We start from the raw sequence: 46391 nt of genomic DNA on the forward strand, positions 1-46391 counted from the left end.
GATCAAATGCTTTGCCATATCGCCGCCCGTTCCAGGATAGTCCTCACGCTCTGCTGAGTGACGTTTGAGAACCCTACTAACCCAATACGATGGGCCCACAATAACACCGAGGATGACGATCAACGCCAAAATCCAGATCACTATCCCACTCCTGCATTAGTCTATTGTTAAATCCGAGCCAACCATTTTTGCATAGATATTAGTCATGCCGAGCCTAGGCTGCTAGAATACGCGCCCTGTTTTACCCTGAGGGTTGGCCCCTTGAGTATCAATTTCATCGCCTCATCAAAACTGCCGACACCGTTTGGTATTTTCACCATGCACGGCTTCGAGGACACAGAAACAGGCAAGGAACACGTCGCTTTAAGTATGGGGGACATTGCCGATGGTAAGCCAGTTTTGGCCCGCGCGCACTCTGAGTGTCTGACCGGAGACGCATTGTTCAGCATGCGTTGCGATTGCGGCTACCAGCTAGAAGAAGCCCTACGCGCCGTTGCAGAAGCGGGACGAGGCGTCGTTTTATATTTACGCCAAGAAGGTCGTGGAATTGGATTATTAAACAAAATCCGCGCTTATCATTTACAAGATCAAGGCGCTGATACCGTAGAAGCTAACGAGCAACTAGGCTTTGGTGCCGATATGCGCGACTACAGCATGTGTCGCCCTATGCTTGAACACTTAGGTGTGAAAGGCATTCGTCTGATGACGAACAATCCGCGAAAGGTAAAAGCCTTGGCTGAAGCTGGAGCCCGCGTAGTCGAACGCGTGGCACTAGAAGTAGGACGCAATCCTCATAACGATAGCTACTTAAATACTAAGGCCAGCAAATTGGGCCACATGATGACCCATCAAGATGATGACCCTGAAGCGACTTAAATCATTATAGAGCTTACTATTGACCATCAAGACGCGGAATTCGCGTCTTTTTTTTGTGCTCGACGAACATGTAGCATAATCTGATGCCCTTCAAACTGGCGGCTTAACGTCGCTAACTTAGCAACATGGCGTTCGTTCAATTCGGTACCGGAGGGTAACAGTACCGCCCCCCCCGGACTGACCAAGTTGCCGGCTAATATCATGCCTACTTTAGCCTCGGTAATCGGAATACGTTCCATGTTCGGTACGACGCCACCATCAAAGCTATCGAGCACTTCAACAAAAACATCCACCAGCTCGCGATCGTAACGCTGCCCAGCCATTCGTACTAAGTAGGTTTTAGCATCCTCTTCCGTTAACGTTTCACCCAAGAAGTTGTGCTCTCGTTGCAACTCAACAAAGTCGCCAACAATTCTCAGTATTCGCGCTTCTTTCGGAATAGCATCGCCCGCTAAGCGGTCCGGAAAGCCTTTACCGTTATACAACTCCATATGCGAACGAATGATGTTAGCGGCATTTTGCAGTGGTTCAAGCAGCATAAGTGAGGTTTGGCCGTTAATCGTAAAACGACCATATTTAGTTTTTTCGGCGTTCGACATTTGCGAAATTGCCTTAGTGAGTACCGCATCAGCCAAACCTACCTTACCAATGTTTCTCAACAAGGCCGCGTAATATGTGTCGTCAACTCGTGATTCATCCAACTTGGCAGTAACGGCAAACGTTTTGGTCAAAAGCGCGATTTTTTCCGTACTACCACTTTCTTCACCATTGCGTGCTTCCATGATGCCCACCAAGATATGCACCATGGCATCAAACTCTTGGCGCAGGGTTTGATAAGCCTCTTGCAACTTAGCTTCAGCTTCACCAACCGCATTAGTGGCCCCTTGGAACTTCACTTGCAACTCTCGATTCAACCTTGCAAGTTCTTCATTCTGATCAACGATATGCGCACTTAAGCTCACATTCGCTGCCTTTAAATCGCGCGACTCTAGCGCTTCAACCACCATAGTGCGAAGCTGATCGTTTTCCCATGGCTTCGAAATATAACGATAAATATTCCCTTCATTTACGGCTTTAATCGCTGAATCCAAGTCGGAATATCCCGTCAGCAATACACGAATCATCTGCGGCCAAGTTTCAAAGCAGGTCTTGAGTAACTGTGCCCCGTTCATTCCCGGCATACGCATGTCAGAAATAATCATATCGAAGGAGCCGTTATTCAATTGCTCTATGGCTTCGTCACCACTATTGGCAACCACAACATCGAACTGGCGGTAGAAGAGACGCTTCAGCGCCTGCAGAACACCGGGCTCGTCATCGACCAATAACAGTCGCCCTTGCTTCTCATGGACCTGGTCCGGAGTTGTTTCAGTAAGCATTATGTATCCCCGTGATTCATAGGTAACACCACAGTGAAGCAGCTGCCATGGCCGACTTCGGTCGTCAGCTCGATGTCACCGTTATGTTCTTGTATTAGCTTGTAGCACAAAGCCAGCCCCATGCCGGTGCCTTGGTCATCTGGTTTTGTAGTAAAGAAGGGCTCAAATATTCGACTAGCCAACTCAGGGGTCATACCGGAACCGGTATCACTAACGCTGATTTTGAGCTGGTAATCGACAATTTCCTCACTCAAACGAATAATCCCTCCGTCATCACCTAACGCTTGAATGGCATTAACGAGTAAATTCATCACCACTTGGGCTATCTGAGAAGGACTACATACAATCGGCGGACATTCGATAAGGTTGATATCTAAGGTGGTATTCGAATTAATGCGACTACGGGCGATGTTGATGACACTATTCAAATCGCTATTCACGTCACAAATACGTTTCTCAGAACTGCTGTGGCGACTCAGTTTTTTCATATCTCTAACAATCTGATCAACACGAATAATACCGTCTATACAGTCCTGTAATCGCTGCGGCGCCAACATACATGTATCTTGAATTTGCAGGCGTTGATACGCCACCAGCAGCTCTTGATAAAACGACGAGTGAATATCTAGGTGGTCGGAAGCATGATCAATAATTTGAATAAATTCAGTAAGGGCCGCTAGGTCCTCCCGTAACCCATCTAAATTACTTTCTATATAGGCTATGGGGTTATAGATTTCATGCGTAATGCCAGCCGCCATTTCGCCCAAACTGGCTAAACGATCAGCGGATTGCATATGCTCTGAAGCTCGCTCTAGTTGCGTCGTTAGGCCCTCTTCTCGGTGAAGGCTCATGTCCAGCGCCTCCTCTGCACGCTGACGGCGATAGGCGAACATCAATAACATCGCCATAACCAAACCGCTTATGAGTGCTAATAATAAAGGAACAAAGGGGTTATAAAACGACTGACGAATATTAGTAGCTTCAAAACTGATCGCTAACTCGGGAAATAAAAAGTCGTTAAAGACTTCCATTGTAGGCCGGGGAATAGTCCCCTCAATTGACTTGCTAATGCGATACTGAACATCGTGAAACCCCATGTCAGCAAGTAAGCCTGTTATCCATGCATCCACCGATATACGTACGCCCATACGCATATCTTCATCAGTAATATCGAATAGCAGATTAGTGCTGGCAGTTTCAACTTTTGGTGGCAGAATTTCACCATCAAGCTCTGCCAAATTGAGTTTGACTTGCCAATCTGAATGCTGCCTAAGCGTCTTAGCCTGCGGAGCGGTAACGATGTAAGGTCCGAGTGAGGATCGACCTCCAGCAAGCGGCTGTAAGTTACTAGCAGTATCGCTCAAGCTTGGATACAGGGTGGCATGAACATCATTTAACATGCCGTAATATTCCCGCAAAGCGCGAATATATACTCGCTCAAGCACTTGTCGAGCAACGCCCTGAGCCCGTGTCTGCTCCATGTAACTACCCGTTAGGTAGACACAGGCACTCACGCCCATAGACAAAATAATAATCACGAGAAGTTGTCGTTGTGGCACCTGCTCCTCCAACGGATTGACCTGCTTTTAAGTAAAGCAGGGTTTCCAGAATGTGCAGGGAGTCTAGCGGGGGTTATGCCTGACTTACGAGACGCTGACGCACAGCTTTAAGAATTCCAGCTTGATCCAAACCACAATCACGCCACTGCCGAGAAGGCGTATCGTGCTCAATGTAATGATCTGGAATACCCAATGTCAGGGCATGACATAAGATATTAGACGCACTAATACACTCTAATACGGCGCTGCCCGCACCGCCCATAATGGCATTTTCTTCTAAAGTGACGATAAGTTCATGGCTTTTCGCCATTTCTCTAACGAGTGCTTCATCTAAGGGCTTAACAAAACGCATATCAACCACAGTCGCGTCTAAGATCTCAGCCACTTTCATTGCTTCTAATAGCGGTGCGCCAAAGGCCAATAAAGCCACTCGCGAGCCGCTGTCGGCACCGCAAGTACGACGCACAATACCCTTACCAAGTTCGAGTAATTCCATATTGGCTCGAGTTACAATGCCGGCACCCGATCCTCGTGGATAACGCACTGCCGCAGGGCCGATATGCTGGTAACCGGTGTAAAGCATATTACGACACTCGGCTTCATCTGACGGTGTCATAATGACAATATTAGGAATACAACGCATATAACTAAGGTCGTATGCGCCATGATGCGTTGGACCGTCTTCACCTACCAATCCAGCCCGATCAATCGCAAACAGTACATCGAGATTTTGCAACGCCACGTCATGAATTAGCTGATCATAACCGCGTTGTAAGAAGGTGGAATAAATAGCCACCACAGGCTTGCTGCCCTCGCAGGCCAACCCTGCGGCGAGCGTAACTGCGTGTTGCTCAGCAATAGCGACATCAAAATAACGATCAGGATATTCGTGCGAGAAACGCACCATGTCCGAGCCTTCACACATAGCTGGAGTGATCGCCATCAAACGTTCATCGGCCGCAGCCATATCACACAACCATTCACCGAATATATTCGAGTACGTCGGTTGTTTAACTTCAGGAGGCTTGGCCGCGATGGGCTTCAAGGCGTGATATTTAATCGGATCTTTTTCCGCGGGCTCAAACCCTCGGCCTTTACGCGTCACTATGTGTAAAAAACGCGGTCCTGATAGTTTTTTCAGATTTTCGAGCGTATTAATCAGCTCATTAAGATCGTGCCCATCAATCGGGCCGTAATAATTAAATCCTAACTCTTCAAACAGAGTGCCGGGGGCAACCATGCCCTTCATGTGCTCTTCGGTTTTACGGGCAAATTCCCAAGCCGCTGGAATCTTTTCCAACACTTTTTTACTGCTACTGCGCATAGCTGAATACGTACGACTGGACCAAATACGGGTAAAGTATTTATTCAAAGCACCAACGTTATTTGAAATCGACATATCATTGTCGTTCAAGATAACCAGCATATCGGCTTTCTCATGACCTGCATGATTCAAAGCCTCAAAAGCCATGCCCGCAGTAATAGCACCGTCACCAATAATAGCAACCGCTTCACGTTGTTGCTTTTGCGCTCTAAACGCTAGGGCCATTCCCAGCGCTGCACTAATGGATGTGCTTGAGTGACCGACACCGAAAGTATCGTAGGGGCTTTCTGAACGCAGCGGGAATGCAGCAGGACCTTCAGCGGTGCGAATCGTTGGCATCTGTTCGCGACGCCCGGTCAATATTTTATGCGGATAGGCTTGGTGACCTACATCCCAAACCAATTTATCCGAAGGCGTATCAAAAACATGATGCAATGCAACGGTAAGCTCGACCACCCCTAGGCCTGCAGCAAAATGCCCGCCGGATTGGCCAACGCTATACAACAGGAACTCACGCAACTCGAGGCAAACCTGAGGTAACAGAGAGGCATCCAATGCACGCAAATCTGCAGGAGAATCAATTTGATCCAACAGAGGCGTTACGGGACGGGTACTGGGAATCTCGGTAAACATCAAAACAGCTGCGACATCCGGGTATTGGGGGGCTTTTGGCTAGGTCTTAGAATGACTTACAAATGCCACCGATGAAAAGGCTGCCATTCTAACGACTGTTGCCGCCAATGAGTAGCGCGAATAACAGGCTCTTACGACTGAAATTCGCCTTTCTCAGCATAATATGGCCAACAAACTAAACCATAGCTCAAACATAGCCGATAAGCTTAGTGCTTACGCTCCACAATGTAATTGGCCAAGGTGGCTAGTATTTGAGTATCACCAGGAAGACAGGTGAGGGCTTTGTGCGCCTCTGCAATCAGCTCTGCGGCTTTGGCACGCGCCCCCTCCAGTCCAAGCAAAGCAGGATACGTCGGTTTATTGAGCGCAATGTCGGCGCCTTGGGTTTTTCCTAATGTAACAGTGTCGCTTTCAATATCTAAAATGTCATCCTGTACCTGAAAGGCTAATCCGATCGCCTCGGCGTAGCGCACTAAGGCATCACAGTGCTCCTTGGATAAGCTGGTGCTAACGCAAGACGCTCCCATTAAAACTGCAGCACGAATTAGGGCACCTGTTTTATGTCGATGCATACTCTCTAAAGCATCTAAGGTCATGGGTTTACCCACATGACCAAGATCAATGCTCTGACCCGCTACCATGCCAGCTGCGCCAGCAGCTTGAGACAAGATACGAATCAACTGCAAACGCTGAGCATCAGACTGCAATGGCGCATTGGCCAATAATTCGAACGCTCCTGTTAACAAAGCATCGCCAGCCAAAATAGCGGTAGCTTCATCAAAGGCGATGTGACAAGTCGGTTTGCCGCGTCGCAAATCATCATTATCCATCGCGGGTAAATCGTCGTGCACAAGGCTATAACTATGAATCATTTCAATAGCAACCGCGGCTACGTCAGCTTGCTCTGGTGAACCACCGAGCGCCTCTGCAGTGGCGTAAACAAGGAACGGACGGACGCGCTTACCACCATTCATGACGCCATAGCGCATCGCATCCGCCAATCGCGGATCACTGCTATTCAGCTTCGTGAGTTGTTGTTCAAAACAGACAGCTAATCGCTCTTGGATCTGGTCTAGCTTCATCCCCGTTCATCACCTGTCACGAAAGGTTGCCCCACACTCTGGCCACTTTGCTCAATCAACAATTGTACGCGCTGCTCTGCCGCCGCTAACGATTGCTGGCACTGGCGTGTGAGATTGACACCCTGCTCAAAGGCTTTAAGAGAGTCTTCAAGACTCAATTCACCACTCTCCATATGATTCACTAGCTGCTCTAGTTCTGTTAGTGCAGATTCAAATTCGAATTCGGCTTTTACGTCGGTCATATCAATTGCCTTTCATAATTGCGGCCACACTAAACCCAAGGCTGACCATGGTCAACTAGAGAGGATGCGAGAAACAGAAAACAATTTTATCACTTTAGACAGGAAGAAAACGCCTCATTGTCTACACTCAGTTACAAAGAAATGCATTTATCTTATCGCATGTGCAAGGAGTAACAGTGGATCTCGCATCATTAGTTGGCGTCCTCGGGGCCTTTGGTATCGTTATTATGGCGATGATACTAGGGGGCGATATATCCATGTTCGTTAACGTCCCTTCGATACTTATCGTGGTTGTCGGAAGTATGTTTGCCGTACTAATGAAATTCGAACTCGGTCAGTTTCTAGGAGCCTTCAAAATAGCTGGCAAGGCATTTGCGTTTAAATTAGTAAAACCAGAAGCGTTGATCGGTGAAATCGTCGAGATGGCCGGACTTGCGCGTAAAGGCGGTTTGCTTTCTCTGGAAGGGAAAGAAGTTAGCGACGAATTTTTAGGCAAAGGCATCCAGCTGCTCGTGGATGGCCACGACCCCGACGTGGTGCGCACATTACTCAGCAAAGAAATGAAACTCGCCAGCGAGCGTCACGACACCGGCATCACTATTTTTAAGGCTATGGGCGACGTGGGTCCGGCGATGGGAATGATCGGTACTTTGATTGGTCTAGTAGCCATGCTAGCCAACATGGATGATCCAAAATCCATTGGCCCGGCAATGGCTGTAGCACTGCTGACAACCCTATACGGGGCCATGATGGCCACCATGTTGATGCTACCCATTGCCGATAAATTAACGCTGCGTAAAGCTGAAGAAGACACGCTCAAATCCATGATTATTGACGCCCTTTTAGCCATCCAAAGCGGTCAAAATCCACGGGTTATTGAATCCATGCTGCAAGCCTACATTCAAGAAGGCAAGCGCGCGACGGCGGATGATTAATCACTATGGCTGCTGAAGAAGAACAAGAATGTCCACCGTGCCCTGCTGGCATTCCAGCATGGGTAATGACATTTGCGGATCTCATGTCACTGCTGATGTGCTTTTTCGTACTTTTGCTTTCATTCTCAGAAATGGACGCGCTTAAATTCAAGCGCTTAGCTGGTGAACTCAGAGATGCCTTTGGCGTGCAAACACTCGTTAACGTTAGTGACCCGCCAAAAGGAACGAGCATTATTGCGCGCCATTTTAGCCCATCCATTCCAGAGCCGACGCCGATTAACGAAGTACGGCAGAAAACTAGCGATATCACTAAGAGTTCGCTTGAGGTGTTATGCCAAGACGAGATCACCCAACAGGAATCTCGTCAGGGCGACCAAGGCATGCTGACCCGTGAAGTGGTCGTGCCGAGCACAGATAGCGAAGCAGAAACGAAAAAAAGTGAAGCTCAGGCGATGGAGATAGCCGCTAAATTAGAAGAGGAAATTGCACAAGGGCAAGTTGAAATTGAAACAGTCGGGAAAAAAATCATTATTCGAATTCAACAGAAGGACACCTTCCGTTCTGGCTCGGATTATATTGAGGATCGCTTCTTACCCGTAATCGATAAAATACGGGAAGTGCTGGTAACGATTCCTGGGCGTATATCGGTAGAGGGACACACGGATGATATCCCATTAAAAGGAGGGCGTTTCCGCTCTAACTGGGCCCTATCCTCAGCACGCGCAACGGCTTTTGCTGAGGAGCTATTTATTGCTCCTGAAATGGACGAAAGTCGCTTTCAGGTGGTTGGTCATGCGGACAAACAGCCGTTAGTTGCCAACACCGATGATGCGTCTCGCGCCCGAAACAGACGAGTAGAAATTATTATTCTACGCACACAAGAAAATGATGATGATGACACACCGGAAATACCGACTAATCAACGCGACATCAAAGATGCTGTAAATGCTCAGCCGGAAGATTTTGAATTAGATCCAAACGAAATTTTTTGACAAAAAACTCTGACGTGACATCGTTTTTATCAGAGTAATGACACTCTTTAGGAGAGATATCGTGGAAGAGAGACGCCGCTATTTTCGCTTAGATGACGAAGTTATTTTAGACTTCGAAACCATTACCCATGAAGAAGCTCATGAATGGAAAGTTAAGCACGTTCAGCAGCAAAGCGAACTGGCCGAACTAGAGAGAGATATCAGTTCATTATTGGCGCAAATGCAATCACAAAATCCAGCAGTAACCAAAGTGTTGGATTTATTTAATCGCAAGGTGAACTTACTTGCATCTCCATTGGGTAATCGAGGTAATGACAAAGAAATTAGCCAAACCGAAATACGTACTAGAGTAAATCTTAGCGCTTGTGGTATGGCTTTTCATAGTAAAGAACCAATGGCTGAAAACGAAAACTTACGCGTACAAATGCAGCTAAAACCATCCAACGCACCAGTGTCGCTAATAGGAACGGTTGTTGGTGTAGAAGCATCTGACAATATCGATGCTCCCTACCTTGTACGGGTAAACTTTGAAGGCTTACGAGAAGCCGAACAGGAGTTGCTAATTCATCATTTATTTCAGTTGCAGTCACGCGCTCTGCGCGAACGCAACCAAGCCCAAAACGACGCTTAGCAAGCTCAATAACACTATGTTGTCTTGGGGCCGCGTCAGTTTCTGGTATGATGCGGCCTTTCTCTTTTGACGAGTCTCGACCATGCCAGGACCCCGTGTTTATTCCGAGCACCTTCTTAGCATTGCCCATAAATTCCCACTTGATGATCAAGCTGCCATTCATCTAATACGAGTTCTGCGCTTGGCCGAGGGCGATCCGATTCGCGTCTTTAATGGCGACGGCCATGAATACAATGCGACCCTGTGCCAAGTCAGCAAAAAATCAGCCTATTTTCATGTTTCGGCTATTGAGCGCAGCGACGCTCGAATGCCCTTATCGTTACACTTAGGACAAGTCGTGTCGAAAGGTGATCGCATGGATTTCACCATTCAAAAAGCAACCGAATTAGGGGTTAGCGACATTACTCCACTATGGAGTGAACGCTGCGATGTGCGCTTGAAAGGCGAAAGGTTAGACAAAAAAGTGGAGCATTGGCAGCGGATTGCTATTTCTGCCTGCGAACAAAGTGGCCGCAATCGCATTCCCACTATTCATGAACCAGTAAATCTTAACCAGTGGTTAGCGGCAGTCGACTGCGAGAGAAAATTATTACTACATCCACATAACCAGCAACCGTTAACGGCGGACAAAATGCCGAATAGTGTTGCGTTACTCGTCGGACCGGAAGGCGGTTTTAGTGATGATGAAGTAACTTTCAGCGCAAAGAATGGATTTGATGGTCTACTACTTGGGCCGCGAATTCTACGTACAGAAACCGCAGCCCTGACCGCACTTAGTGTTTTACAGTATGTCTGGGGCGATTTTCGTTAACCGATAAATATTACCTTAAAGATGCAGCCAATAACTTAATCGTTATTGGCATTAACACTGACTAATCTCATCTGCTGCCAATCCCAATAAGACGACAACAAGTAAATACCAATAAACAACGTCGCCCACCATTCAATAATACGCTTGCCATTACTGATCTCAACACCAACAGTAACACCCGCAAAGCTAATAAACATAACCCAAAGAATCAGCATCACAACACCTTTTAAGCGGAATGACGGCACGCTAAATCCACGACGATAAGCACGAATAATCAAGATGAAATTAATCGTTAGCGCCAACAACATTCCTTGGAAAAATAGATTAGCGCCACGCACGTGTACAAACCAATTCGTATCGGCTTTCTCTGGGAGCAGCACCGCTGTGCCCGCTAATAGGCCAACCGCAGCCAGAACACCGAAAAAATGCATTGTATTAAGTGCAGCACTATTAGAAACAGGTGCGAGCCAAGTTCGCATTACTTGCCACCAAACAACAAAAAACGCGCAAGCTGCGATCATTCCACCACGAAAAATAAAACCGGCATCGCCCTTCATTCCGGTATGCGTAATATCCGTACAGCCATCAATAAATGGATTACAAAACTCAGCGGTACCTTGAGCGACACCTACATAATACGTCACTGCGATGGTCCCCATAGACAACACAAATGACGCCAAAGCAATAAATTGACCGAATGACATAACGACCTCCAAAAACATTGGTCGTATCATAACACCAGCCTGCTAAAGAGCTGTATGGTGAATTTAATTCGAGTCCGTTACGCATACGTTACCACGCTGGAACTTGGCCTGTTATCATGGCGGCAACAACCAATAGGCAATGATCATGGCCAAGAAAAAAACAGCATACGTCTGCACTGAGTGCGGATCAGATCACAGCAAATGGCAAGGCCAATGTACCGACTGTGGCCAATGGAATACTTTGCAAGAATTCGTCGTCTCTAGCAGCAAAGCACCCACGCGCGATGCGCGCTTCGAAGGTTATGCCGGAGATACTTCTAGTCAAGGCGTACAGAGACTGGCCGATATCAATTTAAACGAAGTGCCACGTTTCACCAGTGGCATGGCCGAATTTGATCGCGTTCTCGGTGGTGGCCTAGTACCTGGATCAGCCATTTTGATTGGCGGCCATCCTGGCGCTGGGAAATCCACGCTACTACTGCAAACCTTATGCAATCTCGCGGCTCATATGCCGGTGTTGTATGTGACCGGTGAAGAAAGCTTGCAACAAGTTGCCATACGCGCACAGCGTTTAGGTTTGCCTCTTAATGATTTACAAATTCTCAGCGAAACAAATGTCGAACGATTAACGCAATTACTACAGCAGCATAAGCCTAAAATTGTTGTGATCGATTCGATTCAAGTTATGCATGTCGAAGGCATAGAGTCAGCGCCGGGTAGCGTGTCGCAAGTACGCGAGAGCGCGGCTTATTTAACCCGCTTTGCCAAGCAAACAGGCACCGTTCTATTGCTGGTAGGTCACGTTACTAAAGACGGCACACTGGCTGGACCAAAAGTACTAGAGCATATGATCGACTGCTCAATTATGCTGGAAGGTTCTGGTGATAGTCGTTACCGAGTTCTACGTGCCATCAAAAACCGTTTCGGCGCCATCAATGAACTTGGCGTGTTCGCCATGTTGGATACCGGATTAAAAGAAGTTAAGAATCCTAGTTCGATTTTCCTAAGTCGCAGCGACGAGCCTGCGGCAGGTAGCGTTGTTATGGTGATCTGGGAAGGCACTCGTCCGCTCTTGGTTGAGATTCAGGCATTGGTGGATGACAGCCATTTTGGTAACCCCAAACGGGTCGCCGTCGGTCTTGATCAAAATCGTTTGAATTTATTGCTCGCGGTATTACACCGTCATGGCGGCATTCATCTTGGTGATCAGGATGTTTATATCAATGTCGTGGGCGGGGTAAAAGTATCTGAAACGGGCGCCGACTTAGCACTATTATTGGCAGCACTCTCAAGCTTCCGTAATCAACCTCTAGAGCAAGGTTTAATTGTTTTTGGCGAGGTAGGTTTGTCGGGAGAAATACGGCCAGTTCCATCAGGGCAGGAGCGTATAAAAGAAGCCGCAAAACATGGTTTTACTCGTGCCATTGTTCCGAAGGCAAACGCCCCAAGAGCGCCTATCCCGGGAATGGAAGTCATCGCTGTAGACAAACTACAAGAAGCAATCGAGCGGCTTTAAACCACTCGATTAATCATTGGCTCGCTGGCGTTCTGCATTTTCGCGAACGCTAGGGTTTTGAGTGCTAGCAATGGTCGGCCGATGCCGATGCAAGGCGGCTTTACCTAACATGTAAGCCGATACCGGAGCGGTAATAAATAAAAATAAACTGATAACCAACTCGTGCACTCGCAACTCGCCGTCGATAGCACTAAACCAAATAACCGACGCTAATAAAGTCGCACCAATACCTAAAGTGGTCGATTTAGTAGGGCCATGTAAACGCGTGAAAAAATCTGGTAACTTCACCAGAGCTACAGACCCGACCAACATAAATACACCGCCAATAAGAATCAGCAGTGCAACGAGAGCTTCTAACCAAAGGGCACCAGTCATTTCCATATTCATCTACTACCTATTCAATAATATCGCCACGTAATAAATACTTGGATAAAGCCGCGGTACTAACAAAGCCCAGCATGGCAATTAATAAAGCACCTTCATAATACATGGCAGAACCATGATGCAGCCCTAATAAAATAATTAAGGCGATGCTATTAATATACAGCGTGTCCAGAGCTAAAATACGATCCGTCATATCCGGACCTTTAAATAACCGCCACAAACATAAAACCAAGGCAATACATACCAAAACAGACGCTATCAAAATGGCAATTTTTAACATGCAAAAATCTCCTGCAGTGGCTGCTCATATCGACGCCTAATAAAATCGACTAAATCATCGGCGTTTTCTAAATGTAGGGCATGTACATATAACCACCGTCTATCTTCCGAAAATTCAACGCTCACAGTACCCGGCGTTAAAGAAATAGTGCTCGCCAATAGAGTCATCTGAAATGGATCCGTACTCTGTAAAGGATAAGCAACCCAACCCGGCTTGAGGGTACTATTGGGCGCTAGCACCCGCTGCGCCACATCGATGTTAGCAACGACGATATCCCAGAGCAAACGCTGGATGTAACGCACTGCCTTCCATGGATGACGAATTGGCGGGTGTCCACTAACATAGCGATGGGTCAACAGTGGAATAAATACTGCTAAAATACTGCCCAAAATAAAATGTCCAAACGACCAACCATTGAGTAATAGCCAAACAATCAAGAGTAACAAGCTATGCCAAGGCATAGGCAATAGACGTTTCATATTACTTATTCCCTACACTGATATCGCGTAACTGCACACCTTGATGTAACCACTCGGAAGCCAACATAGACCATTCCGTTAATGGCCCTGCGAACACAACAAGCAGTGGTGCACTCAATGCCAATATTGAAATACCTACAATCTGGCTGGGGTGAGCGACTTTATTGTCATTTTCTGAAGGTAGCCCTTGAGTACGCCAAAACAAGGTTGTCCCAGCACGCGACAATGCAATCAAAGTAACTAAACCCGAGATCAATATCGCTGGCCAAACTCGCCAGATATAACCGTTTTCTGCAGCAGCTTGCATGATAAACACTTTGCCGACAAACCCGGAAAACGGCGGCAACCCCACCAATGCCATCGCAATAACCGCAAAAAGAATGCCGAGTAAACGAGGTTGCAATATAGGTCGAGCACGCACAAAACGGTCACCCGCTTGACCGCGCTGAGTTTGAATTAATCCGGCCAGCAGAAATAACGCTGCCGAGAGCAAGGTACTGTGCAAGGTATAATAAATACCCGCAGCCGTTGATTTTACATCAGACATAGCAACGGTAAGCAACAAGGTGCCAACAGATACCGCAATTAAATTCGCAGCAAGCCAACGCAATGACTTACTCGCTAAAATACCAACCGAACCAACAACAACGGTCAGTATCGCCATCGGCCACAGCCAGTTCATACCTAGTAAACTTAACTCGCCAGCATCGTCACCAAACACCGCAGTATGAAAACGCCACATACTATAGACGCCAACCTTAGTCATAATTGCGAACAATGCAGCAACGGGAACGGACGTTGCGGCATAGGTATTAGGCAACCAAAAATGCATCGGCAGTAACGCAGCTTTAATACCAAAAACCACCAGCAATAGTAGCCCACCCGCTCGCGCTAGTGGCAATATATCCGTCGGCAAACTACCGACTTTGGCCGCCATATCCGGTAAATTCAGAGTTCCAAATACCCGATACAGTATCGCTAATGCAATTAAAAAGAAGGCCGAGCCAATCAGGTTGTAGAGCACATAATGTAAGGCGGCTTGAGTGCGCTGACGACCACCACCATGAATTAACAGAGAATAGGAAGCGATCAATAATATTTCGAAAAATACGAATAAATTAAATACATCTGCAGTTAAAAATGCACCGTTAATACCCAGTAACTGAAATAAGAACAATGGATGGAAAAAACGGCCAGCTTGATCATCCCCTGCAGCCGCATACAAGGAAACACCAAGCGCTAGGACAGAAGTGAGTACGAGCATCATCGCCGCTAATGGATCAGCGAGAAGCAATATGCCAAACGGTGGACGCCAATCGCCTAATGCATAAGGTAATGGACCAAACAACAAACTATCGTGCAACAGCCAGCCGCTCGCGACTAGAGTTAGAAGCAAGGTAATCAGTGCGATTTGGCGCTGGGCAACAGTACGTTCATTAAAAAATGGAAACATCAGCACAACAGCGCCAATAAATGGCAACAGTATCGGCAATATAGGTAGATGCATCATGAGTTAGCCCTTTTGTCTGCCGACACGGTCTTATCGCCTAACACATCTCCAGGTATTGCCTTACCGTCGACCTGATCGTTACCTAGGTCGGCACGAGCTCGTATCGCTAAAATCAGCGCAAAAGCGGTCATTGCAAAGCCAATTACGATGGCCGTGAGTACCAAAGCTTGGGGTAAGGGGTCGGCGTATGTACCGCCGTCATTTAAAATAGCGGCGCTGTTTAATCTGAGGCCACCACTGGCAAACAAGAATAAATTTACCGCGTATGACAATAAGGTTAGACCTAATACAATGGTAAACGTGTGCCCTCGCAATAGCAGAAAAACAGAGCAAGTCACCATAACACCAACCGCAATGGCATAAATAAGCTCCATTACAAACGCCCTCCTTTTACCGGACTTCTTACCGGTCTATCGCTTGTCGTCAACTTACCCAAGTTAGCTAGTATTGATAGCGTCGCGCCGATCACGGTTAAGTACACTCCTAAATCAAACACCATAGCACTGGCCAGTTCGAACTTACCCACCCCCGGAAGTGAGAAATAATCAAACCAAGATGTTAAAAATGGTCGTTCAAAAACCCAGCTTCCAACACCAGACAAACAGGCAATAAGGAGTCCCGTGCCGATAAACCACTGAAAATTCAAGTCGCCACGATCTCGCATCCAACCGACACCATGGGCGATATATTGTTGGATTAACGCTATCGCTGTAATTAATCCCGCGATAAAACCACCACCCGGTAGGTTATGTCCGCGTAAGAAAATATACGCCGAAACCAGCAAAGCTAATGGCAATAAACTTTGTGAAATCTGGGCAAGCATTAGTGGGTTTTTCTCGCTCGCCCATGGGCGACCATCACTATCCGTGGCGGGTACAAATAAACGAATACCTGCTAACAGTTTATAAATACCCAAAGCAGCAATGCCTAACACGGTAATTTCACCGAACGTATCGAAACCGCGGAAGTCAACCAAGATAACGTTAACAATATTCGTACCGCCACCACCGGTCTTGCTATTAGCGACGAAGAAATCGCTGATAGAGGTCATTGGATGAGTCAACATGGCGTAACACAAAGTTCCAACAAATGCGCCAGCTAATGTGGCGATCACTAAATCCCGTACCACTCGGGGGGGTGACAAATGTAAATGGGCAATTTTCTGCGGTAAAAAATAGAGCGCTAATAAAAAGAGAATAATCGTGGCCACTTCCACCGACAACTGAGTCAGCGCCAAGTCGGGAGCGGAGAACCAAGCAAATGCTATGGATACGACCAAACCGACAATAGATATCATCACCAGTGACAATAAGCGACGATGACTTACCAGCGTAGTCGCAATCGAACCGATAATTATAAGACCAGCACCAATAACTATCACTGGGTCGACCTGAGTTTGCGGTAAGGTTCCCGCAGCCTCTGGCATATTCAACAAAGGAACCCCCATTGCAAATAAAGCAGCAACGACCAACCACATGGCATAACGCTGAAACGACCCATTGTCGATCCATGAATGCACCAACTGCGCTTTAATGACTAGCCATTGAATAGCGTTTTCAAATACGCGTTTCGCATCCACTTGGGCGAACTGACTTTGAAAAGCAAACAAATGGCGACGCTGATAATACAACGCCATACCACCAGCAACGGCAATAACGCTCATCAGCAAGGGAATATTGAACCCATGCCAGATCGACAAGCTAAAGTATGGGACACCATTAGGCATTAAGGCATGGCCAACAGACAATAACAGGTCACCAACAATGAACTGTGGGAAAATTCCCACGAGCAAACATAGCAACACTAAAATTTCGACCGGCACCCGCATATAACGCGGTGGTTCATGCGGCGTCTTCGGTAAATTAATGGGCTCCCCATTAAAGAAGACGTCATGAATAAAGCGCAACGAGTAAGCGACAGCGAGCGCTCCACCAATGACGACCAAGATTGGAATCAACCAAGACATTGAACCTAATGTTTCTTGATGCAATGCCTCGGTGAAAAGCATTTCTTTGGATAAAAAACCATTCAATAGAGGAACCCCCGCCATAGAGGATGCCGCCACCATAGCCAACGTCGCGGTATACGGCATATATTTGAACAAGCCATTCAGCCTACGCATATCGCGCGAGCCTGATTCGTGATCAATAATACCCGCAGCCATGAATAGCGACGCTTTAAAAACAGCGTGGTTAATAATGTGAAACACAGCCGCTATTGCAGCAAGATCTGTATCTAAACCGAATAACAGCGTAATTAAGCCAAGATGACTAATGGTGGAATAGGCGAGTAGCCCTTTTAAATCATGTTTGAAAAGCGCCGAATATGCGCCAACCAATAAAGTCGCCAAGCCCACCATACTCACAATTCCAAACCAAAGTTCGGTATGTGAAAGTACAGGATAAAAACGCGCCAGTAAGAAAACACCGGCTTTCACCATAGTAGCCGAATGCAAGTACGCCGAAACTGGGGTCGGGGCCGACATAGCGTGCGGCAACCAAAAATGAAACGGGAACTGCGCCGATTTGGTAAACGCACCAAGCAAAACGAGTATGACAATCGCCGGATAGAGTGCACTGTCACGCAGCGTATCTCCACTTGCCAACACCGCTTGTAAATCATAGGTGCCAACTACTTGACCAATCAATAACAAACCAGCAAGTAGCGCCAATCCACCAGCACCGGTAACGGTCAACGCCATGCGCGCACCTTTGCGAGCGTCACTTTTATCAGACCAAAAGCTGATCAATAAAAATGAACTGACACTGGTAAGCTCCCAAAAAAACCACAATTGAATTAAGTTAGCGGACAACACAACGCCAAGCATGGCGCTCATAAAAAGAATAAGGCTGGAGTAAAATCGACCGACATTGTCCGTTGGCGATAAATAGTAGCGAGCGTATAAAATGACGAGTAAACCGATACCTAAAATCAGCAAACAAAAAAGTAATCCTAAACCGTCCATAAAAAAGGATATTGATAATCCTAAAACAGGAACCCATTCATAGTGCACGGATGGCAACTGTTGAGCCATTACACCAGGAATAAGACTGATAACAATCATGAGCGCGAAAGCCGGTAATAAAGCAGTCGACCACGCACACACATTGCGACTCATCTTTCCGGTTAACAATGGCACCAGTGCTCCCAACAAGGGCAATAATGGAACCCATAGCAAATTCATCGTGTATCGTTCTCCGTAATTGGTCACTTACCTTACGTTATTTCAGCTAACACCTGCAAAATGTATTCAATACCCATGACAACTATCAGGGTAAAAAAAAACCCTGCAGAACAGGGCTTTTTGATTATCCGTGGTAAGCCGGACTTAACTCAACTACTGCCTCTACAAAGGCCTTAGCATGGTCAGGATCGACAAACTGATGAATACCATGGCCTAGGTTGAAGACATGACCACTGCCCTGTCCGTAACTATCAAGGATACGCTTTACTTCGGTACGAATCGTCGCTGGTGAAGCGTACAAAACCGAAGGGTCCATATTGCCCTGCAATGCCACGCGATCACCCACACGACTGCGAGCAGAACCAATATCCGTTGTCCAATCTAAGCCTAGTGCATCAGCGCCGGTATCCGCCATTAATTCTAGCCACTGACCACCACCTTTGGTGAACAAAATCACCGGGATCTTTTGACCATCGTGTTCACGAATCAAACCGGCAACAATTTGCTGCATGTACTTTAACGAAAACTCGCGGTAAGCGACATCACTCAGGCTGCCACCCCAGGTATCAAAAATCTGTACCGCTTGAGCACCGGCTTTAATTTGAGCATTCAAATAATCAATAACAGACTTTGCTAATACATCTAACAGCTGATGCATAACTTCCGGAGTATCGTACATCATGGCTTTAACGTGACGGAAGTCTTTAGACGATCCGCCTTCCACCATATAAGTTGCCAACGTCCACGGACTGCCGGAAAAACCAATCAAAGGGACTCGGCCATTCAATTCGCGACGAATGGTTTTAACCGCTTTCAAAACGTAATTCAGATCGGATTCAGTATTCACAACGTTTAAACTTTGCACATCCGCTTCAGTGCGAATGATTTTTTTAAAACATGGGCCTTCACCCGTTTCAAAATACAAACCTAAACCCATAGCATCGGGAATCGTGAGAATGTCTGAGAACAGAATCGCAGCGTCCAATGGGAAGCGCTCTAACGGCTGGATCGTTACTTCACACGCCAAATCAGGATTCATACACAAAGACATGAAATCGCCAGCCTGAGCACGCGTAGCCTTATATTCTGGTAAGTAGCGACCGGCTTGACGCATCATCCAGATAGGCGTGCGATCTACAGGCTCGCGCAACAAGGCTTTAAGAAAACGATCATTTTTTAGCTCAGACATGGCAAACTCGGCGCTCATCAAAAATATGCCGAGCATAATAACAAAAAACCCGGCCAGTGGCCGGGTTTGCATGGCTAAAAAACCGATAACAAAGGTTTATTTAAAAGTTATAGACTCAGTTTGGTCACCACTTACTGCTGTTACGGTAATATCTACCGGAGTACCGTCCACCTCATAGGACACAACAAAAACATCACCAAAGCTAGGCAAGCCGTTGCCCAAAATATCAGGATCTGCTGGGTCGATAACTCCTACAGAGCGCTTCTTAACACTGCCAGTTCTCCCGTATAATTTATAGCCATCCGCGGAAGTTGCGAAGGTACTACCAACTGCGGGAATATTACCGTTATCGTCTTGAAATACGACATAGAAAGTACCACTGGCACCTAACGACAAGTTATTTTTGGGATCTGGCACTTCTGTGTAATCAGAACCGATTTTAGTATAAACCTTAAGCGAAACCGAATCAGGCATCGATTGCATAATACGACCCGAATCACGAACGTTCATCAAAGAGGCGCAATGGCCGGCCGCTTTAGCTTCATCAGAGCACAAAACGCCTTGATAAACAGACGGGGCAGCATCATAAACTCCGTTTGCGTTCAAATCTTCAAAAAACTCAACTGGATTACTGCTAGTACCAACGTCAACAGTATCGTTGTAGTTATCATCCCTAAATACCTCGGGGTAACTTGCAAATGGTTCACCAATATCGTAGACGCCATTACCGTTGGCATCGGTAAAGCTTGCTTCACCAAGGCTGTAAGCCGTGATCGTAGTCATGCCTTTAATATTATTGGACGTAATAGGGTCTAACTCGTTTACTCTCTCCAAGCTAGAGTTTTGCTCTCCAGGTTTATCACCACCACTACTCCACTTAACGGTACAAGTGCCACCACTTGTCGCACAGTATCCTGGAATTTGACCACTTTCTGCTGTGAAACTGACGATAGTGCCATCTGCAACCGGGTTGTTAAATTGATCTGCAACATTTGCAGTTACGTCAACCTCAACATTATTGACTCCGTAAGCCCCTGGGTTAAATACGCTGAAAGAAATATCAAAACTATCCTGATCTGCCAAGCCAGTTGTAATGGAAATTGGTTGAGAACTCGTAGTAATTTCGGTTACGCCATCCGTTGCCAAGGTCGTTGCTCGAACTGAGGTTACTGCGTGAGTAGTACCAGAGACTAATACCGCCGTTACTTCACCGTTTTCATTGGTTACCGACTCGTCTAACGCAAGATCAACACCACCTGTGGTGTTTGTTAACTCAAATGAAACATCTTTATTAGCAACTGGATTATTGGACTTATCCACCACCTTAAACGTGAGTGTCGCTAGCTTAGGTAAAACTGCATCTCCGATAGTACTAATAGAAATCGCAGGAGCATCGGTACCAACATAAGTAATTGCTCCAATCTCTGCCTGCGCTACATCAACAGTACCGGTCGCTATTGATAAAACTTGATCTAAGCTAGCAACGCCAGAAGATGAAGCAAAAATAGAAATCGTCACTAAATCGGTACCGACACAACCTTTAGCATTGTAAGTAACACTAACAGAGCCGTTGGTTACGGTAGCGTCTGTTTTACTGAACTCAGATAGTGCTGGGCTCTGCGACGCACAATCTGACGAAAACACAACGTAGTATTCATCAGTAACAATTTTTGCATTGTTATTACCAGCGTCAACAATCGTTGCTGTGATCTGTGTACTGCCACCAGCCGATAACGTCGCAGTGGATATATTCAGTTGGCCATCTAAATAACTAGATCCAGTTCCGGTACCAATCTGGGGATTGCTCACTGTCGTATCAGTACTGACGGTATCAGTACCAGAGTCAACCGAGGTATCCTCACCTGAAGTAGTGTCGGTAGTAGAATCGCCAACGACAGAGCCGCTTCCATCTCCGCCACAGGCGCCGAGTAAGGCTGCTAAAAATATTGTTAGTAAGGCTGTGGGCTTAAACATGTACGATCGCTCCATCTAGTGTTTGCTCCCGATTATTGCATATCGGCCTAGCATAGCATTTGAACAAGGTCACAGGCCACTGAGAAAAAGAGCAAAAAAAAACGCGGCCTAAGCCGCGTTATTTTCTAGCAAAATATGACAACAGATTGCGCCATAAATGCAGTTCCTGAGCTTATTAAACATCCAAGAAATCGAGGATACCTTCAGCGGCTTCACGGCCTTCCCAAATGGCTGTTACCACTAGATCAGAACCACGTACCATATCACCACCAGCAAAAACTTTTGAGTTGGTGGTCTGGAACTTGAAGGTTTGCTTTTCAGGTGCAACAACACCCTCCCAGCTATTCACTTCAATGCCAAAATCCTTAAACCAAGGCGCAGGGCTTGGGCGGAAACCAAACGCTACCAATACAACATCAGCAGGTAAAATTTCTTCCGAACCTTCAACAACCTCTGGGCGACGACGACCATTTTCGTCAGGCTCACCCATTTTAGTGGTAACGACTTTAACGCCTTCCACTTTGCCATTGCCGATAATTTCGACTGGCTGACGGTTGAATAAGAATTTCACACCTTCTTCGCGGGCGTTGGTAACTTCACGCTTTGAGCCTGGCATGTTTTCTTCATCACGACGGTATGCACACGTAACGTTCTTCGCGCCTTGACGAATCGAAGTACGGTTGCAGTCCATCGCGGTATCACCGCCACCAAGAACTACGACTCTTTTACCTTTAACGCTAACGAAATCTGCTTCGTTTTTCTCGAAACCTAAGTTGCGATTGACGTTAGATATCAAGAAATCCAATGCATCATGAACACCCGGTAGATCTTCACCTGGGAAACCACCCTTCATGTAGTTATAGGTACCCATACCTAAAAATACAGCATCAAATTCGTCAACGATGGCTTGGAACTCAATGTCTTTTCCGACTTCCGTGTTCAAACGGAACTCTACACCCATGCCTTCAAACACGTCGCGACGATTAACCATCACGCTCTTTTCAAGTTTGAATTCAGGAATACCGAAGGTTAATAAACCGCCGATTTCTGGATATTTATCGAAGACAACTGGCGTTACGCCGTTACGTGCCAATACGTCAGCGGCACCCAAACCTGCTGGGCCGGCACCAATAATGGCGACGCGTTTCCCAGTTGGTACGACTTTCGACATATCTGGACGCCAGCCCATAGCGAAAGCGGTATCAGTAATGTATTTCTCAACATTACCAATTGTCACCGCCCCGAAACCGTCATTTAAAGTACAGGAGCCTTCACATAAACGATCTTGCGGGCACACTCGACCACATACTTCAGGCAAGGTGTTGGTCGCATGACTCAACTCCACGGCCTCCATGATGTTGCCTTCGCTTGCCAACTTCAACCAGTTAGGAATGAAGTTATGTACTGGGCATTTCCATTCGCAATAAGGGTTTCCACACTCCAAACAACGATGAGCCTGCTCTTTCACAGCATCTTGTTTGAAGGGTTCATAAATTTCTACGAACTGCGCCTTGCGAACGCTGATCGCTTTTTTGGATGGGTCTTGACGACCCACCTCGACAAACTGGAAACTATTGTTCAGACGTTGTTCCATCTCGAACCTCTCTCTCTCGCCCTGTACTGATTACTCAGGACGAGCACGGGTGTTATTCAGCAATTGTTGTAAATCAGCAGCTTTTGGCTTAACCAACCAGAATCGACCAATGAATCCATCAAAATCATCTAGAATAGAACTGCCCCACTCACTGCCAGTCTCTTCCGAAAATTCACGAATCACACTGCGTAAATGGTTTCGATGAGCTTCAGTTTCTTCGTTGGATATACGATGGATATCAACCAGTTCATGGTTATATTTATCAACAAAGCTGTTATCTAGGTCTAACACGTAAGCGAAACCGCCTGTCATGCCAGCACCGAAGTTATATCCGGTTTCGCCTAGCACACAAACCATACCGCCAGTCATATATTCGCAGCAGTGATCGCCTGCACTCTCAACAACGGCATGTGCGCCAGAGTTACGAACGGCGAAACGTTCACCAGCACCGCCAGCTGCTAACAATTTACCGCCTGTAGCACCGTATAAGCAGGTGTTACCAACGATCGACGTTTCTTCACTCTTAAACTCGGAGCCTTTCGGCGGGTGGATCACTAGCTTACCGCCAGTCATACCTTTACCAACATAATCATTGGCGTCGCCTTCGAGCACCATTTCCAAGCCACCGGCGTTCCAAACACCGAACGACTGACCAGCAACACCCGTCAATTTAATACGGATAGGCTGTTCAGCCATGCCTTGGTTACCATGACGCTTCGCAATTTCGCCCGACAAGCGCGCACCGATTGAACGATCACAGTTGGTGATACGGAAATTAAACTCACCTCCCGTTTTACCTTCAATCGCAGGCAATAGCTCTACCACCATACGTTCAGCCAAATGACCTTCATCGTATGGACGGTTGCGATCTACCTGAACGGTATGTGGTTTATCGACCGGAATATAATCGTTATTCAGGATTGCCGTAAGATCCAGATGACGCTGCTTCGACGTGCTACCTTCGATCATTTCAAGCAAATCGGTACGACCGACCAGCTCTTCGATCGTACGTACACCGATCTTCGCCATCCAAGTACGAACTTCTTGACCAACAAAATGGAAGTAGTTCTTAACCATGTCAGCGGTGCCGATGTAATGGTCTTTACGCAAGCCATCATTTTGAGTAGCAACACCGGTTGCACAGTTGTTTAGATGGCAAATACGCAAGTACTTACAGCCTACAGCAACCATAGGCATAGTACCAAAGCCAAAAGACTCAGCACCCAAAATTGCAGCCTTGATCACATCAAGACCTGACTTCAAGCCTCCATCGGTTTGCACACGTACTTTGCCGCGCAAGTCGTTGGCACGCAGCGCTTGATGCGCTTCTGCTAAGCCTAACTCCCAAGGAGAGCCAGCATACTTGATCGATGTTAATGGTGACGCCGCGGTACCACCGTCATAACCAGAAATCGTAATTAAGTCAGCATACGCTTTAGCAACACCTGCGGCGATAGTACCAACACCCGGCTCCGATACTAACTTCACTGATACCAAAGCAGCTGGATTCACCTGTTTAAGGTCGTAAATTAGCTGCGCCAAATCTTCGATTGAGTAAATATCGTGATGTGGTGGTGGTGAAATCAAAGTAACACCAGGTACTGAGTAACGTAAAGTTGCGATCAAATCGTTAACCTTACCACCCGGTAACTGCCCACCCTCACCTGGCTTAGCACCTTGGGCGACTTTAATCTGCAGTACTTCAGCACTCGACAAATAAGCAGGAGTAACGCCAAAACGGCCAGATGCAATCTGCTTAATTTTCGAGTTTTTATAAGTGCCATAACGAGCTGGGTCTTCGCCGCCTTCACCGGAGTTAGAACGACCACCCAATTCATTCATCGCTTCTGCTAGAGCTTCATGCGCTTCAGGTGACAACGCACCTAACGACATAGCGGCAGTATCGAAACGCGGAAAAATAGACTCAACTGGTTCTACTTCGCTGATATCAATAGGCTTAATGTCTTTGCGCAACGCCAGCAAGTCACGAATAGTGGCCGCCGGACGCTCATTCACTAGTGTAGTGAAACGGTCATACGCGGCTTGACTGTTAGTTTGCACCGCTTCCTGAATGCTTTTAACGACATCAGGGTTGTATGCATGGTACTCACCGCCATGAACGTATTTCAGCAAACCACCTTGATCCAGCTTCTTGCGTGTTTTCCACGCAACGCTACGAATCAAGTTTAAATCTTCTTCAAAATCGATAAAGGTCGCGCCAGCAATACGGCTACTAACACCGCAGAAGCATAGATCGACGATTTCATCGCTCAAACCGATCGCTTCAAACAACTGTGAGCCACGATAAGAGGCAACCGTAGAGATACCCATCTTCGACATGATTTTCATCAAGCCTTTGCGAATCGCTTTACGGAAGTTCTGCTGTGACTTGAGCGGATCACCCAAAACTTCACCTGTGCGGTGCAAGTCTGTAATGATGTCATACGCCAACCACGGATAAACCGCAGTAGCACCGAACCCTAACAACACCGCAAACTGGTGCGCATCTCGCGAAGCACCGGTTTCAACAACGATGTTGCCGTTGGTACGCAATCCGCGCTGAACCAAACGGTGATGCACGGCACCAGTGGCCATTACCGCAGGGATAATTAATTGTGATTCAGTGACATGACGGTCACTCAAAATCAAAATAACAATGCCATCGCGTATTGCTTGTTCTGCTTTAGCAGCCAAATCAAGAATCGCTTGCTGCAACGACAAAGTAGCGTCATATGCCAAGCTCAACGTGACATGACGGAAGTTTTCATGACCCGTATCGGTTAGACCGGCAAATTTTAGCGGCGACAATACAGGCGAGGTCAAAATCACACGATTTGCATGATCTGGAGTCTCATCAAAAACGTTTTTCTCGGCACCAATACAAGTTTCCAACGACATTACGATGGATTCACGTAATGGATCGATTGGCGGGTTCGTTACCTGAGCGAACTGCTGACGGAAAAAATCAGCAACGTGACGTACGCGCTGGGACAATACTGCCCTTGGCGTATCATCACCCATAGACCCAGTTGCTTCTTGGCCATCTTCAGCCATAGGACGCAACACCTGATCACGCTCTTCATTGGTTACAAGATGCAACTTTTGATGAGTATTTAACGCATCACCAACAAGCGCTTCGACACCATCAGCTTTTTCCAGATGCAATTTGCTTTCGATGCGAATTGCATTGTCTTTTAGCCAAGTTTTATACGGATGTGCTTGCTTTAATGCATTGTCGATATCATCGGCATGCAACAACTTACCTTCAAGGGTATCAATCGCAAGAATTTCACCAGGGCCAACACGTCCCTTAGCAACAACATCTTCTGGCTTATAACCGTGAACACCCACCTCTGATGCAACAGTGATGAAGTTATTCTTAGTAATAACCCAACGTGACGGACGCAACCCGTTGCGGTCTAAACCACACACCGCATAACGTCCATCAGTAATAACTAAACCAGCCGGACCATCCCAAGGCTCCATATGCATTGAGTTGTACTCATAAAATGCACGTAAATCTGGATCCATCGTCTCAACGTTCTGCCATGCAGGCGGAATCATCATACGAATAGCGCGGAACAAGTTCATGCCACCCGTGGCTAGTAATTCCAGCATGTTATCCATTGAAGACGAGTCAGAGCCGGTCGTATTTACAATCGGCGTCAAGTCTTCAAGGTTTGGTAGTAAATCACTAACAAACTTGCTGGTACGGGCATTCGCCCAGTTTCGGTTGCCGCGAATAGTATTGATCTCACCGTTGTGAGCCAACATACGGAACGGCTGAGCTAAAGGCCAGCGCGGCATCGTATTGGTAGAGAAACGCTGATGGAATACGCAAATAGCGGTCTCCATACGTTCGTCGCCCAAATCAAGGAAGAAATTCGGTAGATCGACCGGCATGGTCAGACCTTTATAGGACAACACACGATCAGAAAGACTCGCAATGTAGAAGTCTGGATGGTTATCTAACGCTTTCTCGGCATAGCGACGCGCGTAGAAAAGCTTAACTGCCAACGCAGAGGCCTCTAGAGTCTCTTTAGGTGCAACAAATATCTGCTCAAAACGAGGCAAACAATCTAACGCCATCGGCCCCAAGCAGTCATTACTAGTTGGCACAGTACGCCAACCCAGTACGCTAAGATCCTGATCGCGAATAGCTTGTTCCACTGCCGCTTTTTGAGTCGCGCAAATGGCGTCATCTAGGTCCATAAACAACATACCGACAGCATATTGCTCCGGCAGTTGAATACCCGCTTCTGCGCTCACGGCGCGAAGGAATGAGTCTGGTTTCTGAATTAACAGACCACAGCCATCACCAGTTTTACCATCTGCAGCAATACCGCCGCGATGTGTCATGCAGGTTAAGGATTCGATTGCTGTCTTTAACAGCTCGTGGCTTGGTTGACCTTCTAGGTGCGCTAAAAGGCCAAAACCACAGTTGTCCTTAAAGTCGCCTGGAGTATACAGACCAGTTCTCATAGAACAGCTCTCATCAATAAAAACGTTTGAAAATCAAGGGCTTACATCAGCCAAATGCTCAAATTTTAAGCAGCATCGAGACAAAAGGACGCTCATTCTACACATCTGAAGCGTTTGCCACAAATGTGGGCGTCAAAATGTCTGGTGCCAGACCGGCACCGCTAGAAAAGTCAGGCAAATTCCCTTCAGCGCAGAACGTCTTGCACCGCGCTGACAGGGCGAATCCATGGTGATTGCTTGCGCAACGCTGACGGCAATAAATTAACTGCCGCCGTTACTTCGCCGCGGCTAGAATATACGCCTGCCACGACAACATACCAATCACGACCCTTGTATGAAGTTTTATAACGGTACAAATTGCCAGTCACTTTGGCCTGCCATTCTGCTTTAAAGCCATCCGCACCAGCTTCCTGATATGAACCGAGTAATTGTACGATATACCCGCCTTTAGCCGCCAGCAATGCCGATTCGTCCGCTGTGTAAGCCTGAGTTGCCAGTTTTTTAGGTGAAGCGACCGGTTTCGCTATCGCTTTTATCGGTTCAGTGACGGCCTCGACAGTTTCGATTGGCTTAACCGCAGGAACTACATAGCCAGCATTCGCGACAACTGGCGTTTGAGCCACTGGATCGGTTGGCGGAGACGCTACCTCACTAGGATAATTAAAATCCGACTTTCCAGAAGCTGGAGGAGGAGCGATATCAAGTTGCGTCTCTGCGGGAAACACTGCAACTTCAGGTGTCTTTTCAGTCGTTACACTAGACGCCAAGGATTCGACCGGCGCCTGTTCGACTTCATCTCGGCCAAGCTGATATATACCCAGCATAATGACCACAGTTGCAATGGCAGCCAAGCCAAGAATATTACGAACGGGAAAACCAGTCGAAGCGCGTTTTACCGCACGAACAGGACTCAACAAATGATTTTCAGCCGCTTGAATCAAAGCACGCGGCCACCCGGCGGACTGCCGATATATACCACTAAGCTCATCATCGGCAAAAGGGGTCTGACCATCAACGCCCAGCACGTTGGTCAACAACAAGTCCGCCTCTTCGACACTCAATGGCTCTAGCAGCAACGTATGGATAGGTGCTTGAGCAGGAGAGCTACGAAACACGCTTTCAAAACCAGAGCAACCAAACAAAGCAATTGAGATCGCCTGAGGAGCAAGCAAAGCAAAGTGCGCGATATCATTTAGGGTTTCACTATCTAACTGCTCAGCTTGATCAATAATAATCAGTAAACCGTTGCCCTTTTCATAGCGCTCTAGTGCTTCGTTGCGAATAGCTTCACGAGCTGAAGAACCGTCATCGGTAAGGTTTGGCATATCCCAAACCCCTGCAATTGCCGCAAGTATGGACGGCATACCTAGCATGATACTGGCCGTGAGAAACAGTGTCTCTTCTGGGTCTTCTCGTTGAGCAGCTAAGCCTTGAGCAATCACTGTTTTACCGGCACCTTCAGGCCCCGATACAACAACCAATAACTCACTATAAGATGCCAAGTGCGACAGTAACTCCAGATGGCGAACCTGACTAGGCAGTAAGCGTGTTACCTTCACAGAAGACATCCTTGGCGTGTCAGCCTTTAAGCTATCAGCAGAGTCCAATCCAAAATCAAAATCGGTTTCCATGCCTGCCCTCTCAGTAATCAAACGCAACCTAGTTGTTCACCAGCTTGCAGCGTTTGCAGTAATAGTTCTTTAGGTACATCTGATGTGACATAAGCCTCACCAATTCGTTTCAGCAACACAAGACGAATGCGGCCATCCAAGACTTTTTTATCCACTTGCATCCGGATGATATAGTCATCAATGCCCATATCACTTGGGCCAACCACTGGTAAGTTGGCAGCCAACAACATATCTCGCAGTGCAAGCATTTCGGCTTCCTGCACGGCTCCCATGCGACGACCAAGATCTACCGCCATAAGCATACCTGTGCCAACAGCTTCACCATGTAGCCAATTGCCATAGCCTTGGTGCGACTCAATTGCATGACCAAAAGTATGACCCAGATTTAAAATGGCTCGAATTCCACCTTCAGTCTCATCTTGCGCTACCACTTCAGCTTTATCCTGACATGACCGCTGGATAGCGTAACTCAACAGCTCAACGTCACCTGACATCAGACCCGTCATATGCTCGCCAAGCCAAACATAAAATTCAGCATCACAAATCAAACCGTACTTAATTACCTCAGCCATACCTGCTGATAGCTCACGTTTGGGCAATGTAGCTAACGTTGATACATCGGCGATCACGCATTGAGGCTGATGAAAGGCGCCAATCATATTCTTCCCTAGAGGATGGTTAACTGCCGTCTTACCTCCAACTGAGGAATCAACTTGCGATAACAAGGTAGTAGGTACTTGAATAAAGTTCACGCCGCGCTGATACGACGCTGCAGCAAAACCTGTCATATCGCCAATAACACCACCACCAAGAGCAATTAACGTCGTTGTCCGATTGTGCTGTTTTTCCAGCAAAGCATCGTAAATAAGATTTAATGTTGTTAGATCTTTATAGGCTTCACCATCCGGTAAAATAACCTCGTCGACCTGATAACCAGCCAAGGCATCTTTAACCGCCGACAAATACAAAGGCGCAACGGTTTCATTAGTAACAATTAAAACCTGACGACCATGAATATAAGGAGTGTAGAGTTCAGAATTGCTTAGTAGACCCTCACCAATAAAAATTGGATAACTACGATCACCTAGCTCAACCGTTAAGGTTTTCATAATTGATGCCTTTTCTATAAGTCTTTGATGCGCTTTTTCAGCTCTTGCACAACCCAGCGAGGATTGTGTTGATCGGTTTCGATAATAATGTCGGCGATGGACCTATATAACGGATCTCGCACAGCGAATAAATCGCGTAATATTTTCTCGGGATTATCCGCTTGCAGCAATGGACGGTTTTTATCTCTTGCGGTTCGCACGAGCTGCTGCTCTACGGATGTGCATAAGTACACGACAATGCCTCGCGCACTTAAATGATTTCGGTTAGCTTCACGCATGATCACGCCACCGCCAGTGGCTAGGACAATACCGGACATTTGCGTGAGATCGTCAATGGATTGCTCTTCACGTTCGCGAAAGCCAGCCTCCCCCTCCATATCAAAAATCCAGGGGATATTGGCTCCACACCGCTGTTCAATTACTTTATCTGAGTCGTAAAACTCAAGTTTGAGTTCAGCAGAAAGAAGACGGCCGATAGTGCTCTTTCCAGCACCCATCGGCCCGACTAGGTATATCGATTGCATTCGCGTCATAACATTAACGAGTGCTGAGCGTATCCTTCACCAGACGAGGTGTAATAAATACAAGCAGTTCACTCTTAGTATCCGTCTTACTCTTATAGCGGAACAACGCACCAATCAGAGGTAAATCGCCAAAAAACGGAGTTTTACGTATGGTGGTCACATCTTCAGAACGGAAGATACCACCAAGTACTACTGTTTCGCCATTCTCAACTAACACCTGAGTCTCTACCGCATTAGTGTTAATACTCGGACCTGCTGACGTTAATTCGCCGACAGAGTCCTGATTAATCAGCAAATCCATGATAATTCGATCATCAGGAGTAATTTGCGGAGTCACTTCCAAGCGTAAAACAGCCGACTTAAAGGCAACGTTAGTCGCACCACTTGAGCTAGCTTGCTGGTATGGAATTTCAGTACCTGATTCGATAGAAGCTGTTTGACCATCGGCCGTAATTACTCGTGGCTGGGATACAATTTCTGCACGACCTTCCGTTTCAATCGCCGACAGCTCTAGATCCAACAAGAAATCAGCTGTTTGATAGCCGATCGCAAAAGTAGAGGCAGCTGCGTTTGTCGCACCGAAGTCTACAACGTTAGCATTGGTCAAATCGATAGTTTGTGTCGAGCTACCAGTGGTCGCACGGTCAAACAATATCTGCGAGCCTTCCGTTAAGGTCTGCTGACTGCCGCCAGCAGTCGTCCAATTGCTGCCATTGTCTTTAAATGAAGCGCCGCCCCACTTTACGCCCAGCTCTTTGCCAACACTGGTGTTTGCAACAACGATGCGAGCTTCAATAAGCACCTGACGAACGGGAACGTCCAGCATAATGATAGCTTCCCGAACTTTTTCTAAGTTTGCAGAAGTATCCTTCATAAGCAAAGTATTCGTGCGCTCATCAACCACTGCAGTACCACGCTCAGACAACAATCCTTGCTCCGATGTCAACAAGGTGGCAAGTACCGATGCTTTGGCGTATTTGAGCTGCATGTATTCAGTCACCAGCGGCGCCAGCTCTTCAACTTGACGAACGGCTTCAAGTTCAACTTTTTCACGCGCAGCAATTTCTGCAGCAGGAGCAATTAGAAGTACGGAACCCATTTGACGTTGACCCAAGCCCTTGGTTTTTAGCACTAGATCTAATGCTTGGTCCCAAGGCACATTTTGCAAACGCAACGTAATTGCACCCTGTACTGAATCAGAGGCGACCAAGTTAAGACCAGTAAAATCTGCGATCAGCTGCAATACCGCACGAACTTCGATATTTTGGAAGTTCAACGACAGCTTTTCTCCCGTAAATGGGAACTGCTTTTTCTGCGCTTCTTTTTGGTCTTTTGGTGGCTCCGATACGTTGATAGACAACAATTTATCGGTTTGATACGCCAAATACTCAAAGTTATCTGAGGTCGGCTCAATCACAATACGCGTTACGCCATCTTCGCGACGCGCATCCACATATTTAACTGGCGTTGCGAAATCAGTCACATCTAATCGACGACTCAAAACATCGGGTAAACGTACACCCCTTAAGTCAGCGATAATTTTGGAACCTTCGCGACGAATATTGGCAGAAGCTCGCGCATCGTTAAGCATAATCTGAATTTGACCTTCGCCTAGCTCTCCACGACGAAAATCAACGTTCACAACCTTCATATCGCTAGCAGGACTGACGGCAGCGCCCGAAGCACTGGTAACCTTATTTCCGGCGAATACTTTCTCGTCCGAACGCTCACCAATTCGAACCAGTAAGGTATTCCCAGTTGCGGTTGTAGTATAAGCAGCCAACTGAGTTAAATTCACGACCAAACGCGCACGATCCTTAGTAGAAACAATAGTCGCACTGCGCGCATTACCGTTCCCGATTTCATGACGCTTAGTCTGCAAAGCACTCTGCACACCCGGCAAATCAATTGCGATGCGCGCTGGCTTCTCAATGGTATACCCACTAACTTCTGGCGGTGCACCGTCAAACTCCAGCGCAATTTCAGTAATATCACCCGCCATAGTTGAAAATCTTATATCTTTGAGTGTCACAGCCAAGGCGTCAGCAGACATTAGCAACAGCATTGCCGGCACCGCGAACACAGCCTGACGTAAGCCCTTAATTATTTTCATAGTTATTCTCCAGCCAATCCATCAAGGGCTAACGTTCTTGGGCGTTCTAACCAGCCGCCAAGACCATTAGGCACAATTTCAACCACGTTAATTCCATACTCACTAATAGAGGTTACACGACCGTGATTTTGCCCCATGTAATATCCTTCTTTTACACGAACAACACCACCATCTGAATCTCGAACCAAGGCCCACAACTCACCATCTGGTTTCTGTAAGGTTCCAACCATCGACAATGAGCCAATAGCAAACTGTTCTAGAAACTGCTTCGGTCTATTCAAATCAGGTTTTACCGAGCCTTGTCCAGAAACGATAATCTGGGCATCGGGCATCAGCGGCAGCTGGAACGGCGAGCGCATACCAGCAGCACTATAATTAAAAAATTCGTAGGGCTTAAAAACAGGGATAGGCTCCACTCGCCCTCTTGGCTTCGCCATGACATCGTCGACAAAACGTTGTAAATCGCTGTTATCAACCGATGAGTTACAGCCCGACAACAACGCCACAGACGTAACACAGAGTGCCGTTAAAATTGTACGCATGTTACTCACCCTTTTCGTCTCCGCCGTACTGATACGTTTTAGCAAGAATTTTCATGCTTAAATCGCTGCTATTGTTCTTACGTTCAACACTGAAGTCGTGCAAGGTCACAATACGGGGTAATGAAGCGACACCGGAAACAAAAGCACCCATCTCGTGGTAATCCCCAACCACCTCGATATCGATTGGTAACTCGTTATAGAATTCAGTTTTCTGCATTTTTTGCGGGTCAATTGCATTTAACTGTAAGCCCGCATTCAGTGCCGCCGCACTGATATCATCAATCAAACCTGGCACTTCGGTATCACGCGGTAATTGCTTAAGCAGCGAACCAAAGCTGAATTCCATCTCAGTCATTTGCGCCTTATATTCGGCCAAATTAGCGACCCTAAATGCTTTCGATTCAAAGTCTTTCTTTAAGGCAAGTTCCTTTTTTTGTTCCCTGTCTAGCGCAAGCGTATCTTCCTGCACCATAAGGAAGTACATACCTGCACACACAGCGCTAAATAGCACAACGCTGAGCGCTATCTTCCCCAGAAGAGGCCAAGATCCAGTATTATTCCAATCGATATTATTAATATCGTCTAGCTGGATTTCATTAAGCTTCGCCATGAAGCTTTTATTTTCAGCACCATCAGCCATATCAGTCTTGCTCCTCTGCCGACTTAGGCTCAACCCGGGTCATAACGATCTCGAATTCATTGACGCCTTCGCCTTTGGCTTGGACCTTTAACAACGACGGATTAGCAAACCATGGAGATTGATCAAAGTTACGCATCAGGGAGGAAACACGATTATTCGACTTAGCAATCCCTTTAACCGTAACCGCGGTTCCCTTGACAGAAACAGCAGTAAAGTAAAGGTCGTCGGGAACAGAGCGCGCAAGCTCGTCAAAGATACGAACAATAATAGGTCGATTACCCTGAAGAGCTTGGATGAGCTCCATTCGCTCAATTAACTGCTTACGGGTATCACGTAACGCCTTAATTTCATCAATTTTTGCGTCAAGTACGCGAATTTCTTTAGCTAGGAAATCATTGCGCAAACGCTGACTAGAAATTTCATCCGAATAATAATTACTAATCATGAAGCCAACACCGACAGCGGCTGCAACGACCAAGGCAAGAACCATGTAAAATTGTTTTTGACGCTCTTCACGGCGCTCTTCACGCCAGGGAAGGAGATTGATTTTAGTCATTAATCAAAACTCCTTAATGCCAATCCTGCAGCGATCATAAGAGAAGGTGCATCACCGTTTAGCAAATTTGCATTTACCTTTTGTGACAGCGTCATACTAACAAAGGGATTTGCGACCACCGTCGGGATACCGAGAGTTTCTTGAACCCTGTCGGCCAATCCTGCAATGGCGGACGTACCACCCGCTAGAACAATGCAATCAACATCATTAAATTGACTTGATGAATAGAAAAATTGCAATGAACGACTCACTTGCTGCACAACCGACTGGCGGAATGGATCTAAAACTTCAGTTTCATAATCATCCGGTACACCACCTTCGATTTTTGCACGCTGCGCTTCTTCATCCGACAATCCATAACGTCGTTTAATATCTTCCGTCAATTGCTTCCCCCCGAACAACTGTTCGCGAGTGTAAATTGATTTACCCTCATGAAGAACACTAAGAGTGGTCATGGTCGCGCCAATGTCGAGAACTGCGACGGTCTCCACATCCTCACCAACAACCTGTGCACCCAACAAGGCAAAGGCACGCTCCGTGCAAAACGCTTCAACATCAACACGCTCAACCGAGATACCAGCATACTCAACTGCGTCTTTACGACGATCAACAGTTTCAGAGCGACAAGCAGCCAAAAGCACATCAACCATATCGGCTAATCCTTCTGACGGGCCTTGAATTTCCCAATCAAGCGCTACCTCTTCGAGAGGATATGGAATGTACTGATCCGCTTCTGCGCGAATCTGAAAATCCATCTCATCGTCTTTAAGAGTCGCACTCATATGAACGGTTTTAGTAATTACCGCTGAGCCAGCAACCGCGATGGCTGCTGCTTTTGCACTCGTGCGCGAACGAGCAATTGCTTTACGAATTGCTTCACCTACCGCTTCGTCATTGCTAATACTCTGCTCTACAACCGCATTAAGCGGGAGAGGCTCTGTCGCATAGGCTTCCACCTGATAGCGATCGCCTTGACGGCTGAGCTCGAGCACTTTGACTGACGTTGAGCTTATGTCCACGCCCAGAAGCGCCTTATTTTTCTTGTTAAACAGGCTAGCCAGCACGACAAAATCCCCATCAAATTCGCGAGCTTGCATGCACAAGCTCACTCAGATCCTATATAGTCGAAGTCATTATAAGCACAATCCTATTAAAAGAACAAAAAAGCCTTATAATGCCGCAACCCGCATCATACCTAGCTTTCCGAAGGAATCGACGATCTTTTTCTTATGACTAAGACATCCCCGCTTGTGAAGTTTATTATTTGGCTTGTATTGTCCAGCGCTGCAGGCTGTGGAATGGTCATTATGGCCATCTACCTCTACCTCGTTCCCAACCTCCCTGACACCGAGGCTTTGCGTGATATCGAGCTACAAACCCCCCTGCGAGTTTATGCCTCCGATGGCCTACTCATCAGCGAATTCGGGGAAAAACGGCGTAATCCAATAAGCTATGCCGACACCCCGCCTCTCTTCATTCAAGCGCTACTTGCGTCAGAGGATGATGGCTTTTTTGAACATTCAGGCATTGACTTAAAAGGTCTAACGCGTGCGGCTGTAGAATTAGTACGTACGGGCAAAAAGAAGTCCGGCGGCAGTACGATTACAATGCAAGTCGCTAAAAACTATTATTTATCGAGCGAAAAAACTTTCACTCGGAAGTTCACAGAGATCCTCCTAGCTCTCAAAATTGAGCAATCACTGAACAAAGAGGAGATTTTAGAGCTCTATATTAATAAAATTTATCTCGGTAAACGCGCCTACGGCATCGAAGCGGCAGCTCAAGTCTATTACGGTCGTTCAATTAAAGATCTATCACTGGCCCAGTTGGCTATGATCGCCGGATTGCCACAAGCGCCATCGGCAGCAAACCCAATCAACAGCCCCAAACGAGCAGTCGATCGTCGCAACTACGTATTAGCGCGTATGCGTAACCTCGATAAAATTACCGAAGAAGAATTCCAACAAGCATTACGTGAACCAGATGTTGCTCGCTACCATGGACCAACCACAGAAGTAGATGCGCCATATATTGCAGAAATGGTACGCCAAGAGATGGTCGATCGTTTTGGAGATCAAGCTTATACCGGTGGTTACAGTGTTTATACAACGGTCAACTCCAAGCGCCAAGCCGCGGCGAGTAAAGCCCTCCAACAAGGGCTTATTAATTATGATCGAGAACATGGTTACCGCCCGTCTGAACCTGAATTTTCGTTAGTTAAGCTGGAGCCAGAAAACGATAATCCAATATTGAAAGAGTGGCTTGCTGCAGCTAACTCGCGCTTCGATATCGATTGGCCAAGTACGTTGGAAGAATGGGACAACTACATCCGTCAACAAGGGGACTTCGGCCTACTCTCTCCAGCTATTGTTGCAGATGTCAATAAAGATGGCGCTTGGACCTACAGCGATAATGGCTTCCTGTGGCTGCCCTTCACTGGCATGACTTGGGCTCGTCCTTATTTATCCGTCGACAGTGTTGGCCAAGAACCCAAAAATGCATTAGAAGTCGTTTCTATCGGCCAAAAAATCTGGCTACAAGAAACGGCTAATGGATTAGAGCTAGGCCAGATGCCTAAAGCTGAAGGGGCTATTGTCTCACTGAATCCCAATAATGGCGGAATCGAAGCTTTAGTCGGCGGTTTTTCCTTTAGCTTTAATAAGTTTAACCGTGTTATTCAAGCCGAGCGACAACCAGGATCCGCATTCAAGCCTTTTATCTATAGTGCTGCTTTAGCTAATGGCTTTACCCCTGCCAGTATCATTAATGATGCACCTGTCGTTTTCGAGGATGCCAGTTTAGAAAATACCTGGAGACCAGAAAACCATAACGGCAAGTTTTACGGCCCTACTCGATTGCGAGAAGCGTTGTATAAATCTCAGAATTTGGTGTCCATTCGTATTCTTAAACAAATAGGGACGCGCACCGCGATTCGCTATGTAGAACCGTTTGGTTTTGATGGGAAGAAACTAAACAACGATTTATCGCTCGCTTTGGGGTCTTCAGCAGTAACACCGATGGAGCTAGCGACCGGTTATTGTGTTTTAGCAAACGGTGGATATGCAGTTAAGTCTTATTTGATTCAGAGAATAGAAGACGAGCAAGGCACTCGGTTATTTACCGCTCGTCCTGCTGTGGTCTGCCGTGACTGTGATAATTCTGACATTACAGAGGCCGAGGTAATTCAACCCAATGATACATCGCCAATCTCGACGACAACGGCCGATACTTTTGCTTTATCGACAGCAACAATAGACGCATTTGGGCCAATACCTGAACCGACGAAAGCAGAGCTAGATGATGCGCTGCCGATTATCCCGGCAGCACAAGTTATGGATCCACGTGTCCATTATCTGATGGTAAGCATGCTGCAAGATGTTGTTCGCCGCGGCACAGGAAAGCGGGCATTAGCCTTAAATCGTCATGATCTAGCAGGAAAGACCGGCACAACCAATGATCAAAAAGATGCTTGGTTCTCTGGTTTCAGCCCTGATTTAGTAACAACGGCATGGATTGGTTTCGATCAACCACAAACCTTAGGGCGCTGGGCCTTTGGCAGTAATACAGCCCTGCCAGTCTGGGTGGACTATATGAAGACCGCCCTAGAGGGTGTGCCAGAACATCCATTTGAACAACCACCCGGTATTGTCAGTGTCCGTATTGACCCAGAAACGGGTGAACTAGCCCGACCTGGCCAACGTAATGCTATTTTCGAATATTTCCGTCAGGAAGATGTCCCCACTGAGGTTTCACCTAGCGAGAAAAACGATGCGCCGGGGGATTACTCGACCAATGAAGTCATTCCCGAACAGTTATTCTGAGTACTTGTTCGAAGCAACAAAAAAGGAGCCATTCGGCTCCTTTTTTTATCTGTTTCGAATTATAGGTCGATTAACTTGCCCGGGTTCATGACATTTTTAGGATCAAATACGAGCTTAACCGCCCGCATATAGTCCAACTCTTCTTTTGAGCGGGTATATTCAAGGTACGGTTTTTTCGTTAAACCAACACCATGTTCCGCAGAAACAGAACCGGCATATTTCTCAACGATTTCGAACACCCATGTAGATACCTTGGCACAACGTTCAAAGAAAATTTCTTTGGCAAGATCATCTGGCTTCAAGATGTTCAAATGCAAATTACCATCGCCAATATGACCGAACCAAATAATCTCAAAATCAGGATATTCACGAGTTACCACGTCCTCAACTTCATGTAAGAAAGGAGGAACTTTAGATACAACAACAGAGATATCGTTCTTATATGGCGTCCACTCAGAAATAGTTTCTGAAATGTCTTCACGCAAACGCCACAAGTTCGCGGCTTGAGTCTCACTTTGACTCATAACACCATCTAGCACCCAACCCTGCTCAACACAGTATTCAAATATTTCCATCGCAGTGTTGATGTGGTCTTCATTTTCCGCTTCAAATTCGAGCAGCGCATAATACTCAGCGGCTGTTTCGAATGGCGCAGGTACATCGCCACGAGCAATAACTTTGCGCATCGCCTTATCTGAGAAAAATTCAAAAGCCGTTAAATCCATACGACCTTGAAAGGTATTCAATACGCTCATGATCGCATCGAACTCAGGCACTCCAAGAACCAGAACTGTCAGGTTTTTAGGAGAACGAGTTAAACGCATGGTCGCTTCAGTAACAAACCCTAGAGTACCCTCACCGCCAATAAATAACTGGCGCATATCGTAGCCCGTATTGTTTTTGACCAAATCTTTATTGAGATTTAACACATCTCCTTTACCCGTAACGACGGTTAAACCAGCAACCCAATCGCGAGTCATACCGTAACGAATAACCTTAATACCACCAGCGTTGGTCGAAATATTACCACCCAACTGACTCGAACCCGCAGATGCAAAATCGACGGGATAAAATAAGCCCTGCTCTTCGGCAAACACTTGTAGCTGTTCTGTAACGACACCAGCTCCACATTTAACCGTGCGGTCTATAGCATTGAATTCCATGATTTGGTTCATGTAATCAAAAGCAATAACGACTTCACCATTGGCCGCCACGGCACCAGCGCTTAGACCCGTACGACCACCTGAAGGAACGAGTGACAAACCTTTCTCGTTCGCAAGAAGGACGATTTTTTGCACTTGCTCAGTCGTCTTGGGGAACACAATAGCAGAAGGCTTTGGCGGATAAATTTTGGTCCAATCCTTACCAAAGGTTTCTAACGAATCAGCATCTGTTCGCACCTTATCGGTGCCAACGATCGCTGATAACTGCTCAATTAGGGCTTCTTGTGTCAACGTGGTCATGGAGTTGTCCGGTTGGATGAATGTTCTTCACCTCAAAATGAGTAATCTTCGCGATGAAAGGCGACTTTGAGGCTCACTTTAACTGGCGGTTATGCTAGCATACGCGCCATAATTTTCGGAGCGGTTTTAACTGCTCGCGGATGGTTTTGCCGAACGATCACACTTGTACTGTAATCTCAGCTGACTATTCGAAACGGGTTTTACTACTGTATATAGGTACCACAATGGCACAAACATCCCTCGACAAAAGCAAGATCAAGTTCCTCTTGTTAGAAGGCGTGCATCAATCTGCAATCGATACTCTTAATGCGGCTGGATACACCAATATCGAGTACCTGAAGACAGCACTCGGTGAAGATGATCTTAAAGCGGCGATCAAAGATGTACATTTCGTTGGCATTCGCTCCCGCACTCAGCTGACCGAAGAAATTTTCCAAGCGGCTGAAAAGCTGATTGCTGTTGGTTGCTTCTGCATCGGTACCAACCAAGTTGACCTCAAAGCAGCGACTAAGCGTGGCGTAGCAGTATTCAACGCTCCTTATTCAAATACCCGTTCTGTTGCTGAATTGTCCATTGCAGAAATCATTATGCTGATGCGCGGTGTTCCAGCGAAAAATGCTGAATGTCATCGTGGTGGCTGGAGCAAGTCTGCTGAGAATTCATTTGAAATTCGTGGCAAAAAACTGGGCATTATCGGTTACGGTAGCATCGGTACTCAGCTATCCGTCATGGCAGAAAGTATGGGCATGGAAGTCTTCTTCTACGACGTTGTCACCAAACTTTCTATTGGTAACGCCAAACAAGTAGGCTCGCTAAACGAATTGTTAAATATGTGTGATGTAATCTCATTACATGTACCAGAAACAGCGGCTACTAAGTGGATGATGGGCGCAGAACAATTTGCTCAAATGAAGCACGGCAGTATTCTACTGAATGCTTCGCGTGGTACTGTCGTTGATATTGATGCTCTAGCCGATGCTCTGCGTAGCAAGAAGCTTATCGGTGCTGCGATTGACGTGTTCCCAGTAGAGCCACGTTCAAATAACGAAGAGTTCATTACTCCTCTACGAGAATTTGATAACGTGATTCTGACTCCACACGTTGGTGGATCAACGCTAGAAGCGCAAGAAAACATCGGTAAAGAAGTGGGCGAAAAACTGTCTCAATACAGCGACAACGGTACGACGACATCGTCTGTTAACTTCCCTGAAGTTGCTCTGCCGTCAAATCGGAATGTTCATCGCATTTTGCACACGCATAAGAACGTGCCTGGCGTCATGAATGCTATCAACCAAATTTTTGCAGAAAACGGCATTAATATTTCTGGTCAATACCTGCAAACGGTTGAAGACGTGGGCTATGTGGTAATTGATGTTGCTGCAGATGCTTCCGAACTAGCCTTAGAGAAAATCAAACAGGTTGAAGGCACTATTCGTGCCCGCGTTCTTTATTAATCCCAGTTAGTGAATAAAAAAGGCCGAGTAAATATGCTCGGCCTTTTTTCTTTTCCCATTCGATAATGTCTAGTATTCATTCCATTTCATCGAAGCCTTGAATTCTTAGTCCCTTCTTCGTGTACTCTCCAACATCCACACCGAAATGACCACTCCGATAAACACCCTTGGTTTTATAGGGCTGACCAACTCCGTCAGTAGGACTCATTGCTAAGTTGATAATAGCTTCAGGTTGGGGATTTTTATCTCTATCAAGCACCATTATAACGCGTGGCTTCAACTGATACCCTTTGTCTGCGGATAAAATAATCCCCACCTCACCATTGGTCATTTCCAATAAATAACCCGGCGGATACATACCAATCATACCAATAAACTGACGTGCGACTTCTTTATCGAACTGTGTACCAATATTTCGATTAATGATCTGTAAGGCCTCCATCGATGACATTCCGACCTTGTAACAACGATCACTGGTCATCGCATCATAAGCATCAGCAATAGTAACAATACGAGTAAATAACGAGATTTTACTTGAGTCGATACCACGAGGATAACCTTTTCCATCCAAACGCTCGTGGTGACTATAGGCGACATCTACCGCACCTGGGTAGATGTCAGAGCGCCCCATTAGCAATTGTTTGGCGTAAACAGTATGGCGTGCCATCTCAGCAAACTCTTCAGGATCCAGCCGATCCGGTTTATTAAGAATCTCTGGGGGGACTTTCATTTTGCCAATATCATGCATTAGCCCACTAATACCGATATTTTCCAATTCATAGGTCGCCAATCCCATCCTCTGCCCCAACGCAATCGAGAGCAAACATACGTTAACCGAATGCTCAGCAGTATACTCATCTTGGTGCTTTAAACGCGTAAGCCAAAGTATCGCGTTAGGGTTAGCAACGACGCGATCAACGCAATCCTTCACAGCCACTTTGGCGTCGGCCATGTTTAGGGCTTGACCAAGCTGAGCACTGGCGAGTAGATGCTTAACTTGTTTTTTAGTTGATTGGTAAGTTCTATTGGCGGCCGTTAGTTGTGTGGCCATTTGATTTTTATCAACATAACGCTTCTGAACCTGTCTTACACCTGTCGGCTTATTACCATCCGTCTCAACCCACTCTTCCTCAACGACATCGACATAAACCCATTGGCAGATATCCTGCACTGCGATAATGTCATCAGTATTTTCAAGTAAAAACCCTTGGAATAAGAAAGGAGAATCAATCCAAGGGCGATCAAGCTCAACCACATACATTCCAATGGACAACTCAGAGGCATCTAAGCGCTGGCGACTATGTCGCTTATTCACATTAAATCGTCGCCTGTCCCGTGTGGTCATATTCGATACCGCCAATGCCGTTACCTTCTTATTATCATTATTAGTCTAGTGGTCGTGATGATTGCCGCCACAACTTTCGTGTTAAATGTCACCTCTCATCCGTAAGGTTTTGTTGCCATCAAATTCCAATCTACGCAGAAAACCCTCTGGCATTTCCTCGGACTGATGAGTTACATACAACAAAGTAATCGTTCTTTGCAAAGCAAGACGCTGCAAAAAAGCAAGAACAAGATGACGACTTGGGTCATCTAGCCCTTGGCAAGGCTCGTCCAGAATCAAAAGAGCAGGCTGCTTAATAAGTGCCCGAGCAATTAAAACTAAGCGTTGTTCGCCATAAGACAGATGTTGCAAACTCTGATTAGCTCGGTGGCGTAAACCTATAACGTCTAACCACTGCAGAGCTAGCTGCTTGTCCACGTCTCCCGTTGCCCTATACAACCCAATACTGTCATAAAGCCCCGAGATAACCGTGCTCAGAACATTAGTGCTCGCGCGATAGTCCCATTGCAACGAAGCAGAAACCAAACCGATATACTGCTTAACATCCCAAATAGTTTCCCCCGACCCGCGCCTCATTCCGAATACAATCAACTGGTTTCGGTAACACTGAGGGTTATCGCCGGTAATCAGCTGCAGTAAACTTGTCTTACCGCTACCGTTTGGACCTTCAATCGCCCAATGTTCTCCTGGCTTAATACACCAGTTCAACCCTTCAAAAAGTACACGCTCGCCATAAACGATAGAAACATCCGTCATTTCAACCAACGCTTGATGATTAGGAAGAACTTTGCGGCCTTTAGGTGGAGGCGGAAAGTCGGGCAATGCTTGATCAAAATGCAGTAAACCGATGACTTCGGGTGATGTAATAACGTCCTCTTTTGTTCCTTGCACTAACAATTTGGCATCGTGCATAAATGCAATATGGGTAATCCAGTCAGGAATTTCATCGAGACGGTTAGCCACCCAAATAATAGCTTGGCCATTGTGTTTAAGTTGAGCCAAGCCTTCACTCACAAGCCGACGACTGGCTTGGTCTAAACCCTCTAGCGGTTCGTCCAATATCAATAATTCCGGTTTTGCCTGTAAGGCTCGAATCAACATCACCTTCCTAGTTTCACCCGTAGAAAGTGATCGAAACCCTTGATCCAGAAGATGTTCCATACGCAGCAATGAAATCCAGTGCTCAACCTCTGAAATTGGTTCGAGAAAAGCCCGCACTGGCGTCCCGAGGTCTATCTTATCCAGCAAATCGGATTCGTCTTCACGACGCTCTTGCTCTATTTGCTTGGCCTGAGCCTCTAAGGAAACATACATTACATTTGAGGGTAAACCTTTACTGGAGCCATGGCTTAGTACCAAGTCCCCATCAAACAAGCAGGACAAGGCTGACTTGCCGCTACCATTGGTACCAATAATCGCCCAAGTCTGCGTCGGCTCAATACTCCAATGATCAACGGTCAATATTCGACCATCGTGGAGCCGAGCTAAAATGGAGTTAAACGAAATCACGATATCAACCTGGAGGCCAGCTTAAAGAACGACCTCCTATAATGTGGAGATGAAGATGGAATACCGATTGCCCAGCGTCTGCTCCGTTATTCACAACAAGCCGATATTTATCACCAAAACCTTCTTGCTCCGCTATCTGACTAGCAACGAGCATCATATGACCTAGCAGCGCTTGGTCTTCTGTTTGAGCGTCACACAATCGAGGAATAGGCTTACGCGGAATCAATAAAATATGCATTGGTGCCGCAGGGTACATGTCTCTAAAAGCCAAACATTGATCATCTTCATAGACAATATTGGCAGGTAACTCACCCCGACTGATCTTCCCGAAAATCGTATCTTCAGACATAAGTTCTTCCTCCTAATTAGCTACACACAATAGGAAAAAAAACGAAGTGTTACAATCTGATAGATTAGGAAAGCATTATACTGTCAGAAACCAACATATTCCGTCCGCTATCTTTTGCGGCGTAAAGATGCTGATCCGCTCGCTGAAGAAGTGAATCCAAACTATCGCCACTCGCTGCGCTCATACCTATACTGATGGTTAGCCGAAGATACTCACCGTCGCCAAACTCAAATTCCAACTCTTCGACCATAATCCTGAATTCTTCAAGCAAGCTACGAGCTTGTGAGGGCTGCAAGCCAGATAGCAAGATACTAAACTCCTCTCCTCCTGTGCGGGCTGTAATAAAACGCCCGAAACAATCATCCAAATAATAAGCAAATTGTTTCAAAACTTGATCACCGACTAAATGACCAAATCCGTCATTGATTCGTTTAAACAAATCAATATCGATCATAGCGAGACAAATTGGTATTTCGTCTGTCTGACAACGACGCAAATGAGTATCCCCTTCTTCGGCAAAATAGCGCCTATTATTCAAACCGGTAAGATAATCTTTAGTTGCTTGTGCTTTAAGCGACAACATCCGTTCTAGAGATTCGATGTTATTCGTTACGCGACAGAAGAACTCCTCATGCTCAAAGGGCTTAGGTAAGAAATCATTCGCACCATTTTTAATAAACTGTACTGAAACATGACTATCGCCCTGACTAGACAATCCGATAACGGCAATAGGCGTTTTCTCATACCGCTGCCTAATTTGCTGGACCAACTCAAAGCCATTGAGATTAGGCATATGATAGTCCGTCAGTACCATGCGAATATCACGCTCTTTCTCGAGAATCTGTAACGCCACTACACCATCCTCAGCCTCAAAAACTTGATAGCGATGAAGTTTGAGTAAGTAGGTCACAAACTGGCGTATTTGCCGCGAATCATCGACAATCAAAATCTTAACATTAGAATTTTTTTCAAGACGATGCAGCATCTGTACTGCGTATTGGTAGGAATAGCGACTTTCCTTTAAAACATAATCAGCGGCACCTTTTTTCAGTAGTGACTGACGACGCTCACCATCGTCTGTACCAGTTAACACGATTAGTGGGAAATGATCCTCTAGAAGAAAATCGACAAGCTCGCCGTTAGGAGCATCAGGTAATGCAATATCAATGATACCGGCAATTAACTCATGCTTATGATCGGCATATAACGTCTTAGCTTCCACCATGCTGGCAGCGAACAGCACCTCTCGGTCCAGCTCCTGCTTAGCTATATGCCGCAGAATCTTCTGTATAACCTGACTGTCTTCAACAATAAGAAACTTACTCATGAACACCACCTTACTTTGTCTTACCAAAGTTTAGACAGTGTTTAGGTAAACTACGGAGAAACTAAGTAATAAAGTAAAATGCTTACAGTAGGCTCCGAATCGCAGACAAGAAAAACCCCCGCTAGCGAAGCTAACAGGGGTTTTAGAATAAGAGCTTGACGATGACCTACTCTCGCATGGGGAGACCCCACACTACCATCGGCGATACTGCGTTTCACTTCTGAGTTCGGAATGGATTCAGGTGGTTC

At 46.5% G+C, this 46391-nt stretch carries 37 protein-coding genes and 1 rRNA gene; 8 read left to right on the forward strand and 30 right to left on the reverse strand.

Annotation, left to right across the window (positions count from 1 at the left end; genetic code table 11):
- Positions 1–261 precede the first annotated feature (261 nt).
- Positions 262–876 (forward strand): GTP cyclohydrolase II, encoded by a 615-nt coding sequence (ribA, locus tag UXZ23_RS05325; RefSeq protein ID WP_320819593.1) that lies wholly within the window; start codon positions 262–264, stop codon positions 874–876.
- Positions 877–902: 26 nt separating this feature from the next.
- Here ribA and UXZ23_RS05330 read toward each other — a convergent pair whose 3' ends face one another.
- From UXZ23_RS05330 to UXZ23_RS05350, 5 genes are all read right to left on the reverse strand, one after another.
- A complete protein-coding gene (locus UXZ23_RS05330) occupies positions 903–2255 on the reverse strand; it encodes an HD domain-containing phosphohydrolase (protein WP_320819594.1) in 1353 nt (450 codons plus the stop codon).
- Entirely contained in the window at positions 2255–3814 is a 1560-nt protein-coding gene (locus UXZ23_RS05335; RefSeq protein WP_320819595.1) for a sensor histidine kinase, read from the reverse strand. The genes UXZ23_RS05330 and UXZ23_RS05335 overlap by 1 nt, the downstream gene beginning before the upstream one ends.
- Before the next feature lie 73 nt (positions 3815–3887).
- Positions 3888–5771, reverse strand: a complete 1884-nt coding sequence (gene dxs, locus UXZ23_RS05340) for a 1-deoxy-D-xylulose-5-phosphate synthase (RefSeq protein ID WP_320819596.1) — start codon at positions 5769–5771, stop codon at positions 3888–3890.
- A gap of 206 nt (positions 5772–5977) precedes the next feature.
- Positions 5978–6853: a (2E,6E)-farnesyl diphosphate synthase gene (gene ispA / locus UXZ23_RS05345; protein WP_320819597.1), complete on the reverse strand. Its 876-nt coding sequence runs from the start codon at positions 6851–6853 to the stop codon at positions 5978–5980.
- A complete protein-coding gene (locus UXZ23_RS05350) occupies positions 6850–7095 on the reverse strand; it encodes an exodeoxyribonuclease VII small subunit (protein WP_320819598.1) in 246 nt (81 codons plus the stop codon). The genes ispA and UXZ23_RS05350 overlap by 4 nt, the downstream gene beginning before the upstream one ends.
- A 176-nt stretch (positions 7096–7271) precedes the next feature.
- Between UXZ23_RS05350 and pomA the strand changes: the two genes are divergently transcribed.
- From pomA to UXZ23_RS05370, 4 genes are all read left to right on the forward strand, one after another.
- Positions 7272–8030, forward strand: a complete 759-nt coding sequence (pomA, locus tag UXZ23_RS05355) for a flagellar motor protein PomA (RefSeq protein ID WP_320819599.1) — start codon at positions 7272–7274, stop codon at positions 8028–8030.
- Between the two features lie 5 nt (positions 8031–8035).
- Positions 8036–9022 carry a flagellar motor protein MotB gene (locus UXZ23_RS05360; RefSeq protein ID WP_320819600.1) on the forward strand — a complete coding sequence of 329 codons (987 nt, stop codon included), beginning with the start codon at positions 8036–8038 and terminating at the stop codon, positions 9020–9022.
- Positions 9023–9083: 61 nt separating this feature from the next.
- Positions 9084–9653 carry a PilZ domain-containing protein gene (locus UXZ23_RS05365; protein WP_320819601.1) on the forward strand — a complete coding sequence of 190 codons (570 nt, stop codon included), beginning with the start codon at positions 9084–9086 and terminating at the stop codon, positions 9651–9653.
- 82 nt (positions 9654–9735) lie between these two features.
- A complete protein-coding gene (locus UXZ23_RS05370) occupies positions 9736–10464 on the forward strand; it encodes a 16S rRNA (uracil(1498)-N(3))-methyltransferase (protein ID WP_320819602.1) in 729 nt (242 codons plus the stop codon).
- 35 nt (positions 10465–10499) lie between these two features.
- Here the strand turns inward: UXZ23_RS05370 and UXZ23_RS05375 are convergent, their stop codons facing one another.
- Positions 10500–11168, reverse strand: a complete 669-nt coding sequence (locus UXZ23_RS05375; RefSeq protein ID WP_320819603.1) for a hypothetical protein — start codon at positions 11166–11168, stop codon at positions 10500–10502.
- A gap of 145 nt (positions 11169–11313) precedes the next feature.
- On the opposite strand from UXZ23_RS05375, the gene radA reads away from it, so the two are divergent.
- The gene (radA, locus tag UXZ23_RS05380) at positions 11314–12684 is read left to right on the forward strand and encodes a DNA repair protein RadA (protein ID WP_320819604.1); all 1371 of its coding nucleotides are present in this window, start codon (positions 11314–11316) and stop codon (positions 12682–12684) included.
- Between the two features lie 9 nt (positions 12685–12693).
- On the opposite strand, the gene UXZ23_RS05385 is transcribed toward radA, so the two are convergent.
- From UXZ23_RS05385 to UXZ23_RS05470, 18 genes are all read right to left on the reverse strand, one after another.
- Positions 12694–13071 carry a Na+/H+ antiporter subunit G gene (locus tag UXZ23_RS05385; protein ID WP_320819605.1) on the reverse strand — a complete coding sequence of 126 codons (378 nt, stop codon included), beginning with the start codon at positions 13069–13071 and terminating at the stop codon, positions 12694–12696.
- A 7-nt stretch (positions 13072–13078) separates the two neighbouring features.
- On the reverse strand, positions 13079–13348 hold the full coding sequence (locus UXZ23_RS05390; RefSeq protein WP_320819606.1) for a K+/H+ antiporter subunit F: 270 nt from the start codon (positions 13346–13348) through the stop codon (positions 13079–13081).
- On the reverse strand, positions 13342–13827 hold the full coding sequence (locus tag UXZ23_RS05395; protein ID WP_320819607.1) for a Na+/H+ antiporter subunit E: 486 nt from the start codon (positions 13825–13827) through the stop codon (positions 13342–13344). The genes UXZ23_RS05390 and UXZ23_RS05395 overlap by 7 nt, the downstream gene beginning before the upstream one ends.
- A 1-nt stretch (position 13828) precedes the next feature.
- A complete protein-coding gene (locus UXZ23_RS05400) occupies positions 13829–15337 on the reverse strand; it encodes a monovalent cation/H+ antiporter subunit D (RefSeq protein ID WP_320819608.1) in 1509 nt (502 codons plus the stop codon).
- Positions 15334–15711, reverse strand: coding sequence for a Na+/H+ antiporter subunit C (locus UXZ23_RS05405; protein ID WP_320819609.1), 378 nt, complete (start codon positions 15709–15711; stop codon positions 15334–15336). The genes UXZ23_RS05400 and UXZ23_RS05405 overlap by 4 nt, the downstream gene beginning before the upstream one ends.
- The gene (locus UXZ23_RS05410; protein ID WP_320819610.1) at positions 15711–18521 is read right to left on the reverse strand and encodes a monovalent cation/H+ antiporter subunit A; all 2811 of its coding nucleotides are present in this window, start codon (positions 18519–18521) and stop codon (positions 15711–15713) included. The genes UXZ23_RS05405 and UXZ23_RS05410 overlap by 1 nt, the downstream gene beginning before the upstream one ends.
- Positions 18522–18645: 124 nt before the next feature.
- A complete protein-coding gene (gene hemE / locus UXZ23_RS05415) occupies positions 18646–19710 on the reverse strand; it encodes a uroporphyrinogen decarboxylase (RefSeq protein WP_320819611.1) in 1065 nt (354 codons plus the stop codon).
- Between the two features lie 96 nt (positions 19711–19806).
- The gene (locus UXZ23_RS05420; protein WP_320819612.1) at positions 19807–21684 is read right to left on the reverse strand and encodes an Ig-like domain-containing protein; all 1878 of its coding nucleotides are present in this window, start codon (positions 21682–21684) and stop codon (positions 19807–19809) included.
- A gap of 175 nt (positions 21685–21859) precedes the next feature.
- Positions 21860–23278 (reverse strand): FAD-dependent oxidoreductase, encoded by a 1419-nt coding sequence (locus UXZ23_RS05425; RefSeq protein ID WP_320819613.1) that lies wholly within the window; start codon positions 23276–23278, stop codon positions 21860–21862.
- Positions 23279–23308: 30 nt separating this feature from the next.
- Positions 23309–27760, reverse strand: coding sequence for a glutamate synthase large subunit (gltB, locus tag UXZ23_RS05430; RefSeq protein WP_320819614.1), 4452 nt, complete (start codon positions 27758–27760; stop codon positions 23309–23311).
- A gap of 185 nt (positions 27761–27945) precedes the next feature.
- Positions 27946–29391 (reverse strand): SPOR domain-containing protein, encoded by a 1446-nt coding sequence (locus tag UXZ23_RS05435; protein ID WP_320819615.1) that lies wholly within the window; start codon positions 29389–29391, stop codon positions 27946–27948.
- Between the two features lie 17 nt (positions 29392–29408).
- The gene (gene aroB / locus UXZ23_RS05440; protein WP_320819616.1) at positions 29409–30500 is read right to left on the reverse strand and encodes a 3-dehydroquinate synthase; all 1092 of its coding nucleotides are present in this window, start codon (positions 30498–30500) and stop codon (positions 29409–29411) included.
- A 14-nt stretch (positions 30501–30514) separates the two neighbouring features.
- A complete protein-coding gene (gene aroK, locus UXZ23_RS05445) occupies positions 30515–31033 on the reverse strand; it encodes a shikimate kinase AroK (protein ID WP_320819617.1) in 519 nt (172 codons plus the stop codon).
- Positions 31034–31037: 4 nt separating this feature from the next.
- Positions 31038–33137, reverse strand: a complete 2100-nt coding sequence (gene pilQ, locus UXZ23_RS05450; protein ID WP_320819618.1) for a type IV pilus secretin PilQ — start codon at positions 33135–33137, stop codon at positions 31038–31040.
- Positions 33138–33139: 2 nt separating this feature from the next.
- Positions 33140–33679, reverse strand: coding sequence for a pilus assembly protein PilP (locus UXZ23_RS05455; RefSeq protein ID WP_320819619.1), 540 nt, complete (start codon positions 33677–33679; stop codon positions 33140–33142).
- 1 nt (position 33680) lies between these two features.
- The gene (locus UXZ23_RS05460) at positions 33681–34319 is read right to left on the reverse strand and encodes a type 4a pilus biogenesis protein PilO (protein ID WP_320819620.1); all 639 of its coding nucleotides are present in this window, start codon (positions 34317–34319) and stop codon (positions 33681–33683) included.
- A 1-nt stretch (position 34320) separates the two neighbouring features.
- Positions 34321–34875 carry a PilN domain-containing protein gene (locus tag UXZ23_RS05465; RefSeq protein ID WP_320819621.1) on the reverse strand — a complete coding sequence of 185 codons (555 nt, stop codon included), beginning with the start codon at positions 34873–34875 and terminating at the stop codon, positions 34321–34323.
- A complete protein-coding gene (locus UXZ23_RS05470; protein WP_320819629.1) occupies positions 34875–35972 on the reverse strand; it encodes a pilus assembly protein PilM in 1098 nt (365 codons plus the stop codon). The genes UXZ23_RS05465 and UXZ23_RS05470 overlap by 1 nt, the downstream gene beginning before the upstream one ends.
- 132 nt (positions 35973–36104) lie before the next feature.
- Here UXZ23_RS05470 and UXZ23_RS05475 point away from each other — a divergent pair, with 132 nt between their 5' ends.
- A complete protein-coding gene (locus UXZ23_RS05475; RefSeq protein WP_320819622.1) occupies positions 36105–38696 on the forward strand; it encodes a penicillin-binding protein 1A in 2592 nt (863 codons plus the stop codon).
- Between the two features lie 59 nt (positions 38697–38755).
- On the opposite strand, the gene UXZ23_RS05480 is transcribed toward UXZ23_RS05475, so the two are convergent.
- Positions 38756–40159, reverse strand: a complete 1404-nt coding sequence (locus tag UXZ23_RS05480) for an FAD-binding oxidoreductase (RefSeq protein WP_320819623.1) — start codon at positions 40157–40159, stop codon at positions 38756–38758.
- Between the two features lie 224 nt (positions 40160–40383).
- On the opposite strand from UXZ23_RS05480, the gene serA reads away from it, so the two are divergent.
- Complete coding sequence (serA, locus tag UXZ23_RS05485) at positions 40384–41613, forward strand: phosphoglycerate dehydrogenase (protein ID WP_320819624.1); 1230 nt, start codon at positions 40384–40386, stop codon at positions 41611–41613.
- Positions 41614–41689: 76 nt separating this feature from the next.
- Here serA and UXZ23_RS05490 read toward each other — a convergent pair whose 3' ends face one another.
- From UXZ23_RS05490 to rrf, 5 genes are all read right to left on the reverse strand, one after another.
- The gene (locus UXZ23_RS05490; protein WP_320819625.1) at positions 41690–42928 is read right to left on the reverse strand and encodes an HD-GYP domain-containing protein; all 1239 of its coding nucleotides are present in this window, start codon (positions 42926–42928) and stop codon (positions 41690–41692) included.
- 111 nt (positions 42929–43039) lie between these two features.
- Entirely contained in the window at positions 43040–44467 is a 1428-nt protein-coding gene (modF, locus tag UXZ23_RS05495) for a molybdate ABC transporter ATP-binding protein ModF (RefSeq protein WP_320819626.1), read from the reverse strand.
- A 4-nt stretch (positions 44468–44471) separates the two neighbouring features.
- Positions 44472–44816 (reverse strand): histidine triad nucleotide-binding protein, encoded by a 345-nt coding sequence (locus tag UXZ23_RS05500; RefSeq protein WP_320819627.1) that lies wholly within the window; start codon positions 44814–44816, stop codon positions 44472–44474.
- Between the two features lie 64 nt (positions 44817–44880).
- Complete coding sequence (locus UXZ23_RS05505) at positions 44881–46143, reverse strand: diguanylate cyclase (RefSeq protein ID WP_320819628.1); 1263 nt, start codon at positions 46141–46143, stop codon at positions 44881–44883.
- A gap of 153 nt (positions 46144–46296) precedes the next feature.
- Positions 46297–46391 (reverse strand): 5S ribosomal RNA (rrf, locus tag UXZ23_RS05510); the annotation flags it as partial.

It is taken from the genome of Thalassolituus sp., from assembly GCF_034111725.1.
Lineage (GTDB): Bacteria > Pseudomonadota > Gammaproteobacteria > Pseudomonadales > Oceanobacteraceae > Thalassolituus.

Coding starts and splice junctions, on each gene's coding strand:
- UXZ23_RS05330 (WP_320819594.1), bottom strand. CDS start 2,255: ATGCTTACTGAAACAACTCCGGACCAGGTCCATGAGAAGCAAGGGCGA.
- dxs (WP_320819596.1), bottom strand. CDS start 5,771: ATGTTTACCGAGATTCCCAGTACCCGTCCCGTAACGCCTCTGTTGGAT.
- ispA (WP_320819597.1), bottom strand. CDS start 6,853: ATGAAGCTAGACCAGATCCAAGAGCGATTAGCTGTCTGTTTTGAACAA.
- UXZ23_RS05350 (WP_320819598.1), bottom strand. CDS start 7,095: ATGACCGACGTAAAAGCCGAATTCGAATTTGAATCTGCACTAACAGAA.
- UXZ23_RS05360 (WP_320819600.1), top strand. CDS start 8,036: ATGGCTGCTGAAGAAGAACAAGAATGTCCACCGTGCCCTGCTGGCATT.
- UXZ23_RS05370 (WP_320819602.1), top strand. CDS start 9,736: ATGCCAGGACCCCGTGTTTATTCCGAGCACCTTCTTAGCATTGCCCAT.
- UXZ23_RS05375 (WP_320819603.1), bottom strand. CDS start 11,168: ATGTCATTCGGTCAATTTATTGCTTTGGCGTCATTTGTGTTGTCTATG.
- radA (WP_320819604.1), top strand. CDS start 11,314: ATGGCCAAGAAAAAAACAGCATACGTCTGCACTGAGTGCGGATCAGAT.
- UXZ23_RS05385 (WP_320819605.1), bottom strand. CDS start 13,071: ATGAATATGGAAATGACTGGTGCCCTTTGGTTAGAAGCTCTCGTTGCA.
- UXZ23_RS05390 (WP_320819606.1), bottom strand. CDS start 13,348: ATGTTAAAAATTGCCATTTTGATAGCGTCTGTTTTGGTATGTATTGCC.
- UXZ23_RS05395 (WP_320819607.1), bottom strand. CDS start 13,827: ATGAAACGTCTATTGCCTATGCCTTGGCATAGCTTGTTACTCTTGATT.
- UXZ23_RS05400 (WP_320819608.1), bottom strand. CDS start 15,337: ATGATGCATCTACCTATATTGCCGATACTGTTGCCATTTATTGGCGCT.
- UXZ23_RS05405 (WP_320819609.1), bottom strand. CDS start 15,711: ATGGAGCTTATTTATGCCATTGCGGTTGGTGTTATGGTGACTTGCTCT.
- UXZ23_RS05410 (WP_320819610.1), bottom strand. CDS start 18,521: ATGAATTTGCTATGGGTTCCATTATTGCCCTTGTTGGGAGCACTGGTG.
- hemE (WP_320819611.1), bottom strand. CDS start 19,710: ATGTCTGAGCTAAAAAATGATCGTTTTCTTAAAGCCTTGTTGCGCGAG.
- UXZ23_RS05420 (WP_320819612.1), bottom strand. CDS start 21,684: ATGTTTAAGCCCACAGCCTTACTAACAATATTTTTAGCAGCCTTACTC.
- UXZ23_RS05425 (WP_320819613.1), bottom strand. CDS start 23,278: ATGGAACAACGTCTGAACAATAGTTTCCAGTTTGTCGAGGTGGGTCGT.
- gltB (WP_320819614.1), bottom strand. CDS start 27,760: ATGAGAACTGGTCTGTATACTCCAGGCGACTTTAAGGACAACTGTGGT.
- UXZ23_RS05435 (WP_320819615.1), bottom strand. CDS start 29,391: ATGGAAACCGATTTTGATTTTGGATTGGACTCTGCTGATAGCTTAAAG.
- aroB (WP_320819616.1), bottom strand. CDS start 30,500: ATGAAAACCTTAACGGTTGAGCTAGGTGATCGTAGTTATCCAATTTTT.
- aroK (WP_320819617.1), bottom strand. CDS start 31,033: ATGACGCGAATGCAATCGATATACCTAGTCGGGCCGATGGGTGCTGGA.
- pilQ (WP_320819618.1), bottom strand. CDS start 33,137: ATGAAAATAATTAAGGGCTTACGTCAGGCTGTGTTCGCGGTGCCGGCA.
- UXZ23_RS05455 (WP_320819619.1), bottom strand. CDS start 33,679: ATGCGTACAATTTTAACGGCACTCTGTGTTACGTCTGTGGCGTTGTTG.
- UXZ23_RS05460 (WP_320819620.1), bottom strand. CDS start 34,319: ATGGCTGATGGTGCTGAAAATAAAAGCTTCATGGCGAAGCTTAATGAA.
- UXZ23_RS05465 (WP_320819621.1), bottom strand. CDS start 34,875: ATGACTAAAATCAATCTCCTTCCCTGGCGTGAAGAGCGCCGTGAAGAG.
- UXZ23_RS05470 (WP_320819629.1), bottom strand. CDS start 35,972: ATGCAAGCTCGCGAATTTGATGGGGATTTTGTCGTGCTGGCTAGCCTG.
- UXZ23_RS05475 (WP_320819622.1), top strand. CDS start 36,105: ATGACTAAGACATCCCCGCTTGTGAAGTTTATTATTTGGCTTGTATTG.
- UXZ23_RS05480 (WP_320819623.1), bottom strand. CDS start 40,159: ATGACCACGTTGACACAAGAAGCCCTAATTGAGCAGTTATCAGCGATC.
- serA (WP_320819624.1), top strand. CDS start 40,384: ATGGCACAAACATCCCTCGACAAAAGCAAGATCAAGTTCCTCTTGTTA.
- UXZ23_RS05500 (WP_320819627.1), bottom strand. CDS start 44,816: ATGTCTGAAGATACGATTTTCGGGAAGATCAGTCGGGGTGAGTTACCT.
- UXZ23_RS05505 (WP_320819628.1), bottom strand. CDS start 46,143: ATGAGTAAGTTTCTTATTGTTGAAGACAGTCAGGTTATACAGAAGATT.